50 protein-coding genes, 4 tRNA genes and 2 pseudogenes (1 of these 56 cut by a window edge) are annotated in these 56,549 nt (G+C 62.3%); 32 read left to right on the forward strand and 24 right to left on the reverse strand.

Annotated features, from left to right (window positions below):
- On the forward strand, positions 1–4,227 hold the end of the coding sequence (locus AC5Y5C_RS17285; protein WP_499974420.1) for an amino acid adenylation domain-containing protein. It extends 7,857 nt beyond the left edge of the window; the window shows 4,227 of its 12,084 coding nt (coding positions 7,858–12,084); its start codon lies off the left edge, out of view; its stop codon occupies positions 4,225–4,227.
- On the opposite strand, the gene AC5Y5C_RS17290 is transcribed toward AC5Y5C_RS17285, so the two are convergent.
- From AC5Y5C_RS17290 to dctA, 4 genes are read right to left on the reverse strand one after another with little or no spacing between them, the layout of a single operon-like run.
- Complete coding sequence (locus AC5Y5C_RS17290; RefSeq protein ID WP_499974422.1) at positions 4,224–5,180, reverse strand: alpha/beta fold hydrolase; 957 nt, start codon at positions 5,178–5,180, stop codon at positions 4,224–4,226. The two genes, AC5Y5C_RS17285 and AC5Y5C_RS17290, sit on opposite strands and share 4 nt — an antisense overlap.
- Positions 5,181–5,229: 49 nt before the next feature.
- Complete coding sequence (gene alc, locus AC5Y5C_RS17295; protein ID WP_499974424.1) at positions 5,230–6,246, reverse strand: allantoicase; 1,017 nt, start codon at positions 6,244–6,246, stop codon at positions 5,230–5,232.
- The gene (locus AC5Y5C_RS17300; protein WP_499974425.1) at positions 6,243–7,520 is read right to left on the reverse strand and encodes a DUF6986 family protein; all 1,278 of its coding nucleotides are present in this window, start codon (positions 7,518–7,520) and stop codon (positions 6,243–6,245) included. The genes alc and AC5Y5C_RS17300 overlap by 4 nt, the downstream gene beginning before the upstream one ends.
- Before the next feature lie 25 nt (positions 7,521–7,545).
- Positions 7,546–8,919, reverse strand: coding sequence for a C4-dicarboxylate transporter DctA (dctA, locus tag AC5Y5C_RS17305; protein WP_499974427.1), 1,374 nt, complete (start codon positions 8,917–8,919; stop codon positions 7,546–7,548).
- Positions 8,920–8,993: 74 nt separating this feature from the next.
- Here dctA and AC5Y5C_RS17310 point away from each other — a divergent pair, with 74 nt between their 5' ends.
- Complete coding sequence (locus AC5Y5C_RS17310; RefSeq protein ID WP_499974428.1) at positions 8,994–9,587, forward strand: nucleotidyltransferase family protein; 594 nt, start codon at positions 8,994–8,996, stop codon at positions 9,585–9,587.
- Here the strand turns inward: AC5Y5C_RS17310 and AC5Y5C_RS17315 are convergent.
- Complete coding sequence (locus AC5Y5C_RS17315; protein WP_499974430.1) at positions 9,575–11,092, reverse strand: NCS1 family nucleobase:cation symporter-1; 1,518 nt, start codon at positions 11,090–11,092, stop codon at positions 9,575–9,577. The genes AC5Y5C_RS17310 and AC5Y5C_RS17315 overlap by 13 nt on opposite strands.
- A gap of 165 nt (positions 11,093–11,257) precedes the next feature.
- Here AC5Y5C_RS17315 and puuE point away from each other — a divergent pair, with 165 nt between their 5' ends.
- Complete coding sequence (gene puuE, locus AC5Y5C_RS17320; RefSeq protein ID WP_499974432.1) at positions 11,258–12,223, forward strand: allantoinase PuuE; 966 nt, start codon at positions 11,258–11,260, stop codon at positions 12,221–12,223.
- Here the strand turns inward: puuE and AC5Y5C_RS17325 are convergent.
- Positions 12,178–12,918, reverse strand: coding sequence for an aspartate/glutamate racemase family protein (locus AC5Y5C_RS17325; RefSeq protein ID WP_499974434.1), 741 nt, complete (start codon positions 12,916–12,918; stop codon positions 12,178–12,180). The genes puuE and AC5Y5C_RS17325 overlap by 46 nt on opposite strands.
- Before the next feature lie 156 nt (positions 12,919–13,074).
- Between AC5Y5C_RS17325 and AC5Y5C_RS17330 the strand changes: the two genes are divergently transcribed.
- The 5 genes from AC5Y5C_RS17330 to pucL all read left to right on the forward strand — a co-directional run bounded on the left by AC5Y5C_RS17330 (position 13,075) and on the right by pucL (position 17,630).
- Positions 13,075–13,785, forward strand: a complete 711-nt coding sequence (locus tag AC5Y5C_RS17330; protein ID WP_499974435.1) for a GntR family transcriptional regulator — start codon at positions 13,075–13,077, stop codon at positions 13,783–13,785.
- Positions 13,786–13,904: 119 nt separating this feature from the next.
- Complete coding sequence (locus tag AC5Y5C_RS17335) at positions 13,905–15,857, forward strand: solute carrier family 23 protein (protein WP_499974437.1); 1,953 nt, start codon at positions 13,905–13,907, stop codon at positions 15,855–15,857.
- A complete protein-coding gene (uraD, locus tag AC5Y5C_RS17340) occupies positions 15,844–16,383 on the forward strand; it encodes a 2-oxo-4-hydroxy-4-carboxy-5-ureidoimidazoline decarboxylase (protein ID WP_499974441.1) in 540 nt (179 codons plus the stop codon). Before AC5Y5C_RS17335 ends, uraD begins: the two co-directional genes overlap by 14 nt.
- Complete coding sequence (gene uraH / locus AC5Y5C_RS17345; RefSeq protein ID WP_499974442.1) at positions 16,383–16,706, forward strand: hydroxyisourate hydrolase; 324 nt, start codon at positions 16,383–16,385, stop codon at positions 16,704–16,706. Before uraD ends, uraH begins: the two co-directional genes overlap by 1 nt.
- 15 nt (positions 16,707–16,721) lie before the next feature.
- The gene (pucL, locus tag AC5Y5C_RS17350) at positions 16,722–17,630 is read left to right on the forward strand and encodes a factor-independent urate hydroxylase (protein WP_499974444.1); all 909 of its coding nucleotides are present in this window, start codon (positions 16,722–16,724) and stop codon (positions 17,628–17,630) included.
- On the opposite strand, the gene AC5Y5C_RS17355 is transcribed toward pucL, so the two are convergent.
- A complete protein-coding gene (locus tag AC5Y5C_RS17355) occupies positions 17,627–19,009 on the reverse strand; it encodes an amidohydrolase family protein (RefSeq protein WP_499974685.1) in 1,383 nt (460 codons plus the stop codon). The two genes, pucL and AC5Y5C_RS17355, sit on opposite strands and share 4 nt — an antisense overlap.
- Positions 19,010–19,092: 83 nt before the next feature.
- Between AC5Y5C_RS17355 and AC5Y5C_RS17360 the strand changes: the two genes are divergently transcribed.
- From AC5Y5C_RS17360 to AC5Y5C_RS17380, 5 genes and pseudogenes are all read left to right on the forward strand, one after another.
- Entirely contained in the window at positions 19,093–20,463 is a 1,371-nt protein-coding gene (locus tag AC5Y5C_RS17360; RefSeq protein WP_499974445.1) for an 8-oxoguanine deaminase, read from the forward strand.
- Complete coding sequence (locus tag AC5Y5C_RS17365) at positions 20,463–21,275, forward strand: FAD binding domain-containing protein (protein ID WP_499974446.1); 813 nt, start codon at positions 20,463–20,465, stop codon at positions 21,273–21,275. Before AC5Y5C_RS17360 ends, AC5Y5C_RS17365 begins: the two co-directional genes overlap by 1 nt.
- Positions 21,272–23,980, forward strand: coding sequence for a molybdopterin-dependent oxidoreductase (locus tag AC5Y5C_RS17370; protein WP_499974448.1), 2,709 nt, complete (start codon positions 21,272–21,274; stop codon positions 23,978–23,980). The genes AC5Y5C_RS17365 and AC5Y5C_RS17370 overlap by 4 nt, the downstream gene beginning before the upstream one ends.
- Positions 23,977–25,050, forward strand: a complete 1,074-nt coding sequence (locus AC5Y5C_RS17375) for an XdhC family protein (protein WP_499974449.1) — start codon at positions 23,977–23,979, stop codon at positions 25,048–25,050. Before AC5Y5C_RS17370 ends, AC5Y5C_RS17375 begins: the two co-directional genes overlap by 4 nt.
- Positions 25,051–25,062: 12 nt before the next feature.
- Positions 25,063–25,158: pseudogene (locus AC5Y5C_RS17380) on the forward strand (3-keto-5-aminohexanoate cleavage protein); the annotation flags it as partial.
- 26 nt (positions 25,159–25,184) lie between these two features.
- Here AC5Y5C_RS17380 and AC5Y5C_RS17385 read toward each other — a convergent pair.
- The gene (locus AC5Y5C_RS17385; protein ID WP_499974450.1) at positions 25,185–26,075 is read right to left on the reverse strand and encodes an aldo/keto reductase; all 891 of its coding nucleotides are present in this window, start codon (positions 26,073–26,075) and stop codon (positions 25,185–25,187) included.
- 323 nt (positions 26,076–26,398) lie between these two features.
- Between AC5Y5C_RS17385 and AC5Y5C_RS17390 the strand changes: the two genes are divergently transcribed.
- On the forward strand, positions 26,399–27,235 hold the full coding sequence (locus AC5Y5C_RS17390; RefSeq protein WP_499974452.1) for a carbon-nitrogen hydrolase family protein: 837 nt from the start codon (positions 26,399–26,401) through the stop codon (positions 27,233–27,235).
- 138 nt (positions 27,236–27,373) lie between these two features.
- Here AC5Y5C_RS17390 and AC5Y5C_RS17395 read toward each other — a convergent pair.
- The 3 genes from AC5Y5C_RS17395 to AC5Y5C_RS17405 all read right to left on the reverse strand — a co-directional run bounded on the left by AC5Y5C_RS17395 (position 27,374) and on the right by AC5Y5C_RS17405 (position 27,630).
- A tRNA-Val gene (locus AC5Y5C_RS17395) sits at positions 27,374–27,448 on the reverse strand.
- 10 nt (positions 27,449–27,458) lie between these two features.
- Positions 27,459–27,532 (reverse strand) — tRNA-Cys (locus AC5Y5C_RS17400).
- 25 nt (positions 27,533–27,557) lie between these two features.
- Positions 27,558–27,630: transfer RNA gene (locus AC5Y5C_RS17405), tRNA-Gly, on the reverse strand.
- A 168-nt stretch (positions 27,631–27,798) separates the two neighbouring features.
- Between AC5Y5C_RS17405 and AC5Y5C_RS17410 the strand changes: the two genes are divergently transcribed.
- From AC5Y5C_RS17410 to AC5Y5C_RS17435, 6 genes are all read left to right on the forward strand, one after another.
- Positions 27,799–27,870, forward strand: a tRNA-Val gene (locus tag AC5Y5C_RS17410).
- 344 nt (positions 27,871–28,214) lie between these two features.
- Entirely contained in the window at positions 28,215–28,394 is a 180-nt protein-coding gene (locus tag AC5Y5C_RS17415) for a helix-turn-helix domain-containing protein (protein WP_499974453.1), read from the forward strand.
- Between the two features lie 86 nt (positions 28,395–28,480).
- A complete protein-coding gene (locus tag AC5Y5C_RS17420; protein WP_499974455.1) occupies positions 28,481–29,401 on the forward strand; it encodes a DUF8453 domain-containing protein in 921 nt (306 codons plus the stop codon).
- Positions 29,402–29,489: 88 nt separating this feature from the next.
- Positions 29,490–29,765 (forward strand): type VII secretion target, encoded by a 276-nt coding sequence (locus tag AC5Y5C_RS17425; protein WP_499974456.1) that lies wholly within the window; start codon positions 29,490–29,492, stop codon positions 29,763–29,765.
- A 24-nt stretch (positions 29,766–29,789) separates the two neighbouring features.
- A complete protein-coding gene (locus AC5Y5C_RS17430) occupies positions 29,790–30,929 on the forward strand; it encodes an amidase domain-containing protein (RefSeq protein WP_499974458.1) in 1,140 nt (379 codons plus the stop codon).
- 12 nt (positions 30,930–30,941) lie between these two features.
- Positions 30,942–31,436: a hypothetical protein gene (locus tag AC5Y5C_RS17435; RefSeq protein WP_499974460.1), complete on the forward strand. Its 495-nt coding sequence runs from the start codon at positions 30,942–30,944 to the stop codon at positions 31,434–31,436.
- Positions 31,437–31,555: 119 nt separating this feature from the next.
- Here AC5Y5C_RS17435 and AC5Y5C_RS17440 read toward each other — a convergent pair whose 3' ends face one another.
- Genes AC5Y5C_RS17440 through AC5Y5C_RS17450 form a run of 3 tightly spaced genes read right to left on the reverse strand, consistent with a single transcriptional unit; the run spans position 31,556 to position 33,213 of the window.
- Entirely contained in the window at positions 31,556–31,855 is a 300-nt protein-coding gene (locus AC5Y5C_RS17440) for a hypothetical protein (protein WP_499974461.1), read from the reverse strand.
- Positions 31,856–31,869: 14 nt separating this feature from the next.
- A complete protein-coding gene (locus AC5Y5C_RS17445; protein WP_499974462.1) occupies positions 31,870–32,082 on the reverse strand; it encodes a hypothetical protein in 213 nt (70 codons plus the stop codon).
- Positions 32,083–32,094: 12 nt separating this feature from the next.
- Positions 32,095–33,213 (reverse strand): hypothetical protein, encoded by a 1,119-nt coding sequence (locus AC5Y5C_RS17450; protein ID WP_499974464.1) that lies wholly within the window; start codon positions 33,211–33,213, stop codon positions 32,095–32,097.
- A gap of 451 nt (positions 33,214–33,664) precedes the next feature.
- On the opposite strand from AC5Y5C_RS17450, the gene AC5Y5C_RS17455 reads away from it, so the two are divergent.
- From AC5Y5C_RS17455 to AC5Y5C_RS17480, 6 genes and pseudogenes are all read left to right on the forward strand, one after another.
- The gene (locus tag AC5Y5C_RS17455; protein ID WP_499974467.1) at positions 33,665–33,946 is read left to right on the forward strand and encodes a hypothetical protein; all 282 of its coding nucleotides are present in this window, start codon (positions 33,665–33,667) and stop codon (positions 33,944–33,946) included.
- A gap of 34 nt (positions 33,947–33,980) precedes the next feature.
- Entirely contained in the window at positions 33,981–34,835 is an 855-nt protein-coding gene (locus AC5Y5C_RS17460; RefSeq protein WP_499974469.1) for a hypothetical protein, read from the forward strand.
- A gap of 115 nt (positions 34,836–34,950) precedes the next feature.
- Positions 34,951–35,493: pseudogene (locus tag AC5Y5C_RS17465) on the forward strand (bifunctional DNA primase/polymerase); the annotation flags it as partial.
- A 123-nt stretch (positions 35,494–35,616) separates the two neighbouring features.
- On the forward strand, positions 35,617–37,377 hold the full coding sequence (locus tag AC5Y5C_RS17470) for a hypothetical protein (RefSeq protein WP_499974691.1): 1,761 nt from the start codon (positions 35,617–35,619) through the stop codon (positions 37,375–37,377).
- Between the two features lie 243 nt (positions 37,378–37,620).
- Positions 37,621–37,932, forward strand: coding sequence for a hypothetical protein (locus AC5Y5C_RS17475; protein WP_499974470.1), 312 nt, complete (start codon positions 37,621–37,623; stop codon positions 37,930–37,932).
- Positions 37,919–38,794, forward strand: coding sequence for a hypothetical protein (locus tag AC5Y5C_RS17480; protein ID WP_499974471.1), 876 nt, complete (start codon positions 37,919–37,921; stop codon positions 38,792–38,794). Before AC5Y5C_RS17475 ends, AC5Y5C_RS17480 begins: the two co-directional genes overlap by 14 nt.
- A 34-nt stretch (positions 38,795–38,828) precedes the next feature.
- On the opposite strand, the gene AC5Y5C_RS17485 is transcribed toward AC5Y5C_RS17480, so the two are convergent.
- The 5 genes from AC5Y5C_RS17485 to AC5Y5C_RS17505 all read right to left on the reverse strand — a co-directional run bounded on the left by AC5Y5C_RS17485 (position 38,829) and on the right by AC5Y5C_RS17505 (position 44,568).
- A complete protein-coding gene (locus AC5Y5C_RS17485) occupies positions 38,829–39,350 on the reverse strand; it encodes a hypothetical protein (RefSeq protein ID WP_499974473.1) in 522 nt (173 codons plus the stop codon).
- A 29-nt stretch (positions 39,351–39,379) separates the two neighbouring features.
- A complete protein-coding gene (locus AC5Y5C_RS17490) occupies positions 39,380–40,552 on the reverse strand; it encodes a tyrosine-type recombinase/integrase (protein ID WP_499974474.1) in 1,173 nt (390 codons plus the stop codon).
- The gene (locus AC5Y5C_RS17495; RefSeq protein WP_499974475.1) at positions 40,542–41,141 is read right to left on the reverse strand and encodes a uracil-DNA glycosylase; all 600 of its coding nucleotides are present in this window, start codon (positions 41,139–41,141) and stop codon (positions 40,542–40,544) included. Before AC5Y5C_RS17495 ends, AC5Y5C_RS17490 begins: the two co-directional genes overlap by 11 nt.
- Before the next feature lie 1,303 nt (positions 41,142–42,444).
- Positions 42,445–43,482, reverse strand: a complete 1,038-nt coding sequence (locus AC5Y5C_RS17500) for an AurF N-oxygenase family protein (RefSeq protein WP_499974477.1) — start codon at positions 43,480–43,482, stop codon at positions 42,445–42,447.
- A 489-nt stretch (positions 43,483–43,971) separates the two neighbouring features.
- On the reverse strand, positions 43,972–44,568 hold the full coding sequence (locus AC5Y5C_RS17505) for a TetR/AcrR family transcriptional regulator (protein WP_499974479.1): 597 nt from the start codon (positions 44,566–44,568) through the stop codon (positions 43,972–43,974).
- A 94-nt stretch (positions 44,569–44,662) separates the two neighbouring features.
- On the opposite strand from AC5Y5C_RS17505, the gene AC5Y5C_RS17510 reads away from it, so the two are divergent.
- The gene (locus AC5Y5C_RS17510; RefSeq protein WP_499974480.1) at positions 44,663–45,517 is read left to right on the forward strand and encodes an alpha/beta hydrolase; all 855 of its coding nucleotides are present in this window, start codon (positions 44,663–44,665) and stop codon (positions 45,515–45,517) included.
- A gap of 179 nt (positions 45,518–45,696) precedes the next feature.
- Here AC5Y5C_RS17510 and AC5Y5C_RS17515 read toward each other — a convergent pair whose 3' ends face one another.
- On the reverse strand, positions 45,697–46,536 hold the full coding sequence (locus AC5Y5C_RS17515) for an SDR family NAD(P)-dependent oxidoreductase (RefSeq protein WP_499974482.1): 840 nt from the start codon (positions 46,534–46,536) through the stop codon (positions 45,697–45,699).
- Positions 46,533–46,871: a nuclear transport factor 2 family protein gene (locus AC5Y5C_RS17520; protein WP_499974486.1), complete on the reverse strand. Its 339-nt coding sequence runs from the start codon at positions 46,869–46,871 to the stop codon at positions 46,533–46,535. Before AC5Y5C_RS17520 ends, AC5Y5C_RS17515 begins: the two co-directional genes overlap by 4 nt.
- A gap of 190 nt (positions 46,872–47,061) precedes the next feature.
- Here AC5Y5C_RS17520 and AC5Y5C_RS17525 point away from each other — a divergent pair, with 190 nt between their 5' ends.
- Complete coding sequence (locus tag AC5Y5C_RS17525; RefSeq protein ID WP_499974488.1) at positions 47,062–47,892, forward strand: MerR family transcriptional regulator; 831 nt, start codon at positions 47,062–47,064, stop codon at positions 47,890–47,892.
- Positions 47,893–48,317: 425 nt separating this feature from the next.
- Here the strand turns inward: AC5Y5C_RS17525 and AC5Y5C_RS17530 are convergent, their stop codons facing one another.
- Together AC5Y5C_RS17530 and AC5Y5C_RS17535 are read right to left on the reverse strand one after the other, a co-directional pair.
- Entirely contained in the window at positions 48,318–49,148 is an 831-nt protein-coding gene (locus tag AC5Y5C_RS17530) for a DUF5710 domain-containing protein (RefSeq protein ID WP_499974489.1), read from the reverse strand.
- A gap of 433 nt (positions 49,149–49,581) precedes the next feature.
- Positions 49,582–50,217: a TetR/AcrR family transcriptional regulator gene (locus tag AC5Y5C_RS17535; protein ID WP_448404527.1), complete on the reverse strand. Its 636-nt coding sequence runs from the start codon at positions 50,215–50,217 to the stop codon at positions 49,582–49,584.
- Positions 50,218–50,353: 136 nt separating this feature from the next.
- On the opposite strand from AC5Y5C_RS17535, the gene AC5Y5C_RS17540 reads away from it, so the two are divergent.
- From AC5Y5C_RS17540 to AC5Y5C_RS17555, 4 genes are all read left to right on the forward strand, one after another.
- Positions 50,354–51,226, forward strand: coding sequence for a metal-dependent hydrolase (locus tag AC5Y5C_RS17540; protein WP_499974492.1), 873 nt, complete (start codon positions 50,354–50,356; stop codon positions 51,224–51,226).
- 38 nt (positions 51,227–51,264) lie between these two features.
- Positions 51,265–52,152 carry a metal-dependent hydrolase gene (locus tag AC5Y5C_RS17545; RefSeq protein WP_499974496.1) on the forward strand — a complete coding sequence of 296 codons (888 nt, stop codon included), beginning with the start codon at positions 51,265–51,267 and terminating at the stop codon, positions 52,150–52,152.
- A gap of 159 nt (positions 52,153–52,311) precedes the next feature.
- Complete coding sequence (locus AC5Y5C_RS17550) at positions 52,312–53,289, forward strand: SDR family NAD(P)-dependent oxidoreductase (protein ID WP_499974498.1); 978 nt, start codon at positions 52,312–52,314, stop codon at positions 53,287–53,289.
- Between the two features lie 432 nt (positions 53,290–53,721).
- Positions 53,722–54,522 carry a hypothetical protein gene (locus AC5Y5C_RS17555; RefSeq protein WP_499974499.1) on the forward strand — a complete coding sequence of 267 codons (801 nt, stop codon included), beginning with the start codon at positions 53,722–53,724 and terminating at the stop codon, positions 54,520–54,522.
- Between the two features lie 581 nt (positions 54,523–55,103).
- Here the strand turns inward: AC5Y5C_RS17555 and AC5Y5C_RS17560 are convergent.
- The gene (locus AC5Y5C_RS17560; RefSeq protein ID WP_499974501.1) at positions 55,104–56,324 is read right to left on the reverse strand and encodes a helix-turn-helix domain-containing protein; all 1,221 of its coding nucleotides are present in this window, start codon (positions 56,322–56,324) and stop codon (positions 55,104–55,106) included.
- Positions 56,325–56,549: the final 225 nt, after the last annotated feature.

The raw sequence follows: 56,549 nt of genomic DNA on the forward strand, positions 1-56,549 counted from the left end.
GTCGATGCCACCGCGTGGTCGCCCGCACAGTTGGACGAGGCGATCGGCGTCGCGGCGCGCCACACATTCGACCTGGCCGCCGAGATCCCCATGCACGCCAAACTCTTCACGGTGTCCGGTGACGAGCACGTTCTCGTGGCTACGGTGCATCACATCGCCGCCGACGGCTGGTCGGTGGCGCCACTCATGCGTGACCTGACGGTGGCCTACGCAGGACGGTGTGGTGGGCATGCACCCGATTGGGCACCGCTGCCGGTGCAGTATGCCGACTACACACTGTGGCAACGTGATCAGCTCGGCGACCTTGAAGACAGCGAGAGCGCCATCGCCACCCAGGTCGCCTATTGGCATGGTGCGCTCGCCGGGATGCCCGAACATCTCGCGCTGCCCACGGACCGGCCCTACCCGGCGGTTGCCGACTATCGCGGCGCCAGTGTGGATCTGGAATGGCCGGAGCAGCTGCAACACGCAGTGCGTGCGCTGGCACGTGAACACGGGGCCACCAGCTTCATGGTGATCCAGGCGGCGCTGGCCGTGCTGCTCTCGAAGATCAGCGCCACCTCCGATGTGGCGGTGGGGTTCGCGGTCGCCGGCCGCGACGAGCCCGCCCTCGACGAGCTGGTGGGCTTCTTCGTCAACACCTTGGTGCTGCGCGTCGATGCCGGTGGCGATCCGACCTTCGCGGATCTGCTGGCGCAGGTCCGGGGCCGCAGTCTGGAAGCGCTCGAGAACCAGGACGTTCCCTTCGAGGTGCTGGTGGAGAGGCTCAATCCCATCCGGTCCCGGAGCAGCCACCCCCTGGTACAGGTCGGATTGACCTGGCAGAACCTTCCCGGACAGGATGCCGACGGACTAGGGCTGGGCGATCTACTGATCACCCAGATACCGGTGCACACCAACACCGCCCGCATGGATCTGACGTTCTCTCTGGGCGAGCGCTTCAACCAGGCCGGTGAGCCTGCCGGTCTCGGCGGTGCGGTCGAGTTCCGCACCGATGTCTTCGATCTCGCGAGTGTCGAGTCGCTGATCGCGCGGCTGCAGCGGGTACTGGAGGCGGTTGCGGCCAATCCTTCGCAGCGGTTGTCGGCGGTAGATGTGCTCGACGCGGCGGAGAGCGCCCGGCTGGACCAGCTGGGTAACCGTGCGGTGCTATCGGGACCCGTAACGCCGACATCGATACCGGAACTGTTTGCAGCACAGGTGGTTTCCCACCCAGATGCGATAGCGATCAGATGTGGGCAACGTTCGTGGACCTACCGAGACCTCGATGAGGAATCGAATCGTCTGGCGCACCTGCTGATTGAGTACGGCGCGGGGCCAGGGCAGTGCGTGGCGTTGCTGTCGGAACGCCGTGGTGAGGCGATCATCGGGATTCTTGCGGTACTCAAGAGCGGTGCGGCATATCTGCCGATCGCTCCGGCGGTTCCCGACTCGCGCATCGAATTCATGATCACCGATGCCGGTCCGATCGCCGCCATTGCCAGCGCGGCGCTGCGTTCACGGCTGGAGGGGTACACGTTGCCGATCATCGATATCAGCGATCCCGGGGTGGGCGCCCAGCCCAGTACCGCCTTGGCGGGGCCGGCCGCCGACGATATCGCGCATATCGTCTACACCTCCGGTACCACCGGTATTCCCAAGGGAGTCGCGACGACTCACCACAACGTGACGCAAGTGCTGGGGTATGAGCACCTCGGTGTGCCCTCGGGGCCGGGGCAGGTGTGGTCCCAGTGGTACTCGTACGCCTTTGATGCCTCGGTGGAGGAGATCTGGGGTCCGCTGCTACACGGCGGCTCTCTCGTGGTGGTCCCCGAATCGTTGGTCCCGGAAGACTTCCAGGAATTCCTGGTCTCCGAGGGCGTCACCGTGTTGCATCAGACACCTTCGGCGGCGGCCGCGCTGTCGCCGGAGGCGCTGGAAGGAATGGCCCTGGTGGTGGCGGCCGAGGCCTGCTCGGCGGAGATGGTGGACCGGTGGGCGCCGGGACGGTTGATGGTCAACGCCTACGGCCCCACCGAGTCGACACTCTGTGTGACCGTGAGTCCGCCGCTGGCCGCCGGTTCGGGAACGCCCGCGATTGGTGTTCCGGTGGCGGGGGCGGCGCTGTTTGTGCTGGACCCTTGGATGCGGCAGGTTCCGGTGGGCGTGGTCGGTGAGCTGTACATCGCGGGCCACGGGCTTGGGGCCGGTTATCTGCACCGATCAGGGCTGACGGCGTCGCGGTTTGTGGCGTGCCCGTTCGGTGCCCCAGGCGAGCGTATGTATCGCACGGGGGATTTGGTGCGGTGGGGTGGCCCAGGTTCTTCAGCCGGGCAGTTGCACTACATGGGGCGTGCCGATGATCAGGTCAAGATCCGCGGCTATCGCATCGAACTCGGCGAGATCCAAACGGCGCTAGCCGATCTCGATGGCGTCGAGCAAGCGGTGGTGATCGTGCGTGAGGATCGTCCGGGCGATAAGCGCCTGGTCGGCTATGTCACCGGGGCCGTTGAGCCGGCCCAAGCGCGCGCGGCGGTGGCCGAACGGATACCGGCCTACATGGTGCCGGCGGCCGTGGTAGCCATCGACGCTTTGCCGCTGACGGTCAACGGCAAGCTCGATACCCGTGCCTTGCCGGTGCCGCAGTACCAGGAAACTCTTTACCGCGCACCATCGAACGCGGTCGAGGAGATCCTGGCCGGTCTCTACGCGGACGTGCTCGGCCTGGAGCGCGTGGGCGTCGACGAGTCGTTCTTCGATCTGGGCGGCGACTCGCTGTCGGCCATGCGCCTGATCGCCGCCATCAACAAATCGATGAACACGCACCTGACCGTGCGTGCCCTCTTCGACACCCCCACGGTGAGCAGCTTGAGCGGTCAGCTGGACAAGCATGCCAGCGACCCGCGCTATGTCGCCGTGCACGGTTCCGACGTCGCCGAGGTACGCGCCGCCGACCTGACGTTGGACAAGTTCATCGACGCGGAAACCCTCAGCGTCGCTAGGACACTGCCGAAGCCCTGCGGGAAGGCACGCACCGTATTGCTGACCGGAGCGACCGGCTTCCTCGGTCGGTACCTGGTGCTGCAATGGCTCGAAAAGCTCGAGCTGCTCGACGGCAAGCTGATCTGCCTGGTACGGGCCTCATCTGACGACGAGGCCCGGCGTCGGCTGGAACGGATCTTCGATAGCGACGACCCGGAACTGTTGCGGCACTTCCACGAACTCGCCGAGGACCATTTGGAGGTTATCGCCGGTGACAAGGGTGAAGCAGACCTCGGTTTGACCGGGGAGACCTGGCAGCGGCTGGCCGATACCGTTGATGTGATTGTGGATTCGGCGGCAGTCGTGAGCGGTGCGCTGTCTTACGGCGAGTTGTTCGGACCGAATGTGGCGGGCACCGCGGAGCTGATCCGGCTGGCGCTCACCACGAAGCTGAAGATGTTCACGTTCGTGTCGACGGCCAATGTGGGTGACCCGGTAAAACGGGTGGCCTTCACCGAGGACGCCGATATCCGCGACATCTGTGCCACACGTGCCATCAAGGACGCTTACGCCAACGGCTACGGCAGCAGCAAGTGGGCCGGAGAGGTGCTGCTACGGGAGGCCCATGATCTGTGTGGGCTGCCGATCGGTGTCTTCCGCTGCGACATGATCCTGGCCGATACCACTTATGCGGGTCAGCTGAACGCCTCGGATGTGTTCAGCAAGATGATTCTGAGCATCGTGACCACCGGCCTGGCGCCCAAGTCGTTCTACCGCCTTGATGCCGACGGCAATCGGAGGCGTGCGCACTTCGACGGGCTACCAGTGGAATTCGTTGCCGAGGCGATCACCACCTTGGGTGTTCAAGTGGTGGAAGGATTCCAGACCTATCACGTGATGAACCCGCACGACGACGGCATCGGTCTTGATGAGTACGTCGACTGGCTGATCGAGGCCGGGTACCCGATCGAGCGGATTGACGACTTCCAGGATTGGTTGCAGCGGTTCGGGACAAGCCTGCAGGCGCTGCCGGACAAGCATCGGCGAAACTCGGTGCTGCAGATGTATCTGACGCTGGTGCAGGACCCGGAGCGGGTGAGCCCCATTGTGCCGACCGTCGGTTCATTCGCCCCGGCCGATCGATTCCGCGCAGCCGTGCAAGAAGCCAAGATTGGGCCCGATAGCGACAACCCAGACATCCCGCACGTCTCGGCGGCGAACATCGTCAAGTACGTCACCGATATGGAGCTGCTCGGGATGCTCTAGGCGTCGGCTGGCTGCGGCTCCGAGGCGGGACCGATGAATTCGAGACCGGCGTTGATCGCGGGGCGGTGCCGCAGGATTCGGAAGTGCGCCAGGCGCCCGAGTCCCTTGGTCGCCATCAAACGGGCTCCGGGCCATGAATCGGCCAGGCGTTCGCTCGATGTGTAGGGAGTGTCCGGGTCGTCCGGGTCGTGGATGAGCAGCAGCGGGGGATGGCCGGCGCTGGCGGCGACCCGAACCAGCTCGGTCTCGGGCAGCGTCAGTTCGATACGGCGTTCCAGCTGCCGTTGCAGTCCCGCGCGTATCCGTGGGCCGAAGCCGTGCCGCGCCGCGAACAGGTCGAGGTACAGCGGGAAATCGCCCATCGGCGCCAGGTACACCAAACGGCCCACGGATGCGCCATAGGAAGCGGCGAATGTGGTCGCGTTGGCTCCGAGGGAGTGGGCCACTACCGCGTGGGCGGGCCCGTGCTCCTCGATGACGGCCGCCACCGCGTGCGCACATTCGATGAGCGTGGTGCGTCCCGGTGCGAGCGCCCCCGGGGCGGATTCGTTATGGCTGGGCAGGTCGAAGGCGATGACGCGGTAACCGGCCTGCAGGAGAGGCTTGATGAAGATCCCTAGGTGCGTGCGCTGCCCGCCCCAGCCGTGGACCAAATAGACCGTCGGCCCTTCGCCCCATGACTCACCCGCAACCCGGTGCCCGTCCCAGTGGGCCTCCAGCGGCTCGCCGGGGGGCACGCCGGGCGGCATGCGCAGACTTGACTCGATGACCGGCGGCGTGCACCACAGCTCGACCGCCCACCGGGATCCGATGGCCGGTGCGAAGCGCTCCAACCACCAGAAAGCCCGGCGTATCCGGTCGGAGACCGGGGGCTGGACGCCGGAGCCTTCCACGTCGAGGGCGGCCCCCGCGGCCTTGGTCGGTGCGGAATCCGTCTTCTGGCGTTCGATCACGTCAAGGGAGTCTATTGACGTCCGATACGGCGTGCGCGGCGCGGACCGTTCAGCCGCCTTCGACGGAGGCCCGCCCCGCCGCTGTGAGGTCACCGAAGAGGCGTAAGCGTGCCAGCCCACCGTCGGGGTAGATGTCCAGGCGGACGTCGGTGACGGGCTGCGAACTCTCCAGCAGGAACCGGTGCCGGGTGTCGGGTTGCAGCGGGATGCGCGGCAGGAGCGGAACCCAGTCGCCCTGGGCGCTCAAGCCCTGCAGCCCCGCGGCGCCAGGGCTGTTGCCCACGAAATACGAGGTGTCGATCTCGGCCAGCCGAAGCACTCCTTCGCCGGCGAGTCGCACCTGCACCCAGTCGTTGGCGCCATCGCGGCGGCGGGCGGTCTCCCATCCGTCGCCCATCACCCGCGCGACCCCGGGGAACAGCAGATTCTGGGGTGAGCTGTAGAACCGGTTGGAGCAATCGGTCACCAGTCCGCCGTTCTCGATGGCGGCCAGGTCGAACTGGCCGGCGTCGAGGAATCGCGGATCGGGCCGGCCATGGCCATGCACGCGCAACCGTGCGACCCCGCCATCCGGGTGCATCGTCAACCGCACGTGTGTCCACCGCTGCGTCGAGTGAACGTCGAACACATTGCGGGTGTCGCCGTAGACCTTCGTGCGCCCGATGATGTTGTGCCAGGCGGTGTTCCGGGCGATGTCGGCTGCCGGCGGATACCCGTCGATCTGCGCGGCGTCCACCGAGATTTCCGGCGGGTAATTTCCCTTGAACCACGCGGTGTCGACAACGATGCCCGCGATCACACCGGGGACGCCGAGCCTGACGATGGCGGCGTCGTGGCCGGGCTCGCCCGCCGGATCACGCCGGCGCCGGGTCTCCCAGCCGTCGTATACCTGTCCCTTGTGCCCGAAAGTTGCGGGCCGGTAGTCCGCGGGCCCGGGCTTGATCAGGTTCTCCTTCTCGGCGAACAGGTCGTCGTTGGCCCAGATCACCGCTCCGCCCAGGGATCGCAGCGCCAAGTCGGGCAGCATCGTGAAATCGGGCAGCCCTGCGGGTGTATTGCTGGTCATTGCTGGTTGGTATCTCCTGTTGTGGTGCGTTGCACGAGTTGGTCCAGTACCGCGCGGTCGCATCCGGGGGCGACGGCGACGACCTCGTCGGGGGAGTAGGCGCCGCAGTCCAAGCCGCGCAGTATTCCGGCGGCCAGTGCCTGCGCCGTCGCCGGTTCGTCGACGATCGCGCCGCCCTGGCGCCGTAGGTAGGCATCGATGCGGGGCCCGGCGGTGGCGAGCGCCCGCTGGTGGAATGCGTAGGTGGCCAGCCACCGGGTGATCAAGTGCCCGGGATGCATGTCCCAGCCTTGCCAGTAGCCGCGTTCGAGGGACCGAGTGACCAGCCGATGGTGCCTGGTGATCGCGGCGGCCTGCTGCTCGAGGGTGCCGTCGGGGATTACCTGAGTGGAGCCGTCGCATACCCAGACATCGGTCTGCGCCGCGGCGGCGAGCATCACCGCTTTGGCGTGATCGGCCACGGGATGTTCCAGCGACTGATGTGCCGCGGCGATTCCGCACGCTGCGCTGTAGTCGTAGGTCCCGTAATGCAATGCGACAAGGCGTCCTTGCGCCATGTGTATGGCCTTGGCCAGGGTGGCGGTGCCGTCGGCACCCAGTACCGCTTGCGGACTCTCGATCTGGAGCTCGAAACGCAGTGAGCCGCTGGGTAATCCGTGTACTCGCTCGAGCTCGTCGAACAGCTGCAGGGCGGCCTCGACCTGGGCCAGCACGCGGAATTTCGGAATGGTCGTCACGAATCCCCGCGGCACCCCCGATGCCCCGTCGAGCACCAGTTCCAGGGTGCGCACACTGCGCCGCAGATGCAGGGAGGTGAGACCTTTGATTCGGATGCCCAGTGCCGCAGGAGGATCCGCCGCCACCGACAGCGCCCGCAGGGTGCGCCCCGCCTTGCGGGCGTCGGCGTCCTCGGTGTTGTCCACACGCCAGCCGTAACCGTCCTCGAAATCGAGCCGTAGGTCCTGAATCGGGGCGGTGGCAAGCCGCTCCTTGACGCGGGGGAGGACGCCCTGTGTATCGAGTGCCGTGAGCGTCTGCTCATGGCGCCCGGCGAGTTCGAGTGCGGAGGCCCCCCACTGCTCGGGTGTCTGGACGTCAGCCAGTGCCGCGCTGACGTACGCGGTGTGGATCGGTTGGGGTTCGCCGCGGCCGTCGGGATAGGCAGATGCCAGGCCGGCGTCGGCGGCGGCCAACAGTTCCGCGATGGGACCGAGCCAGCCGGGGCTGCCGGCATCTGACGGGTGGGACGTGGATGCCGCGGACACGGGTCCCATGCTCGCAGACTCGTTTCGGCAGCGCTCAGCGGTGCGCAGCGGCGGTATCGTCGTCGGGCTCGGCGGCGATCTGTTCACCGGCCTCTTCACCAGCGAGAACCGTGCGCATGCGGTCCTTGTCGAGCTGGCCCTCCCAGTTGGCCACCACGAACGTCGCGACGCAATTGCCCAGCAGGTTCACCGATACCCGCATCGAGTCCATGATCCGGTCGGCGCCGAGCAGCAGCGCGACGGCGGCCACCGGGATGGCGCCATGGCCTATCGCCGCCACGGTCGCCGAGAGCGCCAGAAACGATGAACCCGGCACGCCTGCCATGCCCTTGGAGGTCAGCATGAGCACCAGCACGGCGGTGATCTGTTCGCCGATGCTGAGGTCCACGCCCAGCGCCTGCGCGAGAAACAGCACGCAGATCGACAGGTACAGGGTGGCTCCGTCGAGATTGAAGGAGTACCCGGTGGGAACGACCAGTCCCGTGGTCGTCGTGGAACACCCCGCGTGATTCAGCTTGGTCATGATGCGCGGCAACACCACTTCGGTGGAGGCCGTGCCGAGGGCCAGGAACAACTCGTCCTTGATGTAGACGACGAACTTCCACAGGTTCACTCCCGCGAAGAGCCGCGCGATCACCGCCAGAACCCCGATGAACAGCAGCGCGGCCACGTAGCAGGCGGCGATGAGCTTGCCGTAACTGCCCAGCGAGCCGATCCCGTATTGGCCCACGATGTAGGCCATCGCCCCGAGCGCGCCCAGCGGCGCCAGCCGCATGATCCACCCGATGATGGTGAAGAAGATGTGGCTGAGGTGCTCGATGAACTCCAGCACCACCGGTGGCCCCGATTCGCCGAACTTGGCCAGCGCCAGGCCGAAAAGTATTGCGAAGAACAGCACCTGCAACAAGGCGTTCTCGGCGAAGGCCGAGACAATGGACGAGGGGATGATGCCGAGCAGGAACTCGACGGTGTGCGGCAGCTCGCCATTATTGGTCTTCTTGGCGATGGCATCAGCGCCCGTCGCCAGCGTCCCGGCGTCGATGTGGAATCCTGCCCCCGGCTTGGCGAGATTCCCCACCAACAGACCGAACAGCAGCGCGAAGGTGGTGACCGCCTCGAAGTAGATGAGCGCCTTGACGCCGATCCGGCCGACGGATTTCAGATCCCCGACGTGAGCGATGCCGAGCACCACCGTGCAGAAGATGATCGGCGCGATGAGCATCTTGATCAGCTTGATGAAGCCGTCGGCGAGTGGGCGCAGGTCGGCACCGAGCCCGGGCCACTGCCAGCCGATCAGCACACCCGCGACGATGGCCACCAGCAGCTGGACGAATAGCGACCGGTACCAGGGCGGCTTGTTCGCCAGGCGCACCATTTCGCTGGCGGGTATCTCGATCGCGGCCGTCATGGGCGCGACCGTAGCGACGGCCTGTTTAACGCATGTGAACGCGGGATGCAGCGCGTATTACGCGGGTGGCGGTCATGGGGTTCGATAGGGCTATGACCTTTGCCGCGCCCGATGCCACGGCAGATATTGTTGCCGGCGCGGTACTCGCGGCAGGAGCCGGTACCCGCTACGGCATGCCGAAGATCCTTGCCGAGGAGGGGCGCTGGCTCGCGCTGGCGGTGACCGCGCTGGACCGTGGGGGCTGCGACGAGATCTACGTGACGCAGGGTGCCGCGCACACCGAAATACCTTCGCCTGCAAGGAGTATCGACGTTACCCGGTGGCGCGGCGGCGCATCGGAATCGGTGCGATCGGTGCTGGAACTGCTGCGCCCGCGAACGGATGTGGCGGGAGTTCTTATCCATCTGGTCGACCTGCCGTCCGTGGGTCCGGAGGTGATACGCGCGGTGCTGTGCGCAAGTGGGCGTCGGCGCTCGGCATTGGCACGCGCGATATTCGAAGGTCGGCCGGGCCATCCCGTGTACATCGGCTCGGAACATTTCGGCCCGGTACTGGGCGCACTGGAGTGCGACCGGGGAGCCGGGCCGTACCTGGCCGCACGCGCCGATGTGATCGAGGTGCCGTGTGATCACCTGGGTGACGGCGCAGACCGGGACTACCGGCCATAGATCACACGTGCCGGGACGTACCGCATGCCCAGCAGGTAGACGCCGAAGCCGATTCCGGCACCCACGAACCAGGTGAAGCTCGCCAGGTAGGCGCTGCCCCAGACCACCATCGCGATGGCGGTAAGCGCCCCGGTGACAGTCGCGGCCACCGCCACTGGGTTGACCCCGCCGCGGTAGTAGTACGCGCCCGACGGGGACAGGGTGAATAGGCCGTCGACCTCGATGGTGCGATTGCGCACGACATAGAAGTCGGCGATGAGGACTCCGAAGAGCGGGCCGATCACCGCGCCGAGCGTATCGAGTGTGTAGTGGATCGTGTCCGGGTTGTTGTAGAGATTCCAGGGGGTGATCAGAATCGAGCCGACCGCCGCGATCATGCCGCCGGCCCGCCAGCTGATCCGGGTGGGGGACAGGTTGGAGAAATCGAAAGCGGGCGAGACGAAATTCGCCACGATATTGATCCCGATGGTGGCGATCGCGAAGGTGAGTACACCCAGCACCGCCGCGGTGGTGTTGTCGATTCTGTCCACGATCAGCACCGGGTCGGTGATGATGGCGCCGTCCTCGCCGCGGCCGATGACCGTCGCCCCTGCCGACACCGTGCACACCGCCAACACCGCGAAGAACAGAAAGTTCAACGGCAATCCCAGGAAGTTCCCGCGCTTCACCTCCTCGAAGCTGCGCCCGTACCGCGAGAAATCGCCGAAGTTGAGCATGGGCCCCGAGAAGTAAGACACCACCAGCGCGATCGCGCTCAACACAGTCGCCACCGCGGCGAACCCGGTTTTCGGCGGACCCGACGCCAGGCCGAAATGCACGTTCTCCCAGCCGGCCGCGACGACGAGATAGAGCGCCAATGCCAGCATCACCGCGTACACCGCGGGCCCGCAGAAGTCGATGAACTTACGAATCGCCTCCATGCCGTTCCAGAAGACGGCGGCCTGCAGCACCCACATCAGCAGGAAGCCGCCCCAGCCGAGTAGCGATAACCCCAGAAATCCGTACTCGCCGGCATTGCCGTAACGACCGAGGGAGGGCTCGAACTTCACCGCTAAGAGTACGAATGCCGTTGACGCTAAATAGGTTTGGATGCCGTACCAGGCGACGGCGATAAGGCCCCGGATCACAGCGGGAAGATTGGCCCCCCGCACCCCGAACGCGATGCGGGCGGTCACCGGGTACGGCACGCCGGCCTGCTGGGAAGGTCGTGACACCAGATTGCACAGCCAGTACACCGCCACGATGCCGATCGTCAGGGCCAGCAGCACCTGCCAGGCTGAGATTCCCAGCGCGAAAAGACTTCCCGCAAAGACGTAGCCGCCGACACTGTGGACATCGGACATCCAGAACGCGAAAAAGTTGTAGCTGGTCCAGCTCTGTGTCCGCAGCGGGGCCAGGTCGCCGTTGGTCAACGCCGGGTCGTATCCGGGTTTGATCACGCTGTCCCCGGCGGCGCTGTGCCCGCTGGCGGGAGCGATGGCATCAGCCGTGAGTACGCCGGTCACGTAACCTCCTGCGAATCGTCGACCAGCCAGAAAAGCTGGTGACCCGAAGTTAAGTGGTCGGTGTTGCCATCGTGTTGCGCAGAAACAATATTTTCCCAGGCCAGAATTCCTCCACCGGAACGTGATTCTGTGCGGCAAATCGGGCGGCCTACTATCGTGCGCACGATGGCTCCTTACGAGGCTGGACAGGCAACACCCCGCGATATGGTGGGTTACGGACGCACCCCGCCGCACCCGCGCTGGCCCGGTGGGGCCCGTATCGCGGTGCAGTTCGTGCTCAATTATGAAGAGGGTGCTGAGAACAACGTCCTGGATGGATCGGCCGCCTCGGAGACATTTCTGTCGGAGATGGTCCCGGCGGAGCCGTTCACGAATCGGCACATGAGCATGGAATCGCTGTACGAATACGGTTCACGCGCGGGGCTCTGGCGGGTCCTGCGGGTTTTCGAGCGCCGGGGCCTACCCCTGACGATCTTCGCCGTGGCGCGGGCGTTGCAATGCAACCCGGAGGCGGTGGCGGCATTCAGCGAGCTCGGGCACGAAATTGCCTGCCATGGGCTGCGGTGGCAGTCCTACCAGCTGGTGTCCCCGGATATCGAGCGTGAGCACATGGCGCAGGCGGTCCAGATTCTGCGTGATCTCACCGGAGCCGCCCCGTTGGGTTGGTACACCGGCCGTGATTCCCCACAGACCCGGAAACTGGTGGTCGAGCACGGGGGCTTCGCCTACGATTCCGACTCCTATGCCGATGACCTGCCGTACCGGGTGCGGGTGCCTGCTCACGGCGGCGCGGCCGACCATTTGGTCGTGCCCTACACCCTCGACACGAACGATATGCGGTTTGCCTCACCGGCTGGATTCCCCAGCGGGGAACAATTTTTCACGCACCTGCGTGATGCCTTCGACTGCCTGTACGCCGAGGGGGAGGCGGGCAGCCCGAAGATGCTGTCGGTGGGCCTGCACTGCCGCCTCGTGGGCCGGCCGGCGCGAACTGTCGCGCTCGAGCGGTTCCTCGATCATGTGCAGGCCCATGAGGGGGTGTGGATCGCCAAACGCATCGACATCGCCGAACATTGGCGTCGGGTTCACCCCGCCGATATCGAGCCGAACGAATCCATCAGTCCGGCATAGGGTTTGATCGGAGGTGAGGCGAACTCGCCCCGCCCCGACTTGCGCAGGCCCATGGACACCAACGACTGCACCAGGTTCACCGCGGCTGCCACACCATCGATCACCGGTAGCCCGATCTCCGATGAGATGTCCCGGCACAGCCCGGCCATCCCCGCACAACCCAGCACGACCACATCGCTGCCGTCATCGCGCGCCGCGCGTCGGCAGTGCTCGATGAGAATGTCCTTGGTTTGGGGGTTTCTTTCCAAGTCCAGCACCGCGATATCGCAACCGTGCACTCCCCGGCAGAAGCGGGACATTCCATAGCGTTCGGCCAGATCCCAGGCGCGGCCGGCGGTGCGTTCCAATGTGGTGACCACGCTGAACCCCCGGCCGAGGTGACTGGCCATGTGCATGGCAGCTTCGGCGATGCCGACCACCGGCCCGGCGGCCAGTTCTCGCGCGGCATCCAGGCCGGGATCACCGAAGCAGGCCAGCACGTACCCTTCGGCGCCTTCGGATTCAGCGCGGCGGATTTCGGCCAGCACACCGGGCGCACTCAACGCCTCGTCGTAGTGGCTTTCGATCGAGACCGGCCCCATCGCCGGGTTGACGGCGGTGATGCTGGTTCCCGGCCAGGCCGCTGATTGCGCTACCACTTCGATGGCCTTCGTCATGGCCTCGGTGGTGTTGGGGTTGATGACGCGTATGCGCATGGCCGACAGGGTACGTCGGCCGCGGCGGGTGTGGGGTGCGACGTTGTCGCGGACGCCCCGTCATGAAACGTTCGCGTTAACTCTGTGTCGCCAGCAATGGCGGCCGGCCGCGACCACTGACAAGATCGGGGTTCGGCAGACGGCGATGGAGGGCGAATGTCACGTACGTTCCGCTACCGGAGGCTGATCAACGAGCTGCGCGCCAACCGGTCAGGGCATGACCAGACGAGCGTGCTCGACGGGTTGCGGCGGGCCATCCTCGACGGTGCCGCGCCGCCGGGTTCCATGATCCCCATCAGCGAGGTCGCCGACACGTACCAAATCAGCCCCATCCCGGTACGAGAAGCGCTCAAGACCCTTGTCGCCGAGGGGCTCGTCAACCATCGTGCCAATGGGGTCTACCGGGTAGCTCAGCTCACGCTTCCGGAGCTTCGTGAGATCTATTTCACCCGAGGTGTTCTCGAGCGTGCCGCGCTCGCACAGGCGGTGGCGCTCGCAACGTCCGAGGACCTGGATCGCGCACTGGCCGAACACGAGCGGCTGCAACAGGCCACCATCGAAGGCGATGCGCGCGCTTTTCACCTGCATTCCCGGCGTTTTCACCGCGCCTTGGTGATGCCCTGCGGCATGCACCGCCTGTTGCACATGTTCGAGGCCACCTGGAATCTGACCGAGCCGTTTCAGGTGATGCGCACGGTTTCCGCCTCGGATCAGCTGCAGCTACACGCAGACCATGAGGCGATGATCACAGCGGTGGCAAGGCACGATACCGAGGCACTGCTGACCGTGGCGACCACCCACCACGACCGCCTGGAGTCGGTGATAGTCGCTGTCGCAGGACAATTGGACGTAATCGCGGAAACGTAGCGAGGTGACCCGCTGGAAAGATATAGACATCCGGCAACCTGGCCGCAACACGTTCGATCTAGCGTCGCTTCCGCGGTCGGCAGGTAAGCACGGGCGCACCGAGGCAGGGAGGTTCTGCGATGAGGAGAGTCCACCCCGTCGACGAGGTGCCCGCAGCGGGCAAGCTCATCACTTTGGGCATCCAGCATGTGATCGCGTTCTACGCCGGCGCAGTGCTGGTGCCGCTGCTCATCGCGCGGGCCATCGACCTGGACGCCGAGGCGCTGACCATGTTGATCACCGCCGACCTGTTCACGTGCGGTATCGCGTCGATCCTGCAAGCGGTGGGGTTCTGGAAGATCGGCGTGCGACTGCCGCTGCTCCAAGGGGTCACCTTCGCGACCCTGGCCCCGGTGATCAAGATCGCCAACGATCACGGCGGCGGCAGGGTGGGGCTGCTCACCGTCTACGGCGCCGTCATCGCCGCGGGCGCGTTTACGTTTCTCATCGCGCCGTTCTTCGCCCGCCTCATCCGGTTCTTCCCGCCGATCGTGACCGGCTCGGTCATCACGATCATCGGCGTATCGCTGCTGCCAGTGGGCATCGGCGACGCCGTCCGCAACCCACACAGCCCGGTGGCCGCACACGATCCCGGAAACGGGCGCTGGCTCATGTACGCGGTGGGCACCATCGTGCTGATCGTGTTGATGCAGAGGTTCTTCCGGGGCTTCTGGAGCACCATCGCGGTGCTGCTCGGACTGGTTTCCGGCACCGCCATCGCCTGGCTTGCCGGGGATACCGACTTCACTCGGGTGGGTGAGGCCGGCTGGATCGGGTTCACCTCGCCGTTCGCGTTCGGCGCCCCGCGCTTCGATGTCATTGCGGTGGTGTCGCTGATGGTCGTGCTGATGGTGACCGCCGTCGAATCCACCGGCGCGGTCTTCGCCACCGCTGAGATCGTCGGCAAGCGGGTACGCGGGGCGGATATTGCTGCCACGGTCCGCGCCGATGGCATTGCCACCATGATCGGCGGCACCTTCAACTCGTTCCCGTACACGGCGTTCTCGGAAAACGTCGGGCTGGTGCGCCTCACCGGCGTCAAGAGTCGTTGGGTGGTAGCGGCCGCCGGGGTGATCATGATGGTGTTGGGTGTGCTGCCCAAGACCGCCAAGATCGTGGAATCGATCCCCGCACCGGTGCTGGGCGGGGCCGCGATGACCTTGTTCGCGACGGTGGCCGTCGTCGGCATCCAGACACTCGGCAAGGTCGACTTCAACGACCACCGCAACCTGATCATCGCCAGTACCTCGCTGGCCATGGGGATGTATGTGCAGTTTTCCCAATCCTCGGGCCCGTCAACTGTCCTGGACCACGGGCGTGGCGTCGCCGTTCCCGCGCTCCCGGGAATCGACCAGGCCGTACCGGGGCTGCTGCAGATCCCGTTCAGCACCGGCATCACCATGGGCGCCATCACCGCGATCGTGTTGAACCTGCTGTTCTTCCATACCGGCAGCCGCGGCGTGGCGGTGGCCGGGGGAGGCGCCATTCGGCTCGCGCAGGTCAACGAGATGACCCTCGACGCGTTTCGCCACACCTTCGGCAGCCTGGTCCAGGACGTGCACTGGGTGGTGGACCGCGCCTACCGACAGCGGCCCTTTGCCGACGCACACGATCTGCGCAGCGCGTTCCAGGAGGCGATGCTCACCGGCAGTGATGAGGAGCAACTCGAACTCATCAGATCGTTCCCGGATTTGGGCGCCGAGGACGAAGCTGGGGAGATGGCGGCCGTCGACCACACCATCCTGCAGACCCTCGACGAGGGTGAGCTGAACAATGTGGTGAGCCTGGCGAACGCCTATCGCGAACACTTCGGCTTCCCGCTGGTGATCTGCGCACGTGAGACCGAGCGCTACGAACGAGTGTTGCGCAACGGGTGGAGCCGCATGGAGAACTCGGCGACCAGCGAGCGTGCTTTCGCCCTCATCGAGATCGCGAAGATCGCCAATTACCGGTTCGAGGATCTGGTGGCCGATGCCAACCCCATCACGGCCGCCCGCTTTGGGCGTTACGAGGATTTCCATGCGGCGCGTTGACTGGCGGGGAATCGAGAGCTTTAACGAGCTCACCGATAACCAGGCGATCCACTGGCTCTATGAGTGTTGCACCTCGCGGATATGGGCGGTGCGGGTGGCGGCCGGGCGCCCGTTCAGCGATGAGGAGGCGCTGTACAACCGTGCGGACTTGATCCTCGCCGAGCTCACCGACTCGGACCTGGACGAGGCCCTCGACGGACACCCGAGGATCGGGGAGCGGCCCGATAACGCGGCCTCCTGCCAGGAACAGTCCGGGGTGGCCGGTGCCGACGCCACGGTGCTGGCCCGGCTCAAGGAATGCAATGCCGAGTACGAGCAGCGCTTTGGCTATGTGTATCTCGTGTTCGCCAATGGCAGACCCGCCGCGGAACTGCTGGCGATCCTGCAGGAGCGGCTCAAGAATGACCCGCAGAACGAACGCCGTGTGATGAGAATGGAATTGGGCAAGATCAATCGCAGCCGTCTGGCGCGGATGCTGGGCCCGGCAGGCAGGCATGCCGATGAGATCGAGACGGAGGATGGATAGTGGCGGGTGTGAGTACCCATGTATTGGACGCGGTATCCGGGCGGCCGGCGCAGGGTGTGCGGGTGACCCTGCTGGACGCTGCAGAGTCTGCGGTGGCCAGTGGCACAACCGATTCCGGGGGACGGATTGCCGACCTTGCCGGGGCGGTGCTAGCCGCCGGTGAGTACCGGCTGGTGTTCGACACCGGAAGCTGGTTCACCGACAACGGGATCGACGGCTTCTACCCGGAGGTGATCATCAGTTTCCGGGCGGACGGTAGTGGGCACCTGCATGTCCCGCTGCTGCTGAGCCCGTACGCCTACTCCACCTATCGCGGCAGCTGAGAAAGGAACGCATCCATGGGAATCGTGCTCGGAGGCAACCAGTACGGCAAGGCCGAGAATCGAGTCGTCCGGATCTACCGGGACACTCCGCGTCATGAGATCAAGGACCTCAACGTCGGCAGTGCACTGCGCGGGGACTTCGCCGCCGCCTACACCGATGGTGACCAGCGCAAGGTGCTGCCCACCGACAGCCAGAAGCAGACCATCTACGCCTACGCCAAGGAGAAGGGCATCGAGACCATCGAACGGTATGGCCTGGATCTGGCGTACCACTTCGTGGACGAGTACGAGCCGGTAACCGGAGCCCGCATCGAGATTGACGAATACGCCTGGGAGAGGGTCGTTGTCGATGGGCGCGAACACGACCACGCCTGGGTTCGCACGGGGCAGGAGGTGCGTACCGCCGAGATCACCGTCGACGGTGTGGGCGCGGCACAGCGGACGTGGGTGGTCGGCGGTCTCAAGGACCTTGTGGTGCTGAAATCGACGGGGTCGGAGTTCCACGATTTCCTGGAAGACAAGTACACGGTCCTGCAGCCCACCAACGACCGGGTGATGGCCACCTCACTGGTGGCCAAGTGGCGCTTCATCGGTACCGAGATCGATTGGAATCAAACCTACCTCGGGGTCAAGGCGCTCATCCTGGAGCGCTTCGCCACCGTGCACTCGCTTGCCCTGCAGCAGACGTTGTACGAGATCGGCAAGGCGATCCTGCAGACCTACCCGGTGATCGCCGAGGTCCGCCTCTCGGCGCCCAACAAGCACCACTTCCTCTACGACCTGTCACCGTTTGGATTGGAGAACCCTAACGAGGTCTTTCATGCCGATGACCGCCCGTACGGGTTGATCCAAGCCATCGTGACTCGGGATGAGGCACCGGACGCCGGGCCGGCCTGGGACCCGCACCTGTCCTGGTTGACCTAGCAGTCGAGGTAGCCGGTGATATCCCGCCCGCGCACGTGCACCGAGCTGATGGCCGGTTCCCGCAGACCCATCAACAGGCGAAACAGTGTCTGCTCGGTGGACAGCTGCTCGTCGTCGGATTGGATGCCGTGGGAAAGGTTGTCGGCCAATGGTTCCCATCGGTGTGGGTCGACGATCAGGAAGTCCGCGTCCTTGCCCGCGTCGAGGTTGCCGAACGTGTCCTCGCGGTCCAGTGCCCGTGCCCCGGCAAGTGTGGCGGTGAACAGCAGTTCGGCGGGGTGCAGTGATACCGCGGCCGAAGCCGGTTCGGACATATGGACTTTGAAACAGTCGTTCAGTACGCGCGTCAACAGCCATTCGTCGCCACCACCCACGTCGGTGCCCAGGGCGATGTTGACTCCACTGTCGACGGTCCGGCGCCACGGCATGGTTCCGGAGCCTAGGAACAGCTGCGAGGTGGGGCAGTGCGCGATGGACGTTCCGGTTTCCGCCATCCGGGCCAGCTCCCCATCCTGGCAGTGCACGGCATGCGCGAGAATGCTCCTGCGGCCCAGTAGCGTTGCGCCGCCCTTGCGGGAGCCGGGCAGGAAATGACCGTCATAGGTATCCAGGTAACTCCCGACCCCGTATGCGGACAGGGTGGCATCCACCTCGCCGGTGCCCGGCCGGGCGTTCTCGTTGAGATGAGAATGGAAGTAGACACCCTTACCCCGCACCCCGTCGTAGAGCTCGCCAAGCGCCGCAAGGGTGTCGGTGTTCACCGACAGCGAGAACCTGGGCACCACGGCGACATCGGTGAGCGGGTCACCATGCCATTCTTCGATTTCTTTCGCACACAGCTCGATGGCGTGTTCCGCCGTGGTGAGCAGCGGTGCGGCGCTCGGGGGGCCGACGGTCTGCACACCGCGTCCGCTGACCATCCGCAGGCCCGCGGCACGCGTCGCCGCGAACAAGGCATCCTGGGCTTGCGGGAACGCCGAACCCATCACCATCGCGGCCGTGGTTCCGGCGGCGATGCGGCGCCGGCAGAACGCGGCGGCGGCACGCTGCGCCAGCACGGGGTCGGCCAAACGGGCCTCTGCCGGAAAGATGCAGCGCTCCAGCCACTCCAACAGCTGGCCGCCACCGTAGGAATCGGTGCAGTAGGTCTGCGCGAAGTGCATATGCGTGTCCACGAAACCGGGGAGCAGGAAACCGGGGCGATAATCGTGCACCGGCCACGCGGAATAGGCCTGGGGCAGTTGCGCGTAGGTGCCGCAGTAGGCGATCACGCCGTCGACGCCGACGGCCAGCGCACCATCGGGCACCGACCGCAGGTGTGCGGCCGCTTCGGTCACCGTGGGGGAGCCCGTGATGTGAAGGATGTGCCCGCGGTACACGGCGGCGGCAATCGGGTCCATCGCACCATAGTGCACACCGCACGTCGTAAGCGCAGCATGAGGTGCGGCAGCGGGGAACCTCGATGAGCCCAATCACATTGATCGAGAACGTATTCGTCGCCACCGTGGACAAAGACGGGCGGGAGCTTGACGGTGCCGCCGTGGTCATCGAGGACAGTCGTATCGCCGCGGTGTTATCGGCCGGCGAACAGCACCCGTGGCGCGCGCTGCCGGGCGTCGAGCGCGTGGACGGACGGGGCTGCCTGCTGACGCCGGGGCTGGTCAATACGCACCATCATCTCTACCAATGGATCACGCGGGGGCTGGCCGCCGATCACACGCTCTTCGAGTGGCTCACCGCTCTCTATCCGGTGTGGAAAGGCATCGACGCCGACGACGTGCACGTGGCGGCACAGGGGGCGCTGAGCTGGCTGGCGCTATCGGGATGCACCACGAGCACCGATCACCACTACGTATTTCCCTCGGGGGCGGGTGATCTGCTGGAAGCAGAGATCGAGGCCGCACGGGCCGTCGGGCTGCGATTCGATCCAACAAGGGGCTCAATGGATTTGGGTCAGTCGGCGGGTGGCCTGCCGCCGGATAGCCTGGTGGAGTCGATCGACACCGCCCTGGAGGCCACTGCCGCGGCCATCGCCCGCTGGCATGACCCCACGCCCGGATCCATGGTGCACATTGGTGTGGCACCGTGCTCACCCTTCTCGGTGAGTGGGGAGTTGTTGCGCCAGTCGGCGCTGCTGGCTCGCGAGCATGGTGTGCGCCTGCACACCCACCTGGCCGAAACTGTGGACGAAACCACCTACTGTGCCGAGCGCTTTGGCTGCAGCCCGCTGGATTACATGGAACAGCTGGGCTGGCTGGGCCCCGACGTGTGGTTCGCGCACGGCATTCACTTCGACGACGCGGCCATCGCCCGGTTGGCAGGCACGGGCACCGGCATCGCGCACTGCCCGACCTCCAACGGACGCCTGGGTGCGGGCATCGCCCGTACTCGCGAGCTCATGGCCGCCGGGGTGCCGGTGGGCCTCGGTGTCGACGGCGCGGCCTCCAACGAGTCGGGCCGGATGCTGGAGGAGGCACACCAGGCGCTGCTGCTGGCGCGAGCTGTCGGGGGACCCACTGCGCTGAGCACCCGCACCGCACTGGAGCTGGCCACACTCGGCGGCGCCCGCCTGCTGGGCCGTGCCGACGAGATCGGCTCGATCGAGGTCGGCAAGTGCGCCGACCTGGTGCTGTGGGATTTGCGCACGCTGGGACACAGCGGAATCGACGACCCGGTGGCGGCCCTGGTGTTGGGTGAGGTGCCGCCCATCGCATGCTCGTGGGTGGGCGGCCGGGCGATCGTCAAGAACGGGGAGATGCTGACGGTCGACACCGATCGGATCGCGGCCGCAGTGCAGGCGGCGCATCATGGATTGATGGGCAGGGTGCGCTGATGGATCTTCACACCATCGATTCGGTGATGGTTCCCCGGGACCGCGCTGATCTGCGCGGCCTCGGCGAGCAGGATGGCGTGCTGGCCGGCGGCACCTGGCTGATGAGCCAGCCGCAGCCGGGTTTGCGCCGCCTCGTGGACCTGGCCGGGATGCGGTGGCCCGATCTCGTGGTCGACGCCGCCGGCCTGGAGGTGGCGGCCACCTGCAGTATCGAACGGCTCATCACCGCCTCGTATCCGCCCGGCTGGCGCGCGACCGTCCTTTTCGGCCAGTGCGCGCGTGCATTGCTGGCTTCGTTCAAGATCTGGCGTGCCGCGACGGTCGGCGGCAATATCTGCCTGGGCCTACCCGCCGGAGCGATGATCTCGCTGTGCGCGGCCCTGGACGCCGACTTGCTGATCTGGCGGCGTGACGGGTCCGACGAGCGCTGCGCCATCACGGAATTCGTGACCGATATCAACAAGACCGTGCTGCGGCCCGGTGATGTACTGCGCGCCATAACTTTTCCGGCCACTGCGCTGGCGCAGCCGACCGCACTGCGTAAAATCGCTTACTCCGCGCTGGGCCGCTCCGGTGCTCTGGTCACCGGCAGGCTCGACGGTGAGGACATCGTGCTCGGGATCTCCGCGGGGACGTGTAGGCCGATCGTGCTGCGGGTCCCTGCCGATCCGGAACGTGTATTCGAGGCTGCGGCAGCCATTCCCGGCGTGGAGTTTCACACCGATGCCCACGGCGCCGCCGACTGGCGCCGGGCGGTCACCGCGCGGCTGGCCCGCGAGGTCGCCGAAGAGCTGGCGGGCGGGCACCCATGAAGGTGAACGGCCAGATTATCGACGTCAGCCCGCGGCCCGGCCAATGCCTGCGTACCTTTCTGCGCGAGCACGGCCACACCGAGGTCAAGAAGGGTTGCGATGCAGGGGATTGCGGTGCGTGCACGGTGTTGGTGGACGGGGCATCGCAACACTCGTGCATCGTGCCCGCGCATCGGGTCACCGATGCCGAGATCCGCACCATACGGAGCCTCGGAGACGAACGTGACCTGCATCCCATGCAGCGTGGTTTCATCGGTCATGCCGGCTTCCAATGCGGATTCTGCACTGCCGGAATGGTGCTGACGGCGGCGACGCTTACCGAGGATCAGACCGAAGACCTGGGGAATGCGCTGAAGGGCAACCTGTGCCGGTGTACGGGCTACCGGCCCATTCGCGCCGCCATCAGCGGTGCCGCGCCGCCGCAGGACACCGTCAGTGCCCCGGCCGCTGCGCGGGTGGTCACCGGTACCGAGCCGTACACCATGGACCAGCTGCCCGTCGGTGTGGGACATATTGCGGTACTGGGCAGCCCGCATCCGTCGGCCCGGATCATTCGGATCGACACCGCCAGGGCCGGCGCCCTGCCCGGGGTGCGCGCGGTGCTGTGTTATCGCGACGATCCCGGCGTGCCGTTCTCCACCGCACGACACCACGAGCGCGCCGACGATCCCGATGACACGCTGGTTTTCGACCGTGTGCTGCGGTTCGCGGGACAGCGTGTCGCGGCGGTGGTTGCCGACTCGCCGACCATCGCGGAGCGGGCGCTGGAGTACATCGACATCGAATACGAGGTACTGCCAACGATATTCGACCCTGAGCTGGCGCAGCAGCCGGGTGTGCACCTGGTGCACGGCGATAAGGGGGCCGGCGCCAGGATCGCCGACCCCGCACGCAATCTCGTGGCGGAGGTGCACGGTGAGGTCGGCGACGTCGCGACGGCCCTGGCCCGGGCGGGGCAGTCCGGCGCCATCGTCAGCGGCAGCTGGCAGACCGCCCGGGTACAGCATGTCCACCTGGAGACCCACGGCTCGGTGGGGTGGCAGGACGCGCGCGGGCGCTATGTTGTGCGCACCAGCAGCCAGGTCCCGTTCCTGGTGCGCGATGAGCTCTGCCATATCTTCGGCCTGGCGCGCGAACAGGTCCGGGTGTTCGCGCCGCGCGTCGGCGGCGGGTTCGGCGCTAAACAGGAGATGCTCACCGAAGACCTGGTACTGCTGGCGGTGCGTGCCACCGGGGCACCCGCCGTCTATGAATTCAGCCGCACCGATCAATTCACCCTCGCGCCGTGCCGGCATCCGATGCGGGTGAACGTCACCGCGGCGGCGGGCCCGGACGGCATACTGACCGCCCTGGCCGTTGACGTGCTCGCTGATGCCGGGGCGTATGGAAATCACAGCGTGGGTGTCATGTTCCATGGCTGCAACGAGTCCATGGCCCAATATCGTTGCGCCAATAAAAGAGTCGACGCGCAAGCCGTATACACCAACAACATCCCGTCCGGTGCATTTCGCGGCTACGGGCTGGGACAGGTGCTGTTCGGTATCGAATCGGCCCTCGATGAGCTGGCGCGCGAACTCGGTATCGACCCGTTCGAGTTCCGTCGCCGCAACGCCATCGTCCCGGGAGATCCCTTCGTCAGCTGGGAGATCGAGGAGGACGACCTCGAATTCGGCAGCTACGGGCTGGACCAATGCCTCGATCTCGCGCAGGACGCGCTGGTGCAGGGTGTGGCGGATCCGGCACGCAACGGGTCGACCCTCCCTGCGGGTTGGAAGGTGGGGGAGGGCATGGCCGTCGCCATGATCGCGACCGTGCCCCCGCGCGGGCATGTGGCCGACGCGCGTGCCGAACTGAACGCGCGGGGCCGCTACCGGATCTCTGTGGGTTCGGCCGAATTCGGCAACGGCACCACCACCGTGCACGCGCAGCTCGCCGCTGCCGTGCTGGGTTGCGCACCGAGTCAGGTCGATGTCCGCCAGGCCGATACCGACGGAGTGGGTCACGACACCGGGGCCTTCGGCTCGGCGGGTACCACCGTTGCCGGCCTGGCCGTGCACCGGGCAGCAGAGCTGTTGCGGGACAAGATTGTCCGGCTCGCTGCGGAGAAGCTGGCCGTACCGGAATCGCGGTGTGTGCTGGGGCCGGACGGCGTACTGATCGGCGAGGAACTCTTGAGGCTGGCTGATCTTGCAGACATGTCGCCGGAGCCGTTGGCGGCATCAGGCCGTCACGAGGGCACGCCCCGGTCGGTCGCCTTCAACGTCCAGGCGTTCCGGGTCGGGGTGCAACCGGAGACCGGCGCCGTACGGATCCTGCAGTCGGTGCAGTCTGCCGACGCCGGAGTGGTGATCAATCCGCAGCAGTGCCGCGGGCAGGTGGAAGGCGGTGTCGCACAAGCCATCGGTTCGGCGCTCTACGAAGAGATCCTGGTAGAGGACGGTTTCGTCACCACGGCGGTGCTGCGTAACTATCACATTCCACGGTCGGTGGATGTGCCCGATACCGAGGTCTACTTCGCGGAGACCTATGACACGCTGGGGCCGTTGGGCGCCAAGTCGATGAGTGAGTCCCCGTACAACCCGGTGGCACCCGCGCTCGCCAGCGCCATCCGCGATGCCGTCGGGGTACGGATGCGCCGCCTACCCATGAACGCGGCACGAGTGTGGCGGGCCATCAACGCATCCGGGGGAGAAGAGCCCCGATGAAAGACGTACTCGGCGATCTGATTGAACTGCTCGAGGCAGGTGGCGCGGTCGCGCTGGCCCGTGTGGTGGAGGTCAGTGGTGCGGTTCCCCGCGAGCCCGGCGCGGCGATGATCGTGACGGCCGAGGGGCGGATCATCGGATCGTTGTCTGGTGGTTGTGTGGAGGCCGCGATCATCGAGACCGCCCGCGAGGTTCTGGAAACCGGCGTGTGCGCGAGCGAGCGCTTCGGCGTCGACGACGGGTTCGCGCCCGGCCTGACATGCGGCGGTGAGATTGAGGTCGTCACCGAATACGTGGGTGCCGAGCGGTTGCCGCTGCTGCGCCGGCTACGCAGTCGTATTGAACTGGGGGAGCCTGCAGCCTTGGTGAGCACACTGTCGAGAACGTGCGACTGGACGCTGGTGCATGCAGGAGAGTCGGGACCGTGGCCACAGATCGACGGCGATATCGCGACATTGGTGCGAGCCGGGCGCAGTGCGGTGGCGGGCGCCGATCGCTGCGAGCCTGATCAATCCGCGTTGCCGCGGGTTTTCGTGCAGGCGTTTGCGGCGCCGCCGCGGATGATCCTGGCGGGGGCCAACGCCTTCGTACGCGCCTTGAGCCGCACCGGCAGCCAGCTCGGCTATCGGGTGACGGTGGTCGATGCCCGTGAGGTGTTCGCGACGCCGGCGCAGTTCCCGTACGCGGACGAGGTGGTGGTCGACTGGCCGCACCGGTACCTGCACGCCGAGGCAGAAGCTGGGCGCATCGACGGGCGCACCGTGGTGTGCGTGCTGACGCATGACCCGAAGTTCGACGTGCCGATGCTGGCGGCGGTCCTCACCGGGGTGCCGGTGGGCTTTGTCGGTGCGTTGGGCTCGCGGCGCACCCACACCGACAGGGTGAGGCGCCTGCGCGCGGAAGGTATCACCGACGAGCAGCTGCGGCGGTTACACAGCCCGCTGGGTCTGGATCTCAATGCCCGCACGCCCGAGGAGACCGCGATATCCATTGCGGCGCAGATTATCGCGGAAACCTTGGGAGGCTCGGGGCGTGCTCTAAGCGACACCGACGGACCGATCCACCGGTAAGGGATGCAGACGGTGTACCTGACGGCGTGTCTGAACGGGGTGCGGCGCAATGACCAGCATCCCGCAATCCCCTGCACGCCGGCCGAGGCCGAACTAGTCGCTGTCGCTGCTGGGCGTGCCCGGATGGGGGAGCGCTAGGCTGCCCGCCTCGCCAGCTGTTCTCGGTGCCATCTGCTGCGCGCCGAGTGATGTGCCGAGAATCCCTCGTTGGGGTGTGTCCCCAGCCTGCCATTGGGTCGGTCGAACTGGCCGAATACCTCGAGATCTTCCGGGGACAAACTGAAATCGAAGATCTGCAGATTCTCGGCCAACCGGCTAGGCGAGCAGGTCTTGGGGATCACCACATGACCCAACTCGATATGCCACCGCAGGATCAGCTGTGCCGGCGTCTTGTTGTGCTTGGCGGCCAGTGCGGCCAGCGGGGAATCTCCCGTGGCGCCGATTCCCTGGGCGAGAGGACTCCATGCCTCCGTGACGATTTCCCGATCGGCGTTGAACTGCCGCAACTCTCGCTGTTGGAAGTACGGGTGCAGCTCCACCTGGTTGATCACCGGTGGCACGCCGGTCGCGTCGACAATGGCCTGTACGTGCTCGGGTTCGAAGTTGGATACGCCAATGGCGCGGATGTTGCCGGTGCGATAGAGCTGCACGATCTGCTGCCACGCCGTCACATACTGCCCGTAATTGGGTGCAGGCCAATGGATCAGGAACAGATCCACATAGTCGGTGCCGAGCATGTCAAGGCTCCGCGCGAAAGCGCCTGCGGCATCACAGAAATCGTCCACCCATAGCTTTGTGGTGATGAAAACTTCGTCTCGGGGCACGCCCGAGCGGGAGATGCCGAGACCGACGCCGCGTTCATTGCCGTATCTGGTGGCGGTGTCGATATGCCGGTATCCGGCATCAAGTGCTTGCCGGACAATGGTTTCCGCCTCTGCATCGGGGATGGCGGCGACGCCGAGGCCCAGCTGGGGGATGTCGACACCGTTGTAGAAACGAACTTTCGGGACAGTGCATGACTGCACGAGGGACTCCAATCACTCTGCGGCTGAAGGAGCAGTGGAATTGATTGATACCCGGGAGCGACACGTCCTTGTGACAGTTGAGACGGTACAACTACCAGTTGAACTCGGCATCTATGACGCCGCTCACAGAATTGCTGTGAACTTGCTGAAATCGCTGAACAGCAATGGTTTTCGATCTTCGAATACCTGTTGGGTTTACGCAATCCTTACGTTGCGGCACCGCATAAGTCCGGCCATGGTGGCGATGCCTCTTGAGACGCGCTGCGATTTTGGACGTCTCGGATGCATAAGAGGCCTCTGTGCCTCAAAGTGGTGGAAACGCCATGACAGCCGGAGGTGGGTCCATTTCCACGAAACTAAGAGTCGCGGGCCTGCAGTCGGCCGGGAATCCCGCGAATCCGGATGCGAATCTTGCTGAGCTCGAACGGGTCGCGAGAAGGCTGGCGGGGCAGGCGGATCTGCTCATCACGCCGGAGCTGTTCGTCACCGGTTACGACATCGGGGACCGTTTACCGGAGCTCGTGAGCGCCGATCACCTTGGTGCCGTCTGCTCAATCGCTGAACGGAACAAGATTGCGATCATCGTGGGGCTGGCGGAGAGCGGTGCTGCGGGGGCGCTGTACAACAACGCGGTCTTTATCGATGTGCGTGGCGTGGTGTGTGGCCGGCACCGCAAGACTCACCTGTTCGGCGAGATCGATCGTGCCTATTTCACGCCGGGGAGCCAACCGGCGACCGTGGTGCGCTATCGCGGCGTCAACGTCGCCATGATGATTTGCTACGACGTGGAGTTTCCCGAGAACGTCCGGATGAGTGCCCTTGCCGGTGCGCACCTGCTTGCGGTGCCGACGGCACAGATGAGGCCTTTCGAGTTCGTCGCCGATGTCGTGATCCGGACACGGGCCTGGGAGAACCAGATCTATGTGGCGTATATCAATCACGACGGTATCGAGAACGCGACGACCTATGTCGGCCGGAGCAGCATCGTCGGTCCCGACGGTGGCGTGCTCGACCGCATCGAATCGGGGACCGGCACGATCATCGCCGAGATCGACACCGACGTGGTGCGAGTAGCGCAACAGGCCAACCCTTACCTGGCCGATTTGCGCCCCGAATTGAATTCCCCTCTGGTGGCACCGCCGACCCGGGTACGTCAATGATCTAGTTGATGGCCAGGTGGATGATTCTTTCCTCGTCGGAAGTTCACCCTGGCCCTACGCACCTACAGCTCTGGTGGTGCTCATGGGACGCAAACCCAGTCTCCCGGGAAGAAAACCGCAGCTTGGCTGCGGTAATGCTGGTGCGCGATACTGGGATTGAACCAGTGACCTCTTCCGTGTCAGGGAAGCGCTCTCCCGCTGAGCTAATCGCGCGGGGTCTTTATGGAGGTGGAGACGGGAATCGAACCCGTGTGCACGGCTTTGCAGGCCGTTGCCTCACCACTCGGCCACTCCACCGCTAGGGATGACTGTCCACCCTCCGAGCGGATGACGGGATTCGAACCCGCGACCCCAACCTTGGCAAGGTTGTGCGCTACCAACTGCGCTACATCCGCGCGCAACGGATGAGATCGTCACCCGGTGCGAAGTGAAACAGTAGTCGAACGAGAGGTTTAATCACAAATCCCTTGCGTGCGCGGCCTGTAGGCGGGCGGAATGGGGTGTTTCCGGCCGCTCGTGCTAGCCTTTCACCTCGATTGATCAGCCATCACGGATCAACGCGCGGTCTCGTAGCTCAGCGGAAGAGCACTCGCCTCACACGCGAGGGGTCGCTGGTTCGAACCCAGCCGGGACCACCCTTTATCTTTGCAGTTCAGAGGGCTAATCGCCCCGATTCTCAACCCTGATGGGCTATCCAGGGGCTATGTGAACTTCTTTGCTGGGGTTGCTGCTGTAGCCAACCTCCCGACCCCACCGCCCTGGCGTCGTCCGGGTTGCACCGGTCTGTTAACGGGTACCAGGAGGCGCCAAGGCGTCTCGGTAGACATCAACGTAGCCCGGTAAGTACCGAGGGGGAGAGGCACGTCACATCGAAGCTCATCGATGGCCTCTAGGCACCAATTGCGTTAATCTCAATGGTGGGAAACGGAACCCATTGCACCAGGGCGCGGTGCGCTAAGAATAAAAAGAGGTTTCGTTTATGTCCATTCCTACACGGTATTTGTCTACTGCCGAAGCAGCCGAATATATCGGCGTCTCCAAGAACACCCTTCGGAGCTACGTCGCCAAGAAGATAATTCCCGCACATCGCATCGGTACGCGACTATTGAAATTCGACAGAATCGAACTAGACGAAGTTATCAAGAGTCATGGCCGGTAATTATTTTCGGCAATTTCGTCGGCAGCTGTGTTCTAACGGCGTACGATCGCCTCCCACGTGAGTTGGCTTCTGGCAGAGGGGGATCTATGGCGCAAGTACGCAAGGTCGGGCGGTGGGCCGCAGGTGTAGCAGGCATTGTCGTAGTCGCCGCGCTGAGCCTATGGATCAGTGGGGCGGGCTGCTGGCTGTGGCATCAGGCAATCCTGCTCACATCGGGAGCATGGTCGGCCTTTGCCGCCTGGGCGACCTTCCTAGTCGCAGCAATCGCGGCCGGTTTCGCGTACTTTCAGGTCAAAGTTGCGCGGCAGACACGTGAAGAACAAGCCCAGCCTAACGTCGTCGTGTTCGCTGAATCGACCCCACAACATATGCAATTCCTCGATATTGCCATACGGAACTTTGGGTCAACACCAGCCTACAATGTGACAATAGAAACATCTCCAAAAATAAGACGGACGCCCGATGATCAGAATGAGGGAAGTCCAAGCGTGGTGAAATTTCCTGAAATTTCGATACTTGCACCTAACCAGGAAATTCGCACTTTATGGGACGATGCGGTCGAACGTGAAGAATATATGGCTGCACTTCGGGAGAATCGAGATCGGAAAGTAATTGATTCGACCAAATTTTCGGCTTTGGAACTAGGGTCACGACATGAAGTCATAGTTCGTTATGAAGACAGCCACGGGAAAAAATATGAGGTCAAGTCAACCCTTGATTTTGATATCCTCCGAGACACCCAGTTTGTCAAGACATATACCTTGCATGATCTGACGAACCGCGTCGAAAAGCAGACGGAACAGATCGCTAAGATAGCGGGCGCATTAAATGATTTCTCAAAGGAGCATAAAGGGATTTGGGTATATCCATCCGATGCCGAGGCCGAACGTCAATATTGGGTCGATTACCGGGCACAGTTAAAAGAGCAGCGCGAACTGAGACTTCAACGCATCCGCGAGGCACAAGTGCGGAGCGCAGCGCGTTCCCAGGATGAATCAGATTCGTAGAACGTCCGCGCCCCGTTTACTGGCTACCGCGTATAGTGCGTCTAGCAGCGGTTCGGGTCGCTGTATCAACTGGCAGGGGGTGCGCGTGGTGTCTGGTTTGAGCGTCGATGCTGACGGGTTACGCCTGGCAGGGGCGCGCAGCGAGAGTCTGGCCGCTGACCTGGCTGGGCCGAGCACACCGACCGGTGGGTCGGGCAATGTGCCGACAGCCGCCGCTGTACAGGCCGTATCGGCGCTCATTGAGTCCGCGCGAGCAGATCAGGCCGCGTACCTGTCGGGCGGTGCGAATGCACTGCGCTCGGGGGCATCGCAGTATGAGCGCACCGACAAGGGCAGTGCTGGCAAGATCAATGGGACGATGTAAATGCCCACTCTTGCGCCGAGCGTCATGCCCACCAAATCGCAGATAATCAGTTGGCCCACAAGCCATTTAGACGACGCTGCGGCACAGTGGGAGGCATCTGCCAGCCAGTCTGAACAGGCGTTCACGCAGCATGTAGCGAATGTTTCGGCGCCTGGTGGCACTGAGTGGACCGGCGCGGCTGCCACGTCCGCCTACGACGATGCACGCGAAGCGCAAGACACGGTGCGGGTACAGGCGTCGGTCTGCCGGGAATGCGCGTCCATCGCGCGCCGGGGAGCTGGCGACGTACGCGGAGCGCAACAGGCCGCTATCAATGCCATCCAGCAGGCCGAGGGAGAAGGTTTCACTGTCGCCGAAGATCTGTCCGTCACCGACAGTCACAGCGGGGGTTCTAGCCAGGCGAAGGCCGACCGAGCGAATAAGGCTGCCGGTCACGCTGAGTTCATCCGTTGGCACGCACAGGGTTTGGCCTCCGCGGACGCGAAGGTGGCCGGAGAGCTGCAAGCCGAGGCCAGCGGTTTGGAGGGCCGGAAACTCGCGCAGGGGCTCGGCTTCAAAACCGACCACATGAACGGCGGGCTGGAGTTACCACCCGGATTGTCAGAGGAGCGTCGCAAAGCGGTTGAATACGCCGATAAGTGGTCCGATAGTAATAACCCCGACTACAAAACCTATGCGGAAGACTGCACCAACTTTGTTTCTCAAGCGATGCGAGCGGGCGGATTAGAAGATGTAGGCGACGACATGGGTGATTGGCACCATGGCGATCGTGACGATTGGTATTACAAAAGAGACGGCTGGAATCCGTACAATAAAGATTCCGAGACTTGGTATAACGCTGGCGCTAGTCACGACTATTTCACACAGCATTCCGGCTTGGGTGAAATCAAAGGTGTTTTGGACACGCCCGCGAAGGCGGGATTAGACGTTCAAGCGCCGTCGAAAGCCGGATTGGTTCCGGGCGATCTAATTTATTACAAAGACAATGCGGGCACGATTAATCATGTCGCGATGTATGTTGGGCAAGTTAACGGTGTGGACGTAGTTGACCAGCATTCGGGAAGTTTCAGCACGTCGCACGATGATTGGATGCCTGACACAGGCGATTTCTTGGGTGGACAATCACGGGTTGAATTCGTGCACGTGAAATACCCCGGTGAGTGAGATAGGCGGATAATGACGAAATCACGATGGATCGCCCTCGCTGTCGCGCTGGTGGTAGTTGTCGTCGCTGCTGTCGTTGCTTTCTTTCTTCTATACGAGGAGGAAGACAACACTGCGCCGCATCTCAAACATTTCGCGACTGAAGAACAGCACAAGAAAGCTCAGTCGATCGTAGATGAGCTTAATACTAGGGACGCCTCCAAGGTCAATGTTATTCGTGGAAACAACCTGACAGATCCCAAATCTATTGCCGCCCTTGATGCTCAAAATAAAACGGTAGTGTCAGCCCTACCGGCGATCGGATGCCGGTACACATTAAAGTCACTTGATGACAAAGGCGAACAGGCGGAACAAATTCTGCCAGGTCTGACGAAAGAATCCCGCGTGTATCGGTTGGACCTGAACGTTGACGAACAATGCTCTGGACAACCTTCGCAGTCGCGCACGCTGGGGCTGTATCTGGTTCCGTACTGGGGATATTGGACGCCGCTGTCGTTCGCGAATTAGCCGGATCTTGGAACGCCGCCGGGGAGCGCTGTAGTGGAGGGCACTGTTGCGCTCTACCCGGCGACGAGGGTCCGGTGGTCGCCTACGGCCACCGGGTGCCGATAGAGAAGGGCATCCCTCTATCGGGCACGTTTGCGGCCAGCGGTTGGCGTAGGGCGGGTGATCTTGGCGCTTCCGGCCACGTCCACCCGAATGCCACCCACCTTGTACGCAGCTGACGCGGAGACCCCGGCCTGGCTGGTGGTCAGGGTGCGGTTGACCTTCACCGAGCCGGGAACGGTGGCCTTGCGCACTGCCGAGCGGGCCGTCTTGGAACCCACGGCGGCACCGATCCCGGCACCGACAGCCACGCCCGTCACCTTCCTGCCCGCGCCCGCGAACCGGCCCAACGGGTCACGTGTATACGTGCGTCGCTTCATGGCTTGCCGTCCTGTCATCGGGGAGCGTCGTCGGGGTACAGCCCAGGCGGGCCGTCCGCGATGCCGGTGCGGTCGGTTTGTGCTGGCGAGCGGCCAGGGGAGCGCCTGGGGCACTTACCTGGTCCGTACGTGAACTCGCTGGCACCCTTCGCCCTGGCGGGTATCGACCCGGTGGGCAGTGGACCGGTGTAGTCCACCGGCACGTATCCCGAATCATGTTGTGCCACAGCGCACCTCACTTAGACCGGAATCAAGGCAGTGGGAGCTGTGTAGGTCGAACCTGCCGTGACCTGCAAACACACCGCCGCGCCACGCTGGCGAACACCCACACCGAATGAGCGTTGGAAAAAGCTGTCTTGCAGCGGGTAGCCGAGCTGGTTACCGGGGATGGTGCGCAAACCCTGATAAGCGACGTTGGCAAGCTCGCGCATACCGACCGCGTTGCGCTCGGAATTCGGCCCACCGGATGCGACTACAGCGACGTATCCCGGTGGTACGAAGGAACTTTCGAGCAGCCAGCCGGGTCCGTAGCTGCCCAAAACCTCCCGGCCGTGATAGCTGCCTTCAATCGGCTTACCGATGATATTCTCCGGCTGGAGGTACGGCGGTGCTTTGACGGACGGGATGTAATCGTGTTTAGCGAGGGGGCCACCGGAGCGCGATTCCTTACCGGATCGCCACGTCTGAATCAGTTCTGATTCAACAGGATTGGCGAGAATGAGCAACTGAGACGAAGAATCCAACCCATATCCCTTGATGCGAATCAGGTTCAGGGCGTCCTCAATGTCTTGCGAATCAAGGACGGCATTTTGGGTCGGTAGGTAGTGGTTCGTATTGGTGGGGAACTGGTTGCCCAAATACGGTGGGGGAGTTACACCGTCAATTCCCGTATACAAACCGAACACACGCGCACCGAATTCATTTTGGCCCTCGGTCGGATCGAACAAACGACGAAGAATCGTCCCGGTGACCAGCTTGTTGTCACTCTCCATAATTCCGTTCAACACAGCATCCACCTGACGGCGGTCCGCGTTCCGTAAAAATTTCCACGTGAACGCGGTGCGTAAATCGTAGTCGTCAAACGTGTAGCCCAACAGCAGCGCATCAGCAGGAGTACCGGCAGATTTGGGCAAACCGTGCTCGGTTGCGCGCTCGAAACTGGCGCTGCCCACACTCTGCGGAACCGCATCGGAAGCGTTGACGGTTTTAAACGACAGTAGGGACGCGATCGTTGTGCGTTCAGAATTCCAAACCTGAAACGCTGTAATCAAATCTTCCCAGACGGCATTAATATCTGTGCCGTCGGCAAGGGAATTAACGAGTACGTCGCCGCTAGCCTGAATACCTTGACGAGCCATCTTAAAACCTCAAATCAGATTTAGAGTCCCAACGCGTTAAATTAGAGCCGCGTTGTTCCGTTGGCATCAGAGTACGCCGGGGGTTTCGAAATACCTTGTACACCTGGGTGTGTCGCTATTTGGCCGGTCGCGTGCGGTTCGTGTGAGGTCCGGCTGGAGTGATGGCGATTGCGTATTGAGGATCGGCGCAATTGTTCTCGTGCAAATCATCAAAAATCTATATTACGTTTTATCCTGGGCTAGCCCATAGATCGCCTACCTGCATATATCGAATGCGGACGACTCCGGTTGAAGACTGGTCGGGTCAATTCCTGTTTAGGCATTGTCAGGTAGTAGTGAGATGTGCTTGCATTCGAACATATAGAGTCGAATCGCCTGGCGCTCAGCCTTCATGAATGATTCGAATCTTTGGAAAAGAATGAGAGGAAAATACGCGATGAGTCTATCGGTAGTGCCTGAGCGCGCAAGAATTCGGCCAGAATTTCAAAACATGGTCGATCAGGCCGACCCTACTATTAAATTCCGCGGATACGAGGAACTGATTTCCCATGCACGAAACGAGATGGGGATTCCCGATCTCACCCGTTACGCATTAAAGAAGGCGGTAATGGATCGAACGCTCGAACATTTTCTGATCTCGGGGGCGATCTATTTTTCGGAGCGCGGATTAGTTCGATGGTTGGTAGGCCAGGTACGGGGTGGCGAACCTATCGACAGCAGTCAATCGAGATAGCAAAGGATCAACCCAACTAGAAAGGCAACCTGAAATGAGCATCACGCATGAGGCCGTAATCACGGCGGCGAATGAAGTAGACCCACGACTGCACAAGAATGGGATTCTTACGCCAGGGCGGTTGGACAAGCTAGCGAGCTTGCTTGATTTTCCGACTAAACTCACCTACCAATTGCAAACCCTGAAATCGGTATGGTTTCCATCTCCTGCTACGACGGCGGCAAGTGACGGATCACTACAGCGAAGCAAGTTCATCAAGAATTATACGGAAGATTTCGCCCGAAAATTCCCTCGGTTCGCGAGCGCCGTTATTATCTACGGCAAGCACGACGAAAATAGCGTCATCGCTTCGATGGTCGATAGAGCGGTCGAGAGAAGCCAACGCGAATATTTCATGTCTGGCGCTGGTCTAGCCTCACCAACGGGAAAATATCTGAATCTAGCCCGCCTGAAATCTGACGATAAAAGTGCGCTAATAGCCGGAAAGATCACAGACGAGCGGATCATAGAAAAATGCTCTCGCGATGACTACGGCCATGACCACCCGTATGTGAAGACCGCGATTGCGTATGCGTTGGTAGCACAGTACCCGCAATGTCGATGGCTTATCCAAAAACAAGATGACCTAGACATCGTTCGCGAGCTGCTGAACTACTCAATTATCGGCAGCCAGACCAAGAACATTCACGGTAGCAATATTGGCCCCGGTTGTGACTGGCCGTTATCGCCGGGATGCGACGGACGATTTAGTCAAATGGTCCACGTGATCCCTTTCCCGCGCCCGAATGAACTTGTGGTTTTCTGCAAGATTTGTTCGTCATGCTGGAACGAATACGTGAAAAAGTATCAAATTTCGGGCGGATATTCGTCGGGATTATCAGCTGGTTGATCCGGCCATTCAACCGAACGAAAAAACGATCTGCGCAAAAAACAGAGCCATCCTCGCCAACGGGGGGTTTGTTGAGGATGGCTCTGTTAGGTATTTGAAAGGCATACCGGAAACCATGGTAACGCAATCCACCGACAACGGCCAGACTCGAAAGCTAACCCGCCGCAAAACCGGCGATACCCCCAAGTCTGATGCAGCCCAGTCAATCGTCATTCCCGACGTATCGGGCCTCTCCCTTGCCGATGCGGCCCGTGCGTACGGCTCAGCGGATCTGGCCGTGTTGCCGGTGAATCCGGCTAGACCCAAGAACCCCGGCAGTCACGTGGGAAAGGGCTGGCCGGACAAATCGAGCCACGCCGCTGAACAGATCGCCGCGTGGTGGCAGCGCTGTCCAAACGCTGCGATTGCGCTACACACCGGCAAGAGCGGCCTAGTGGCTTTCGATCTCGATATCGACGTGTTGCCTGATGAGCTGGCGTGGATGCGCGAGGGCCTGTTTCAGGCGTCGCGGACCTCCGGGGAGCGCGGACACTACGTGTTCGCCACGACCGAGACGTTCGTATCCGGTGGCCTGCTCACCAGCGGTGGTCACCAGGTCGGTGAGATTCGATCGGGCAACACCGTCATCGTTGTTGAACCGTCGCCGCACTCGAAAGCCGAGACTGAGGGTGGGCTATATCGCTGGCACCGCCCTGGTGTGGTCCCCTCGCTACCCGAGACCGCACACGAGTACCTGCGCAGCGCGGCGAGACGGTTCGCAGCCGAACACCAGGGCGTAGGGGTGGAGGCAATCACCGACGAGACGGTGCGCCAGTTCATCGCGGATACGACCGAAAATCGCCGGCCAAAAGTTCTGGCAGCGTTGACGCGGAAAGTGCGCCAAGCGCGGGCGGGCACCCGCGACGAAATCCGTAACGCACTGCGGATCGCGGCTTCCGAATCGCGTATCGGCCTGTACCCGTTTACGCAGGCAATAGAGGAAATCGAAAGCGCCGCAAGAGATTCCTACACCGAACGGGGCGAAGACTTCGACGCTCATGTCGGCGCGCACGAATACAACCGCCTGGTCGTCAACGGAGTCACGCTCGCCCTGTCCCGATCGATAGAGGACCTTCGCGCCGAGGCCAACCGGGCGTTCGGCACCGACCACCGCGACACGGCGGGCGCGTTCGACAACCTCACCTTTCAACGATCGGAGCCCGCAGTCGATGACGAAGCGTTTTGGGCCTCGCGTGCGGTGTTGACCGATCTGCGTCAGTTCGCCCGTGCCCGCAGAGTGGCCCCGTGGGCGGTACTCGGATATGTGCTGGCGCGAGCGGTGTGCGCGATCCCCCCGCATGTGGTGTTGCCCGCTCTGGTCGGGTCCGAAGCCAGCCTGAATCTGTTTGTGGCCCTGGTTGGCCCGTCCGGGGCCGGTAAGGGCGGGGCCTCAGGTGCGGCTAGCCGGTGGCTGCGCACCGACCCCGATACGGTCATCGCCACCCTCGGATCAGGGGAGGGAATGGCGAAAGTGTATGCGTACAAACAGAAATCTGGCGGCTCGTGGTCTCAGGTGGGGTTGGAGTCGGCGGTACTGTTCGACGCCCCGGAAGTCGATAATCTGGCTGCGTTGTCGGCGCGTAACGCATCCACGTTGTTGCCGCAATTGCGGTCAGCCTATAGCGGTGAAGAGTTGGGGTTTTCCTACGCTGATCCGGCCAAGTCGGTTCGGTTGTGCGCGTATCGATATCGGCTGTGCCTGACCGTGGGTGTGCAGCCCGGACGTGGCGCTGGCCTGCTAGACGATGCTGACGGCGGAACCCCGCAACGGTTCGTGTGGCTACCCACCACCGATCCTGATATCCCCGACGAAGCGCCCGAGATACCCGCTTTCTATGAGCTGGGAGTCTGGCCGACGAACGCGGGCTCGAAAGTGGTGCTTGGTGCGATTAGCGCGGTGGGGCTGCTCAATGTGCTTGCCAAACCGGGGGATCTGCACACGTTGGGCATCCCGAAGGTGGCGCGCACCGCCATTGATGGGCACCGCCGCAAGATGCTGCGTGGCGATACCGACACGGATCCGCTGGACGGGCATCGGCTGTTGTGTCGCCTGAAAGTGGCCGCTGCTCTGATGTGGTTGGACCGCCGCACTGACGAAGTGAGCGAACAGGATTGGGAACTGGCCGGGACTGTGATGGCGGTGTCGGATGCTACCCGGCGCAGTGTGGTTGCGGCCCTTGCCGACAAGGCGCAAGCGGCCAACAAAGCGAGGGGACGGGCCGACACCGTCAGGGCGGTAGCCGCCGAGGAGGCGCGGGCAGATCTAGACGCTGAACGGATCGAACGTGTCTCCAAAAACGTGGTTTCAATTCTTGAGGATTTCGGGGGCGAGGAATCTCGATCCAATGTTCGTAAGAAAATTGCTAAACAAGATCGGGCGTTTTTTGAAGAACATATCGAACAAGATTTAATTGAATCTGGGTTAATCGAAAAAGTTGAACACGAGTATCGAGGGACCAAAGGCTTTCGTCTGCGCCTGATTGATGAGGGTGGTAGCAAATGACAAGCGTGGGTGAGTTTAAGGGGTGTAAGGGGTGTAAGGGGTGTATGCCTGTCGGCGGTATCCGAAAAATTCACGCCGATGCCGAAACTGTTTTACCAGGAAAAATAGAAATAGTTCAATCGCGGGTAAGCACCCCTTGGCTGATTTTCTCGGAGCCTAGGGGTGTACATACACCCCTTACACCCCTAAACGGCGGGTGTGTCAACGGGCGGCTAACTGCAAATCAGTTCAGAGGTGGTTTCGATGCGTAACCCCAGGATTCTGCCCGTGGTGCTCCAAAAATGTGGAGCATGCGAAGACGTTATTTTTAACGAACAAAATCCGAAGGGTCGCGTGAAGGATTTAATCGATCAATTTGTGATCCTGGGATTAGGACATGGGTACGTGTTCAGAAAATACCTCTGCCACGAATGTTATTCCAAGGTGTGCGACTGTCTGGGGCTGGATAAGGATAATCCGTGGATCAGGACCGCTGAATTTGTGGGGGAGATCGAAGAGGAATTTGACGAGGAAGATTTAGAAAATTTAGAGGAGAACGAAAATGAGCGAAATTAACGAGACCGGAAATAGTTCGGAAATCGCCAACGAAAATAGTTTGGACCTTTCGGAACAAAACCATTCAGAAGAGATTTCGCGCCGTGACAAGCCGAAACGGCTGTCAGATGAGTGGTGGGCGACGATCGCCTCTCCCAGATCGCAGCGCTGTACTGCCCACCGTAAGAACGGGAATCGGTGCCAACGCGCTGCCTACGCTGGTCAGAAAGTGTGCGGCCATCACGGAGGACGCGCACCAGCGGCGATAGCCGCTGCCCGCAGACGGCTCGGTGAGGCTGCCGAGACGATGGCACAGCAGTTACTCAGGATGGCGACCGATCCGAACGTGGCCGACGCAGTGAAACTGAAAGCCATCACCGAAGCGCTTGACCGTGCTTCCGTAACATCGAAAACTACTGTGGGCGTGGAGATTTCAGCAGTTCCGCGTTTTGAGTCGATTTTCGATGAGGCTGTCGAATCAGGCTCACGTGCGCAATATCGCAGGTCACAGGGCATATCCGACGACACTGCGCCACCCATAGCCTTGGGGAAAGTCGCCGGGGATACCCCCGCCTTGGTGTCATCTGATTCTTTTTTGCCCATTGACGTTGATTTTTCTGACGACGAATCAGGCAATGTCAGATCGCAGGGGCGACCAATGAGTCGCGACGACGCGCAGCGTCAGCCGTACGGCTCGCTGGCCGGTCACACGGGGCCGTTCCATGCCGACCGTGAGGGCGTGGTCACTGCACCAAATCGCTACGACGAACCAGCCAGTGTGGGAATGACGAGTTTGGAGGAGGCGCTAGAGGCACAAGCGCAGATGTACCGGGACGCCGCAGCCACGCGCGGCCTACCACCGGGCCGCACAGCCTGTGGATAGCCCAATGAAGCGATATGAGTGAATGAAATGCCGTTTACCGGCCCGTATGGTCGGTGTCCCGGCTGGTATCTGACCTGCCGGTTGGAGAACTTGCCTGGAGAGCTTTGATTTTTTCTGCATAGAGTCGGTCGGCTTTCATCGGCGGAAGGTGCAGATTTAGCCAGACGACACTAATGAAAATCGCGAAAGAGCTGACCGTAATCACGAGTTGGGCAATCGGCAGCAGTATGCCCTTGTCAGAAAAGTAGCCGAACAGTCCTAGCCCTAATCCAGTCATCAGGCCTAGTGCTGCCCATACGTGAATTCGTTTGTCCCACTTGTGAGTTGGCGTTATGACTGACTCCAGCGCCCTCAGCTCTCGTAACATCGCGATTTCTAAGGCATTATTTGGGTTGAGTTCTGGAGGATAGTTTTTATACAGCTCAGTGAGGTTCTTTAGCCGCTCGATTCTGCGGCCCACCGTGTTTGTCAGTGCGAAGATGCCCGCGATGATTGCGGCCAACAGCGGAACCGATGCTAGAAGGATCTGTATCCAGACGGGTGGCTGAGTCGTCATGGTGTCATTGCACCATGTAGTACCGACATTCAGGTGGTGGCCAGGGCAGATAGTTGGTCTGCGATCTCGACAGCACGACCCGACACCTGCCCTTGGTAGCGCAGTGAGGCGGTTTGGGTGCTGTGCCCTAGTCGGGCCATGGTCTCGGGGAGATTGGCCACGCGTGCGGTCTGGTGGCCCGCGAAGTGGCGCATATCGTGCAGACGCATCCCGGTTACCCCGGCACTGGCACATGCGAGCCGGAAGGCATCGCGCACCACCCGATCGGACACGTGGCACCCACCTCGCACCGGCACGAACAACAGCGCATCCGCGCTAGGGCCAACGTAGGTGTCGAGATGGTGAGCGATGTCGTCCCGGATGTGTGGCGGCACAACAACCGTGCGACCCTTGCCTGACTTCGGGGTGCTGACGACGCAGCGGTCAGCGGGGTTGTCGGTGCTGCGATGTGTCACACCACGCGCAACGGCAATGATCTCACATCCGACGCCAATATCCTTGCGGCGCAACTCAATTATCTCACCGAACCGCAAACCGCACCACGCCGAAATCAACACCAGCGCTTTGAATTTCGTTTCTATCTTGCTTGCGACGACGGACATTTGAGCGATGTCGGGCACCACAGGTTCGCGCGTGCGTTTGGTGGACGTGGCACCGTCGATCATTGCCGGATTACGTTCTAACAGTTCATCTTTTATGGCGGTATCGCAGATTGCGTGCAACAGTTGGTAGGCGTGTGCGCGGTATGTCGGTTTGTCGGTGAGGGTTTTCGCGTACCAGGATCGCACCATTGCCGGTTTCAGGTTGGACACCACCACGTTGCCGAGCTTGGGGCAGATGTGCTTCTCCAGCAGATTATTGTAATGGATTTTAGTGCGCGGCTTTAAGTTTCGTTGTTCAATCCATCGTTTTCCGTACTGTTCTAGCGTTTCGCGATTGACTTCGGTCGCCAGGCCCAGACGTTCGGACGGGCTGAGCCAGATCAATTGCGTGCCGGAACTGCCAACGGGTGTCAGCGATGAAATAGCGTTCTGGATTGCGCGGCGCTCCTGGGTAAGCCATTCTTCCGCGTCTATCTTGAACTCGAAAGTTGTTGGTGCAAAATGACGTACGTTGTCTGGTCCGATATAACTTGCCTGATACCGCCCTGATGATCGCTTGCGTATCCAGCCCCACCCGCGATGGCCTGCCTTACCGGACATCGAAAGCCCATCTAATCGCGCAGGCAAGGCTTGCGATGTAGTCGTATTCCAACCCCGAGTCATGTTGGCGCTTGATCCAGGACGGATGTTTCGCGAACAGAAGGTCGGGGCTGCGCGCAGTGCCGGACGGTCTCGGGGCATTGAATGGCCACGGAAGGGTTCGCGCATCTGGATAGAGCGACGTCAGCGCACGTTCGGCGTCTTTCCCTAAGCCGATTGCCATCACCGGTTCAACGATGTCGAGTTCATCGCGTAGGAAGTGGTGGCAGTTGTCTATCTCGTGGCGCTTCGACGGGCGATTGCCTGGCGGGTGGCAGTGCACGACGTTGGTGATGAACAGGTCACCCTTTGCGCGGTGAGCTTGTTCGAACGCGGAGTCGAGTAGCTTGCCGCTTCCTCCTGTGAAAGGGATTCCTGACTCCATGCACTGCTCGCACAGGCTTTGTCCAACAATCATCACGGGGGAGTCCACAGATCCGTAGCCGGGTGCTGACTCAGTGACGCTCGGTTCATTCATGCCGTTGCAATCCCGACACGCCTTGATTTTTGTCGCAATGTTGTCCATGCGGCGTTGTTTTGTGTTGATCATGTTAAAGCTATTTCCCTTCTTATCCAGCCGGGAAATCTTATGACCAGTGATAGTTGCTGTGTCGGGCTATCCGTGGGCTGTTCCATGCAGTATAGCGCTGGTATCTGTTGGTGCGTACTGTTACATCAGATTCAATGAGAGATGCTGGTAGACAGGCAGATTGCCAGGTCATTGGCAGTAGCCCAAAAGGTCGTCGCGGCTAATTCGAACCCAGCCGGGACCACCGAAGAAGTACAGGCAGACGAGTCGATTAGAAGTTGCCCCGGTTATGACCCAACCTGGGCTTTCCGGTCGGCGTGGCCACTGCGCGTTAGCGATCAAATGACGCGGCGCGGCAGAGAAGTCACGCCCGAAACTCGCGAGAACTGGGCATGCCAAACCCGGCGGCGCGGGACGCTAGAGGCGATGATCCAGGCTCTGTGACACCCGTAGACAGTGCCGGGCGTCTAGGGGTTCTTGAGGTCCTTTTCCGCCACGTCAACTCGCCTGCGAGGATCTGAATGGCGCCACCGATGATGGGGGCGCCATTGCCGCCCGAGCGGGCTAGGGAGGTCGGTGAGGCTGCGCGCTGCGGCAGTGTGAGCAGAGTGCTTTGTTACGAAGGACTCTGTGACCACTTGACCCCCAGTCAAGTGACCGACGCATGTCAGTTCGGTCGAGAAACTCGTTGATGTGCACGGCGCAAGCGCTTCGTCCACTGAAGCGTGCTCGTGCTACTGCTCGGCTCCTTGCGGATTGGGAAAGGGCTCGCGTGACCGGCTTGCGCGCAGCAGGTTGTTTTCGCAGACCTCCCCACACCCGTGGATAAGGAGGTCTCGCTGTTTTCTGGGGATGTATCGAGACCTGTTGTCATGTGTAATGCGCACTCCTGTAACAGCTTTCGCTGATTTCTCGGACCGACAATTTCTCTGGAAGTAGAGACCTGCCGAGATGGGCAGTTAGGCGACTCAGCCTGGTTCAGGTGAGGGAATCAGGCCGAGTAACGCCGTCGAGAAAAGTCCGCTGCCGCGGACAGCGCGGCCGGGTTCGACTGTGTATGGGTTCGCAACGTCAATCCAGGGTCTTCGTGGCCCATCTCGCTCCTCTTGCTCTACGGCCACTATCTTCCCGACTATGACGAGACGTTGCCCCGAGAAACCTACGACGGGACTGCCTGGCCCGTCGAGATCGGTGGCCGGTCGTGCGCACCAGGCCTTGATCATCAAAGCATTGAATCTCTAGGTGGCAGTGGTGAAGCGTTGTCGGACAGTGCTATTGGGTGTGCCCGATGATGAGTGTGACTTGGGTGGCGGGGGTGTGGGTGCTAGGCAGGCACGGTTTCCGAGCGAGCCTGGGTGTAGTTCACCAGCGGACCGCGCTGCGGCTCGCTGCGGTAGCGGGCGGCGCGGCCATCGATACGCAGCACCCGCCAGACCAGCTTGGCGATCGGGTTCATCATGCCGGCTTCCCGGCACAGCATCCGGACATCGGAGAAGACCTCACTCATCGTCTGCCGCGAGGAGGGGCTCTTCCAGAAGATTTCCTTACGGACGTCTTGGGGGATGTCGAACCGTTTAAAGAAGCTCCGCGGCGGGGTCATGATGAGGCTCACCATGATGCGCATGGCAATCGGGGTGGCGATCGACAAAACTAACCGGCCGAACCAGTTCATCTGTGGCACATGCTTACGCAGGTATTCGTGCGCGAAGGAGATGTGCCGGGCCTCCTCAGCCACGTGGATCTCCATGACACGCTTCATGATCGGGTGCAAGTTGTCACCCTCGCGCAGCACGTTCTTCTGGGTGTGATCGATGGGCTCTTCACCGCCGAGAACCAAGACAAAGAAGAAGTTCGGCATCAGCCCCGAAGCCAGTGGAACGAACGGCGAGAACAAGCGGATCAGCCGCGGCATACCGGGGACATCAACACCGATACGGTTCACCATCTCTTGGAACATCAGAGTGTGGTAGCACTCCTCGATGCACTCGTGGTTCAGGTAGCGGAACTCCGGGGAACCGTTAGGCACCATGAAGGCGTACTGGATGAGGCCACGGATCAGGATGCTTTCGAATTGCAAGCCCACCCGAGCGACGTTGGCCTGGCGCCACATGCCGATCTCGATCTGCTTCTCTAGCGGCTGCCCCTGGTACCAGGGGTGCCGGCCCAGCGGATCGGTCTTGTGGGGCAGTGCCCAGCGCGGATCGTTGGGGACCACGGCGTACTCGGGCGCATCCCAATCGATGTCGATGAATGGGTTGAAGTTCCGGTTAGTGGAGCCATACGACAGGGTTTCCAGCCACTGAACGTATTGAGCGTCATCGCGAACTTCCAGCCGCTTACGGAACTTTTCTCGGAGCGACATTCCCATCTCCTCTTATCAGGTAACGGAGCTGCGAACTTTTACGTTTTGGGGATAATTGAAAGCGTAGAGGCTAGGCGATGCAATCCCAGATAATTAAGCATACATCTGTCCTCAGTTATCGCTAGTGGGTGACGCGAGGATTGACGGGCTCAAGATGGATGTTTCCCCCACGCATCTTCCTGGGGGTGGTGCATTTCATGCCGAGCGCACGTCAGCAGGGAGAGCTGTGGTCTACACCGGCACGATGACAGAAACGGACAAGACCCACCGAGCTGGCCGCCGTCTTCACGCGACCCCCATGCCGCTGCTCGGGCTATGGCGGAGGTGCGTTCGATGGTGTCCGGTCTCAATGGACCTAGCGGTTATCGCAATCTAATGGGGCGGATGTACCGATCACGCCTGCATTCTCGTTCAATCTGGTGGTCGGTAGCCCCCGGGGAGTCTCTCGGCGAGCACCGGTCCTTTCTAGGCGGGTTCGGCGGCCCAAGCTCAAGGTCGTGGATGTGTGCGTGGAGCGCATCGGCCTTTGCTTATGCGCAGGATCAAGGCGAGAGCGTCCTGTGGGTGGGCTGCTGGTGTCAGAACTTCTTGCAAGAGCAGGCCACGAAGCGCGGCAATGGTGACGGTGGCCATGTTCAGCGCTTCGTTGGTGTCGTGTCCTTCACGTTCCGCGAGCGAGACCAGCATCGCGGTCAGGTCGTCCAGCGAGTCGATGAACTCTCGAAAGTCCCCCGGGCTGTACGCGGCGAGCCCTACGACGTGAAAGAAGCCGCGGACCCGCGACAGCTGCGCCGGTCGGGTGTAGACCCGCCAGATCGCCACAACGAAATCGTCAAAGGTGCCCTGTTGGGCGACCTCGAAAAGCGCCTCGTTGTCGCGAGCTCGCTGCACCGTGAGCATGGCCGCCAAGACGCCAGGTAGTGACCCGAAGTGGTACCGCAGCAGCGCGTGGCTGGTCCCGGCCCGTGCGGCGACCTCGCGCAGCGACACGTCCGGCGAGGGAAGGTCTTCCCCGAAGGCGTCGAGAAGCCGAGCCAGGAGACGCTCGCGTGCGTCGCCCCTGCCTTGCGCACTTGACTTGATCACGCCGGTAGTTTATCCATTGGATAACAATTATCCAATGGATAAGATTCCTGCGGGCGTCACACCGCGCGGCCGCCGAGTTGTGAAAGGTCCTTCGATGAGCTCCATGTGGCAAGGCTGCCTCGCCGACACCGACTATTTCGAAATGCGTTCCAGCGGTGGACATGCCTACGGCATCTGGGTGACCACACCGCCGGGCTACGACCGCGCCGAGGCGCCGGCGCCTGTGGTGTATGTGCTCGACGGGAACTTTGCCGTGGGCCTGACGGCTCCCCTGATCGTCACCCAGATGGACCCGATGCAACGGATCCAGCCCTACATCCAAGTCAGCGTCGGCTACGCGGGCCAGGAAGCACAGGATTGGGATCGGCTGCGCAACAGGGACTTCGTGCCGCCCGGCGAGCCCATCGCCAAGGCGCTCATCGATGCGGTGGAGATGGGGGTGGAAGTGGGTGCGCGAACACGTGAGGAATCCGACGCCTACCTCGCCGAATTGCGCGACACCCACGCCGATGTATTCCTGCGCTTCCTCACCGACGAACTACACCCGCCGATCGCACACGACTACGGCACTGCCACAAGCGGTCACGGCCTTTTCGGCTATTCCTACGGCGGGCTATTCAGTCTCTACGCCTGGCTCACCGGTGCCAGCCTCTTCGAGAGTATCGGCGCGGGCAGCCCCGGCGTCATCGCCGAAGACAGTCAGATCTTCGCCCAGCTCCACGCGATGGGTGATAGCCAGCATGCCGGCAAGCTTCACGTGACCTTCAACGACCGCGAGATTCTCGGAGACCTGGCCATCTACCAAAACCTCGCCAAGAACACGGCCACTGTTCTTCACCACCTCACCTCACGCAGCGAAGCAGTCACCAGCGAGATCCTGCACGAAACACACGTGACTGGCCTACAGGCCTCTTTCCTCAGCTACCTCAGGACCTGCCGTACCCTGTAAGTGCGAACGTCACAGCCCTGTGCGACCGCTGAGCAACGCTGCTGCGGAGTAACAATGGCATATCCGCGCAGGTGAGTGCAGATACGTGGGTACACATCATGATTGGCGCCACGTCGGCCTGGGGCCGTACGGGCGGCGGATCTGCTGTTCGACGTCCTAGGAAATGTGGATTCGGCCGACTAGGCAGGGAAATCCGCACTGCGGGAGAGTGTTTCGTTCGTTCGGATGTCGGCCATGATCTTCTCCAGCGTATCGATCACGGCGTCGTATCCGCTGTTCCCCAGGACCAGTCGACGGGGAGGGGAGTCCTGGGCCATCGCTGCGATCACCGCACGGGCACCGCGGCCCGGGTCGCCGGGCTGCACACCGTCCATCCCAACGAAGACGGCACGTACCTGCTCCAGCATGTCGTGATATTCCGGGATCGGCTCTGCGACGGGCTCGTTCGCGAAGCCGGCGTAGGCGTTCGTGCGGAACGCTCCCGGTTCGACCGTCAACACGGAGATGCCCTGTGCGGCGACCTCGTCGCGCAGCGCATCGGTGATGGCTTCGATGGCGAACTTCGTGGCACTGTAGTAGCCGAATCCGGGCGCCGACACGAGCCCGGCCACCGAGGACACGTTGACGATCCACCCGTTTCCGCGGGCGCGCATCCCCGGCAGCACAGCACGTGTCACCGACAGCACCGCGAAGAAGTTCAGTTCGAACATGGCCCGCAACGAGGATTCGCCCATCCCCTCGATCGATCCGTACCAACCTCGGCCGGCGTTGTTGACCAGCACGTCGATACCGCCGAAATGCTCCTCCGCTGCATGCACCGCAACTTGCACCTGGGCCGCGTCGGTGAGTTCCAGCGGCACGACGAGAACGCGGTCACCGTACTGGTCGGCCCACGTCGCCAGCTCCTGCGGACGCCGCGAGGTGAGTGTCACGCGGTCCCCCGTCTCGAGTGCCGCCTCGGCGAACGCCACTCCGAAGCCGCCGGGTGTGCCCCCTGTGATGAACCATCGCCTGCTCATGGTTCGATCACCAGCCGACTGATCGACCCGCCGTCGAGGGCGAAGCGGAAGTGTAGGTCGACGACCCCGCCGGGGAAGTTGCCCTCCAGGTGCTGCCCGACGTCGATGGTGGTGTCAGTCGTGGTCGCGCCGGTGAACTTCGAGGTGTAGGTGTACTCGCTGACCGAGGCGATCAGCCAGGCCCCGATGTCGTCACGGCCCGTGTAGTCGCGGCCCTCGTCGGTCACGACGGCATCGGCGGTGAACGTGGCGAGCGCTCGGCCGTCCTGCGGGGTGCTGAGCGCGGTCATGAACGTTTTTATGGTGTCCGGGAGTGCATCCCAATCTGTGGTCATGACCCCACCGTGGGGCTTCCCCTAAGGGGAAAGTCAACCCCAGGGCCGGGCACAACTCGTGACCGTGCCGCCCGACAGCCACGACCGCGGCTCCCACGCAGTCCGCGATGTTGACCTTGCCCTAGGGGGAAGCGGCACGATGGCCGTACCAATAACGCGGGCGGAGCGGATCGCATAAGGAGGGCGCGCCATGGGAGCACGGGTCTCGATCGGTGACTTCGCCGTGATGACCAGCCTGAGCAGGAAGGCGCTACGGCACTACCACGACATCGGCATTCTCGAACCAGCCCACATCGACTCCCACACCGGCTACCGCTTCTACGACACCAGCCAGGTCGATCATGCACACATCATCCGCCGGTTCCGATCTCTGGGCATGTCCATTCCCGACATCAAGGCGCTGCTGAGCACAGAGGACGCTGCGGCCCGCGCCGAGATCATCACAACCCATCTCGAACAGATGGAGGTGCAGCTGCAGCAGACCCGCGACACCGTTGGCGCGCTGCGCGAACTGCTTTCCCCGGTGCGCACCCCCGCCCACGTGGAGGTGCGCCACGAACCTGCGCTCGCAGTGTGGTCCATCGGCGCCACCATCGAGATGCCCGAGATCGACAGCTGGTTCGCAGCAACGTTGAGCACCCTGCGCGACGCAGTTGCCATGGCAGCAGGTGGATCCTGCGCGGTCGTGCCGGGTGGCCTCTACGATCGAGCGCTGTTCCTTGAATCGCGCGGCGAGGCAACCCTCTTCGTGCCCGTACCGCGATTTGCGGACTTACCACCGGAGGGCGTCCGTGCCGAGGTCCTACCTCAGGCCCAGTTCGCGGTACTGACCCACTCCGGCGGCCACGAGGGCATCGACCGCAGTTACGGGGCTTTGGGAACATACGCAAACGAGCACCTAATCAGCCACCAGGGGCCGATACGCGAACACTATCTCGGCGCTACGCCCTCCGATCCGACAGCGTTCACCGCCACGGAGATCTGTTGGCCGATCTTCAGCACCACCCCTCCGCCGGCATGACAGCAGTCCGCGGACCGATGCGTTTCCCGGAATGTGTTGTGACGCAAACCCATTCGTTCGAACCGCAACAATCCCGAGCGGGGGCACCGGCCGGTCACGACATGACTGGAAGCCTCTGACACAGTTAGGCCGTGTCGGTCTCGGAGAGCTGGACCGCGACTGGTTCGAGGCTGTAGCGGCCGAACTTGGAAGAGCAGGTGGCATACTTGTCCGTGAGCAAGGTACGGGTTCTGCGGCTTAGGCCCCACGATTCGTCTGACCCCGGTTGACGGCTACGGCGCGCCGGGGTTGCTCTTTCTGGCGGTCGTGCGGTCGAGCCCAGTCCGGGTCCCTTGCGAAGTGGGTTCGGTGAGCTGTGCGGCGACTGCTTGGGATTCGGCTCCAGGATAATTGGCATGTACCGCCAGGGAACTCAAAGCCGATCATCAACCGACGTGTGTTGTCCAGGTGTTGCCGTCCCACCAACGCCATCGGTGCTCTCCGGCGGGGTCTTCGTACCAGGCTGCGGGCGGCAGCATCTGAGGATCGGGTGGGGGTTGGGCGGCAAGATGCAGATCATCGTTGCTGCTCAATATTTCGGCTGCGGCATGCCGGCGTTCCTCTGCCGTTGGCGGTTTGGCTGCCGAGATTCCAACCGCGGTCAGCATCGTGATGTCCAGTGTCCAATCGGACGCTGACCGCGTCTGCCACAGCTGGAACGCATCGTCGATATGACCGCGCGCGGTGTGGCTGTTCCAATCATTTACCGCTACGAGGTGCTCGAGCGCCTCGGCGCCGCGCCCGCGCAGCCTCGTGAGCCCGAAATGGGTCACTTCATGGCACAACGTGCACAAGCAGATCAGCCTCTTGAGGACTTGGACGTTCCCTGCCAGGAAGATCCATCGCTCATGGGCTTCAAGGTAAACCCCTGCGGCCGAATCGCGTTCGCCCCCGCATGCTTCGCATCGATAGCCTGCCCGCCGGTAGATCATCAAACGAAGCCGCTCCCAATCGCGCTGCGAGACACAAGAGCGCACATTCGTGAACCAGCACGACGACGGCACCAGATCGACAAACAGCCCGGAACCGAACTCGCGGTCCTCGCCGGGAAGCAACTCCGGTAGCGGCATCCATCGGGCCAGATCCCTATCGGAGCCAGTTGGTGCGTACCAGCTGCGGGCCTTCTGATCCCACCGTGCCCCTAGTCTTTTCGCGTCATCCTTCTCCGCAAAAGGCACATCGAGCCAAAGCCTCGAACTATCGCTGACAGCAGGCATCTATCCGCCTCGGGATCCCCACTGCCACCGGGTCGGTAAAGATCCCCTCGGTCATGACAGCAGGATAGTGAACACCAGCGCCAGCCGACGACTTTCAGACTGCCTTGGCGTGTAAGCGCGGTGGCTTAACTGGATAGGCCGAGAAGTCCCCAGGCCTTGATCGCTGCTTCGGGCACGAAGGTTTCAGGGAGACGCCCCCGTGCCATCCGTGGCGCGTTGGCCAGTGGCTGAATTACGCCCACGAAGTATCGATTTCGCGGTGCGGATCATCGCCTGGTGCCCGCCGGGTGCCTTACGGCCGCCGCCGGCGTTGAGCGTGAATTTGTTCTCAAACCGTCTGAGAGCTAGGCATTTTGAGCATCAGAATGGTTCTGTATGCAGTCTTAGGGTGATCGCATACTTTCGATTTTTAACGGCCCCTGGATACCTGATGTTAGGTGAGGAGGCTGCGGACTGCCGCTGCGATTGACTCGATATAGTGCTGTCGTTCGTCGGGCGTGGTCAGCTCATCTCTGAGCATTCGAACGCCTGCGTTCAGCGCAACGCCAACCACAATGTGTGCGACGACATCGAAGTCGAGGTCTGTGCGGATATGCCCGTCTTCAGCGATCTGGCGGAGCATGACGGCTGCGGTGGACTCGAGCGCCGCCGACAAGCTGAGTAAACGCTGTTTGATCTCCTCGTCCTGGAAGCCGCCCAGCAGGGTGGAAAGAATGTGGGGGTGTTCGTCGACCATCGTAAATAGGCCGGTCATCATTCCCCGGGCCCCGTTCTCGAGGTCCTCGAAGGAGTTCGTTTTCAGGGACCCGGCGGAGTCTGCGATCAGAGTCGCGACTCGCTCTAGCGCGGCGTCGACGACGGCGTCGAAGATATCTCTCTTGCTGTCGAAGTACTGGTAGAACGTTCCTTTACCTAACCCAGCGCGGTCGGTGATCTCGGAGACCCCCGCCTTCGTGTAGCCGATGTCCGAGAACACTTCCGTAGCCGCCGTGATCAGGTCAGCACGCCGGCGGGCCGCCAACTCGGGGTCGGCGGGCCGACCAATGCGACGCCGCGCAGCAGTGCTCACCAGAGCAGCGTATCGGGGCAAGGGCATCAAGGACGACCAGAGCGGCGGGCGCAACCCACTATTGACGACCGACGCGTCGGTCGATAAAGTCACCGCAGATAAATGCCACATCTCGTAAAGTCAGGGAATCGGTAACATGTCCTCAGCTGCAGCGCCCGTCACGACACCTGATGCGCCTCCACGGGTCAGGCGGATCAAGTTTCCGTTCGCGGATTCGGAGCTGCCAAGCCGATATTTCATCGAAGATGACATTGCGCTTAGCCACTTCGTCGCGGTCCTCTCGGGCGGCTTCCCCGCCGGGGAGGAAGCGTTCATCCGTTCGGTCCGCAAGTTTGCGGATCAGATCACTGATCCGGTCCTGAAGAAGCGGGTCGCAGGTTTCATCGGGCAGGAGGCGGTGCACGGGCAGCAGCACCGTCAGCTCAACCAACGTTTGATACGGATGGGGTATGCGATCGGGTGGCTTGATACTGACCAGCACGCCGAACGGATGATCCGACTGGAGAATCGGTTCGGCAGGCGGGTGCACCTGGCGACGACGGCAGCGGCTGAACACTACACGGCTGTACTGGCCGAGCGCGTCCTCTCCAGCCAGTACATACAGGATATTCCGGGGGAGCCGGAGGTTTGGAACCTGCTGAACTGGCACACAATGGAGGAACTAGAACACAAGTCGGTAGCTTTCGACGTTTACCGTGCCGTCGGCGGAACCGAGTTCGCACGCATCGCAACGATGGCCGTCATGCTTGCATTCACACCGACGTTCGTACTTGGCAGCATGGCGGCGTCAATAGTGGCCGATCCTTACGCCCGCTCCCGGCCGGTGAAAGTGGCTCGACAGGCATGGAAGCTCTTTCGTGGGCCAGTGTTTCGCGGCTTGATGCCCGAGCTCGCCAAGTACCTGCGTCCAGGATTTCACCCTGACGACATCGACACTACTGAACTGCTCGCGAAGTGGCAGTTGGAGTTATTCGGAGTCGACGGCTCTCTTGTGGACCACCTCAAATAGCCAATATTTCGACCACAGAAAGAAGCACCATGTCTGCCATGAACAGCATTGATCCCAACCCTGCGCCCAAATCGACGACCGCCCCCCAAGTTCGCCGCATGCGGTTCCGTATCACTGACACCGAGCCCCTGAGTCGCCACTTTGTTTTGGGTGACATCGTCATGAGTCATCTGCTGGCACTGCTGTCGGGTGGGTTTCCCGCAGGCGAGGAGTCATTCATTCGCTCGGTTCGTAGATTTACCGGCGAGTACGACGACCCAGAGCTGAAGAAGCGAGTTGCGGGTTTCATCGGCCAAGAGGCGGTGCACGGACAACAGCATCGGATGCTGAATGACCGCCTGGTTGAAATGGGCTACCCGATGGTCCGGTTGATGAACTTTTCGAAAGATTCCCGTCGGGCGAGGGCCTGGATGATCGGCGAGAAGATGATTTCTCGGCGCTTACATCTGGCGCTAACTGCTGCGGCCGAGCATTACACGGCCACGATGGCCGAGCGGATCTTGTCGAAGGACGAGATCCAGTCGATTCCAGGCGATCCTGAAGTGTGGAATCTGTTGAACTGGCATGTTTTTGAAGAACTGGAGCACAAGTCGGTGGTGTTCGACGTCTATCGGGCGGTCGGAGGGTCCGAGCGGACCAGGATTTTCGCGATGGCGCTCCTGTATTACAGCATGATCCCGGTTCTGACCGTAGCGGTACTTGCCTCGATCGCGACCGACCCCGCTGGATGGCGGCCGATCACCGTGGCACGCCAGGCTGTCGGGTTCTTCCGCGGACCGATTATGCGGGGGCTGATGGGAGATCTACGTATCTATATGAAGCGCGGATTCCACCCTGACGACGTGGACACCACGGCATTGTTGGAGAAGTGGCAGCGTGAACTATTCGGTGCCGAATCGGGTGCACTGTTGGATCGGATGAAGTGACCATGGCGGCACGATGCAGACGGAGTACAGCGATAACCACCACTCCAGGCGGCCTATACCATGTCGAAATATATTGACAGAACTTCTATTTCGGCCTCACCGCCACACCAGGGGCGTTTTTGTACCTAATGAGATTGTCTCAGCTGGAAGGGAATCCGCGTGAATTTCAATCGTCTTCAACCTAGCCTCGTCGTCATAACTGGCGGCGGTAGCGGTATCGGTCGTGCCACGGCCGTGAGGTTCGCTCGAGCGGGAGCCCATGTGGTCGTTTCCGATCGGGATTTGCAGACGGCGTCGGACACGGTGGCGATGATCCATGCCGAAGGCAATAAGGCGAGCGCTGCGCAATTGGACGTGACTGACCCCGCCGCGTGGCAGCAGCTCGCGCTTGACGTGCGTACTGAACATGGCGTGCCAGACGTGCTCGTCAACAATGCGGGAATCATGGTGGGAGGACCATTCGTCGACCTTGAGCCCAAGGATTGGGACTTGCAGCTTCAGGTGAACCTGATGGGCGTTGTGCATGGTTGCCGAACCTTCGGGAAGCTGATGATCGATAGTGGCCGGCCCGGGCACATAGTGAACATCGCCTCGGCGGCTGCGTTGACGCCGATGGCTACCTTTCCGGCGTACTCGGTGTCGAAAGCAGGCGTGAAATCCCTATCTGAATGCCTGCGCTTGGAGTTTGGCCCCAAAGGTATTGGGGTGAGCGCGATTTGTCCGGGGGTCATCAACACCAACATTGGCAAGAATGCCACGGTGGTGGGCGTAGACCAGGAGCTGTACGCGCGTGGAATGAAGCTCCAGGAGCAGATTCAGGAATTCATGGCCAAGCTGCCATTCTCTCCGATGAGTCCCGATCTGGTTGCGCGTGCTGCAGTTCGCTCGGTGCGCTATGACCTGGCCATCGTCCCAGTTCGTACTGAAGCCTGGCTTGGCTACTTCATGGGGCGCATCGCCCCGGGGGTGAACCGGAACATCGGGCGGGCGTTCACCACAGAGAAGCTTGAGGCCCTCGGCGCTCGGGTGCTGGGGCTGATTGCCCCCTCGGCCCATGACGTTGCATCAACTACGAGAACCGAAGCGGCCGAAAGTAAACCAGAAGTTGGCACGTCAATGGTCGGTGCCGATAGGTGACCGTCGAGGCGATTCGACAGCCGTACGGGCTTCACTGCGAGGCGGTCGCCGAATAGGGCCCGAAGGAACCGATGTGACAGTCATTATCGGGCAAGGGTTTAACTGTCGCAGCGGTCCTTGGCACAACGTTGTTGAACTACTTGGTGTCGCCAACGCCGCATTGCGGATCATCGCCTAGCCTCACCATCGACATGGCTGGCCCTCGCCGAGTGGGCTAACCCGTCACCCGCGAGCGGAGTGTCGGGGCACACTGCTTTGGTTCAGGAGGATGCGGGGCGTCCGTGTCGTAGATTGAGCGCAGAAGCGCCTGTATCAACGGTGAAGCCAACTGGTTGAGTTTTGTGGCCACTGTTCGCCGCCAGCGCAGACGCTGTCAGCGGGGCCTTAGTTCTTTGCCTAAGCTCTGCTGGAGGGAGGGAGGGAGGATGGCCCATGAACCAACCAGAGCTTGCCGATGCCTCATCTTCATTCGGGCCGGTTTCCGGCGAGCAGCGTTGGCTCGCCTCCGAAGGGAGGCTGACCGCGACGTGGGTGGTGACATGCGTGCTGCTTGCCGTCCCGCAGCTGCTCTGGTGGCCGCTGGCAGGCGGGGTCCGGTCTAGCCTCGCGATCCTGGTGCTGAGCGTCTTCGTCGCAATGGTCCCGTTGATGGTTTATCTCATGGTCAAAGGCGATCCGGTATTTCCTCGATGGGCTAGCGCACACGGATTCAGCTTTGAGGCCAAACCGCAATGGCCGCTGCCGAACTGGGGCATCCCGCCATTCAACTCTCCGGAAGCGTATGGCTTCGAAATAACTACAGCGATACGCGGCGATGTGAATGGTTATCCGGCAACGTATTTCCACCTTTCAGGCAAGGGGCTCAGCTCCAACCAACGCTACGTGTTCGCGCTCGAGCTTCCGGCCCGGCTGCCGCACCTGACGCTATCTGCAAAGCTTGTCCCTGACCGCGACGACGGCATCGGCTACCAAGCGGGCGAACCAGTTCGGCCCTTCTACCGCTACGGTGCCGATGCGCAAAGGGTCCGCGCAGTCTTCAATCCTCAGACATTAGACGTCGTTTGGGCAGCTCTCCCCGAGAAGCTGCGTGAGGAGATTCGTTTCGACACCGCTGGCGCCGTCTTGATCGCTACCACGCCGCAAGCATTCCGCGCCGAGCAGATCACGGCCGCCTTCTTGGCTATGAACGCCATCTGTTCCAGAGTTCCGTCGGCAGCTTGGCTCGCGGATTGAGCACCATTTCTGGATGGCTGACGAACAGGCTCGTCTAGGCACGCTTGGCCGACCAACATCGCACCGATGCGCGCGAACTCGAACCCACGATCGAAGCTTCTGCGAAGGGTGACCGTCATACAGATCCCAACTTGCGCAGCAACGACATAGGAATCATGTAGCGGGCGGCGCGTCCCGCAACACGACTGAACGTCCGTACGTAGGTCCGGTCGTTGTCGTTGAGCGTGTACTTTCGATCTTCTGAATCGGCCACGCTGCAAGTAGGCGAGCCAGATTGATTAAAGGGTGCGGGTAAGGGCGAATCGCATAATGTCCTGAGATGGATAGCCCACAGATTTTGCCCTGGGGCGTGCCGTTCTTCCAGTCGATCGGCGCTGGTGGTTTGCCGGATCCCGCGCACGCATTGGTCGGCGCACGCCGTCCATTGTTCCCACGCAGCGGAGGATGCCGTTGCCCCGGATATCAGTGCGAGCGCGGTCATTTTGGCCGAGCCGGCAGGCTCGGGTAGGGGCCAGAAGCTCTCCGGATTCCGGCGGCCTGCTCGAGTCTGGGCTTGGCATCGAGTGGTGCTGCCGGGCCGACTAGAGGCCGGCAAGCTCTGACAGAGCCGCGACCTTTGCGCGGAGAAACCGGTCGTCGTGATCGACTATTTGGCGCAGTACGAAATGGGCGTCTCGGCAATAGCGCAGTTCTTCGGGACATGCTTCGGATGCCTGGATGAGCGCAAAGGTGGCCGATGTCATTTCATGGCGGCCTGCAAATGCCGTGGCCAACGCGACGAAGTAGCGCGTGCGCTGGTCAATAACAAGGTCTTCGGGATCGGAAACGCCGCGTGCTGCATCGATGGCGCCATCAAAGTCCTGTTGAGTAAGCGAGATGTCCATGCGGGCGATTGCGACATCATGCGAGCTGAAAGTAATGCCGGCAACGCAACGGTGCTTGTCTGTCGTGCTGGCAAGATGGCTCAGCCGGGCCAGGTAGCGGTGGGCCGCATCAGAGTCGGATCTGGCGAAGCTCCTTGCCGCCAGTAGCTGAAGGGCACCGTAGAGCACGGTGCTACCTTCGTCCCCCTCGCTTGGCTCCACAGTTCTGGATACTGCCAACGCGAACTCGCGACATAGCTGGGATTGTTCGAGATTCAGCAACGCCGCCGCCCAATGCCAGCTGCTTATAGCGACGTATCTGACCCCGTCTGTGTTGTGGACAAGCCCTACGGCCCGATCCGCGGAGGTCGCCGCCAGCTGATCGGCACCCAGGCGGCCCAGGACTCGGGAGGCCAGACAGTAGGCACGCACCAGTGCATTCCGAAGCTCGTTCGTGTGGCTCTGCCAGTAGGAGTTGCGCAAGTCCTGAAGCAGGTGAGGAAGCTGACGTGCCACGGACTGGTAGCGCTGCCGTGACGTTGACCAAGCCCTCTCAGACCTGGCCAGTTCTCTGAGGGCTTGCCCGTTGTTCTGCGAGAAGTCAGCTGAACGGCTGGAGGTAGCCGGATGCCCGGTGAAGACGAGGGCGAGACGTTCAACTAGGTCGCGGCTGCCTCCGGGCTCTGTGCGCAGTTGGGGCAGGGGGTGATCAATAAGTTCGCGATAATCGTTGATCTGCAGTACTTCGGCTAGCCTAAGCACTGCATGCACGCTGTCGAGGCGCAGGCGGCCAGTCTCCACTAGCCTGAGCCACTCCTCGCTTCTGCCCACCAGCTGCGCCACGACTCGGCGAGGCAGACGCTGACGTCTGCGACGCACCTGTATGCGCTCACCAACACTCAGTCCTACTGCATGTTCAGATGGCTTCTCCGCGCCCATAAGAGCTCCCGAGACTTTATCTGGATGCCGAGTGCGATCCACCCGTCATCGCTAGGCATGAGAACGGCACTTCCAAGTGGAGGGACGTGATTCTGTGCATTGTCCCTCAGGGCCGCTATGCCAATTATAGAGCGCCCGATATGGAAGTTATCGTGGTTTTGCGGCATGGCAGAAAACCATAGTACAGCGTACGACTCACTGTGTGGCTTAATGTTTGCACAAGGC

This window comes from Mycobacterium sp. NGS15, from assembly GCF_059813245.1.

Bases quoted from the DNA above. Each gene is read 5' to 3' on its own strand.
- alc (WP_499974424.1), bottom strand. From the start codon at position 6,246: ATGACCAGCAATACACCCGCAGGGCTGCCCGATTTCACGATGCTGCCC.
- AC5Y5C_RS17300 (WP_499974425.1), bottom strand. From the start codon at position 7,520: ATGGGACCCGTGTCCGCGGCATCCACGTCCCACCCGTCAGATGCCGGC.
- dctA (WP_499974427.1), bottom strand. From the start codon at position 8,919: ATGACGGCCGCGATCGAGATACCCGCCAGCGAAATGGTGCGCCTGGCG.
- AC5Y5C_RS17310 (WP_499974428.1), top strand. From the start codon at position 8,994: ATGGGGTTCGATAGGGCTATGACCTTTGCCGCGCCCGATGCCACGGCA.
- puuE (WP_499974432.1), top strand. From the start codon at position 11,258: ATGGCTCCTTACGAGGCTGGACAGGCAACACCCCGCGATATGGTGGGT.
- AC5Y5C_RS17325 (WP_499974434.1), bottom strand. From the start codon at position 12,918: ATGCGCATACGCGTCATCAACCCCAACACCACCGAGGCCATGACGAAG.
- AC5Y5C_RS17330 (WP_499974435.1), top strand. From the start codon at position 13,075: ATGTCACGTACGTTCCGCTACCGGAGGCTGATCAACGAGCTGCGCGCC.
- AC5Y5C_RS17335 (WP_499974437.1), top strand. From the start codon at position 13,905: ATGAGGAGAGTCCACCCCGTCGACGAGGTGCCCGCAGCGGGCAAGCTC.
- uraD (WP_499974441.1), top strand. From the start codon at position 15,844: ATGCGGCGCGTTGACTGGCGGGGAATCGAGAGCTTTAACGAGCTCACC.
- pucL (WP_499974444.1), top strand. From the start codon at position 16,722: ATGGGAATCGTGCTCGGAGGCAACCAGTACGGCAAGGCCGAGAATCGA.
- AC5Y5C_RS17360 (WP_499974445.1), top strand. From the start codon at position 19,093: ATGAGCCCAATCACATTGATCGAGAACGTATTCGTCGCCACCGTGGAC.
- AC5Y5C_RS17365 (WP_499974446.1), top strand. From the start codon at position 20,463: ATGGATCTTCACACCATCGATTCGGTGATGGTTCCCCGGGACCGCGCT.
- AC5Y5C_RS17370 (WP_499974448.1), top strand. From the start codon at position 21,272: ATGAAGGTGAACGGCCAGATTATCGACGTCAGCCCGCGGCCCGGCCAA.
- AC5Y5C_RS17375 (WP_499974449.1), top strand. From the start codon at position 23,977: ATGAAAGACGTACTCGGCGATCTGATTGAACTGCTCGAGGCAGGTGGC.
- AC5Y5C_RS17390 (WP_499974452.1), top strand. From the start codon at position 26,399: ATGACAGCCGGAGGTGGGTCCATTTCCACGAAACTAAGAGTCGCGGGC.
- AC5Y5C_RS17415 (WP_499974453.1), top strand. From the start codon at position 28,215: ATGTCCATTCCTACACGGTATTTGTCTACTGCCGAAGCAGCCGAATAT.
- AC5Y5C_RS17420 (WP_499974455.1), top strand. From the start codon at position 28,481: ATGGCGCAAGTACGCAAGGTCGGGCGGTGGGCCGCAGGTGTAGCAGGC.
- AC5Y5C_RS17430 (WP_499974458.1), top strand. From the start codon at position 29,790: ATGCCCACCAAATCGCAGATAATCAGTTGGCCCACAAGCCATTTAGAC.
- AC5Y5C_RS17435 (WP_499974460.1), top strand. From the start codon at position 30,942: ATGACGAAATCACGATGGATCGCCCTCGCTGTCGCGCTGGTGGTAGTT.
- AC5Y5C_RS17440 (WP_499974461.1), bottom strand. From the start codon at position 31,855: ATGAAGCGACGCACGTATACACGTGACCCGTTGGGCCGGTTCGCGGGC.
- AC5Y5C_RS17450 (WP_499974464.1), bottom strand. From the start codon at position 33,213: ATGGCTCGTCAAGGTATTCAGGCTAGCGGCGACGTACTCGTTAATTCC.
- AC5Y5C_RS17460 (WP_499974469.1), top strand. From the start codon at position 33,981: ATGAGCATCACGCATGAGGCCGTAATCACGGCGGCGAATGAAGTAGAC.
- AC5Y5C_RS17475 (WP_499974470.1), top strand. From the start codon at position 37,621: ATGCGTAACCCCAGGATTCTGCCCGTGGTGCTCCAAAAATGTGGAGCA.
- AC5Y5C_RS17480 (WP_499974471.1), top strand. From the start codon at position 37,919: ATGAGCGAAATTAACGAGACCGGAAATAGTTCGGAAATCGCCAACGAA.
- AC5Y5C_RS17485 (WP_499974473.1), bottom strand. From the start codon at position 39,350: ATGACGACTCAGCCACCCGTCTGGATACAGATCCTTCTAGCATCGGTT.
- AC5Y5C_RS17490 (WP_499974474.1), bottom strand. From the start codon at position 40,552: ATGTCCGGTAAGGCAGGCCATCGCGGGTGGGGCTGGATACGCAAGCGA.
- AC5Y5C_RS17495 (WP_499974475.1), bottom strand. From the start codon at position 41,141: ATGATCAACACAAAACAACGCCGCATGGACAACATTGCGACAAAAATC.
- AC5Y5C_RS17500 (WP_499974477.1), bottom strand. From the start codon at position 43,482: ATGTCGCTCCGAGAAAAGTTCCGTAAGCGGCTGGAAGTTCGCGATGAC.
- AC5Y5C_RS17510 (WP_499974480.1), top strand. From the start codon at position 44,663: ATGAGCTCCATGTGGCAAGGCTGCCTCGCCGACACCGACTATTTCGAA.
- AC5Y5C_RS17515 (WP_499974482.1), bottom strand. From the start codon at position 46,536: ATGAGCAGGCGATGGTTCATCACAGGGGGCACACCCGGCGGCTTCGGA.
- AC5Y5C_RS17520 (WP_499974486.1), bottom strand. From the start codon at position 46,871: ATGACCACAGATTGGGATGCACTCCCGGACACCATAAAAACGTTCATG.
- AC5Y5C_RS17525 (WP_499974488.1), top strand. From the start codon at position 47,062: ATGGGAGCACGGGTCTCGATCGGTGACTTCGCCGTGATGACCAGCCTG.
- AC5Y5C_RS17530 (WP_499974489.1), bottom strand. From the start codon at position 49,148: ATGCCTGCTGTCAGCGATAGTTCGAGGCTTTGGCTCGATGTGCCTTTT.
- AC5Y5C_RS17540 (WP_499974492.1), top strand. From the start codon at position 50,354: ATGTCCTCAGCTGCAGCGCCCGTCACGACACCTGATGCGCCTCCACGG.
- AC5Y5C_RS17545 (WP_499974496.1), top strand. From the start codon at position 51,265: ATGAACAGCATTGATCCCAACCCTGCGCCCAAATCGACGACCGCCCCC.
- AC5Y5C_RS17555 (WP_499974499.1), top strand. From the start codon at position 53,722: ATGAACCAACCAGAGCTTGCCGATGCCTCATCTTCATTCGGGCCGGTT.
- AC5Y5C_RS17560 (WP_499974501.1), bottom strand. From the start codon at position 56,324: ATGGGCGCGGAGAAGCCATCTGAACATGCAGTAGGACTGAGTGTTGGT.